Source organism: Bradyrhizobium sp., from assembly GCF_035935975.1.
GTDB lineage: Bacteria > Pseudomonadota > Alphaproteobacteria > Rhizobiales > Xanthobacteraceae > Bradyrhizobium.
In genome coordinates this window covers 1-40,378 of the sequence record NZ_DASYWN010000031.1, presented here as the reverse complement: position 1 = coordinate 40,378, position 40,378 = coordinate 1, and the positions used below count along the sequence as shown (strand labels likewise).

The 40,378-nt window shown below is 65.1% G+C and carries 34 protein-coding genes; 22 read left to right on the top strand and 12 right to left on the bottom strand.

The annotated features are described in order from the left end of the window. Positions 1–136: 136 nt before the first annotated feature. The 5 genes from VGR99_RS17180 to ccmA all read right to left on the bottom strand — a co-directional run bounded on the left by VGR99_RS17180 (position 137) and on the right by ccmA (position 3,312). Positions 137–730, bottom strand: a complete 594-nt coding sequence (locus VGR99_RS17180; RefSeq protein ID WP_326899829.1) for a DsbE family thiol:disulfide interchange protein — start codon at positions 728–730, stop codon at positions 137–139. A 10-nt stretch (positions 731–740) separates the two neighbouring features. Further along, the gene (gene ccmD, locus VGR99_RS17175) at positions 741–926 is read right to left on the bottom strand and encodes a heme exporter protein CcmD (protein WP_414645126.1); all 186 of its coding nucleotides are present in this window, start codon (positions 924–926) and stop codon (positions 741–743) included. Continuing rightward, positions 923–1,714, bottom strand: a complete 792-nt coding sequence (locus tag VGR99_RS17170) for a heme ABC transporter permease (RefSeq protein ID WP_326899825.1) — start codon at positions 1,712–1,714, stop codon at positions 923–925. The genes ccmD and VGR99_RS17170 overlap by 4 nt, the downstream gene beginning before the upstream one ends. A gap of 76 nt (positions 1,715–1,790) precedes the next feature. Beyond that, positions 1,791–2,459 (bottom strand): heme exporter protein CcmB, encoded by a 669-nt coding sequence (gene ccmB, locus VGR99_RS17165; protein WP_106947135.1) that lies wholly within the window; start codon positions 2,457–2,459, stop codon positions 1,791–1,793. A gap of 250 nt (positions 2,460–2,709) precedes the next feature. Next, a complete protein-coding gene (ccmA, locus tag VGR99_RS17160) occupies positions 2,710–3,312 on the bottom strand; it encodes a heme ABC exporter ATP-binding protein CcmA (protein ID WP_326899819.1) in 603 nt (200 codons plus the stop codon). 241 nt (positions 3,313–3,553) lie between these two features. On the opposite strand from ccmA, the gene acnA reads away from it, so the two are divergent. From acnA to VGR99_RS17145, 3 genes are all read left to right on the top strand, one after another. Next, complete coding sequence (gene acnA / locus VGR99_RS17155; RefSeq protein ID WP_326899818.1) at positions 3,554–6,274, top strand: aconitate hydratase AcnA; 2,721 nt, start codon at positions 3,554–3,556, stop codon at positions 6,272–6,274. Positions 6,275–6,493: 219 nt separating this feature from the next. Then, a complete protein-coding gene (locus VGR99_RS17150) occupies positions 6,494–7,270 on the top strand; it encodes a DUF1223 domain-containing protein (protein WP_326899816.1) in 777 nt (258 codons plus the stop codon). A gap of 646 nt (positions 7,271–7,916) precedes the next feature. Then, positions 7,917–8,288 carry a DUF2794 domain-containing protein gene (locus VGR99_RS17145; RefSeq protein ID WP_326899814.1) on the top strand — a complete coding sequence of 124 codons (372 nt, stop codon included), beginning with the start codon at positions 7,917–7,919 and terminating at the stop codon, positions 8,286–8,288. 89 nt (positions 8,289–8,377) lie between these two features. On the opposite strand, the gene VGR99_RS17140 is transcribed toward VGR99_RS17145, so the two are convergent. The 4 genes from VGR99_RS17140 to VGR99_RS17125 all read right to left on the bottom strand — a co-directional run bounded on the left by VGR99_RS17140 (position 8,378) and on the right by VGR99_RS17125 (position 13,567). Then, on the bottom strand, positions 8,378–8,908 hold the full coding sequence (locus VGR99_RS17140) for a GNAT family N-acetyltransferase (RefSeq protein WP_326899813.1): 531 nt from the start codon (positions 8,906–8,908) through the stop codon (positions 8,378–8,380). Positions 8,909–9,215: 307 nt separating this feature from the next. Then, on the bottom strand, positions 9,216–10,007 hold the full coding sequence (locus VGR99_RS17135; RefSeq protein ID WP_026312126.1) for a Bax inhibitor-1/YccA family protein: 792 nt from the start codon (positions 10,005–10,007) through the stop codon (positions 9,216–9,218). 270 nt (positions 10,008–10,277) lie between these two features. Continuing rightward, entirely contained in the window at positions 10,278–12,848 is a 2,571-nt protein-coding gene (locus VGR99_RS17130; RefSeq protein WP_326899812.1) for an ABC transporter permease, read from the bottom strand. Beyond that, entirely contained in the window at positions 12,845–13,567 is a 723-nt protein-coding gene (locus VGR99_RS17125) for an ABC transporter ATP-binding protein (RefSeq protein WP_326899811.1), read from the bottom strand. The genes VGR99_RS17130 and VGR99_RS17125 overlap by 4 nt, the downstream gene beginning before the upstream one ends. A 55-nt stretch (positions 13,568–13,622) precedes the next feature. Between VGR99_RS17125 and VGR99_RS17120 the strand changes: the two genes are divergently transcribed. From VGR99_RS17120 to VGR99_RS17065, 12 genes are all read left to right on the top strand, one after another. Next, a complete protein-coding gene (locus VGR99_RS17120) occupies positions 13,623–14,258 on the top strand; it encodes an arylesterase (RefSeq protein ID WP_326899810.1) in 636 nt (211 codons plus the stop codon). A gap of 174 nt (positions 14,259–14,432) precedes the next feature. Next, positions 14,433–14,969, top strand: coding sequence for an RNA 2',3'-cyclic phosphodiesterase (thpR, locus tag VGR99_RS17115; protein WP_063685026.1), 537 nt, complete (start codon positions 14,433–14,435; stop codon positions 14,967–14,969). Positions 14,970–15,114: 145 nt separating this feature from the next. Further along, entirely contained in the window at positions 15,115–16,299 is a 1,185-nt protein-coding gene (gene zapE / locus VGR99_RS17110) for a cell division protein ZapE (RefSeq protein ID WP_326899809.1), read from the top strand. 231 nt (positions 16,300–16,530) lie between these two features. Beyond that, complete coding sequence (gene mdh, locus VGR99_RS17105) at positions 16,531–17,499, top strand: malate dehydrogenase (RefSeq protein WP_035702908.1); 969 nt, start codon at positions 16,531–16,533, stop codon at positions 17,497–17,499. A 214-nt stretch (positions 17,500–17,713) separates the two neighbouring features. Continuing rightward, complete coding sequence (sucC, locus tag VGR99_RS17100) at positions 17,714–18,910, top strand: ADP-forming succinate--CoA ligase subunit beta (RefSeq protein WP_326899807.1); 1,197 nt, start codon at positions 17,714–17,716, stop codon at positions 18,908–18,910. A gap of 4 nt (positions 18,911–18,914) precedes the next feature. Further along, positions 18,915–19,394, top strand: coding sequence for a DUF1579 family protein (locus tag VGR99_RS17095; RefSeq protein ID WP_326899806.1), 480 nt, complete (start codon positions 18,915–18,917; stop codon positions 19,392–19,394). A 33-nt stretch (positions 19,395–19,427) separates the two neighbouring features. Then, the gene (gene sucD, locus VGR99_RS17090) at positions 19,428–20,312 is read left to right on the top strand and encodes a succinate--CoA ligase subunit alpha (protein ID WP_326899804.1); all 885 of its coding nucleotides are present in this window, start codon (positions 19,428–19,430) and stop codon (positions 20,310–20,312) included. 137 nt (positions 20,313–20,449) lie between these two features. Continuing rightward, positions 20,450–23,407, top strand: coding sequence for a 2-oxoglutarate dehydrogenase E1 component (locus VGR99_RS17085; RefSeq protein WP_326899803.1), 2,958 nt, complete (start codon positions 20,450–20,452; stop codon positions 23,405–23,407). 181 nt (positions 23,408–23,588) lie between these two features. Further along, positions 23,589–24,836 (top strand): 2-oxoglutarate dehydrogenase complex dihydrolipoyllysine-residue succinyltransferase, encoded by a 1,248-nt coding sequence (odhB, locus tag VGR99_RS17080; RefSeq protein WP_326899801.1) that lies wholly within the window; start codon positions 23,589–23,591, stop codon positions 24,834–24,836. A gap of 55 nt (positions 24,837–24,891) precedes the next feature. Further along, complete coding sequence (locus VGR99_RS17075; RefSeq protein WP_326899800.1) at positions 24,892–25,653, top strand: SDR family oxidoreductase; 762 nt, start codon at positions 24,892–24,894, stop codon at positions 25,651–25,653. 57 nt (positions 25,654–25,710) lie between these two features. Further along, positions 25,711–27,111, top strand: a complete 1,401-nt coding sequence (gene lpdA, locus VGR99_RS17070) for a dihydrolipoyl dehydrogenase (RefSeq protein WP_326899799.1) — start codon at positions 25,711–25,713, stop codon at positions 27,109–27,111. Positions 27,112–27,144: 33 nt separating this feature from the next. Further along, positions 27,145–27,675, top strand: coding sequence for a hypothetical protein (locus VGR99_RS17065; RefSeq protein ID WP_326899798.1), 531 nt, complete (start codon positions 27,145–27,147; stop codon positions 27,673–27,675). Between the two features lie 296 nt (positions 27,676–27,971). Here the strand turns inward: VGR99_RS17065 and VGR99_RS17060 are convergent, their stop codons facing one another. Then, a complete protein-coding gene (locus VGR99_RS17060; protein ID WP_326899797.1) occupies positions 27,972–28,559 on the bottom strand; it encodes a DUF4337 domain-containing protein in 588 nt (195 codons plus the stop codon). 119 nt (positions 28,560–28,678) lie between these two features. Then, complete coding sequence (locus VGR99_RS17055; protein WP_326899796.1) at positions 28,679–29,644, bottom strand: tyrosine recombinase XerC; 966 nt, start codon at positions 29,642–29,644, stop codon at positions 28,679–28,681. Between the two features lie 110 nt (positions 29,645–29,754). Here VGR99_RS17055 and VGR99_RS17050 point away from each other — a divergent pair, with 110 nt between their 5' ends. Further along, on the top strand, positions 29,755–31,965 hold the full coding sequence (locus VGR99_RS17050; protein ID WP_326899795.1) for a primosomal protein N': 2,211 nt from the start codon (positions 29,755–29,757) through the stop codon (positions 31,963–31,965). A 118-nt stretch (positions 31,966–32,083) separates the two neighbouring features. On the opposite strand, the gene VGR99_RS17045 is transcribed toward VGR99_RS17050, so the two are convergent. Beyond that, entirely contained in the window at positions 32,084–32,581 is a 498-nt protein-coding gene (locus VGR99_RS17045; protein WP_326899794.1) for a septal ring lytic transglycosylase RlpA family protein, read from the bottom strand. Positions 32,582–33,229: 648 nt separating this feature from the next. Between VGR99_RS17045 and VGR99_RS17040 the strand changes: the two genes are divergently transcribed. From VGR99_RS17040 to VGR99_RS17015, 6 genes are all read left to right on the top strand, one after another. Further along, positions 33,230–33,790, top strand: coding sequence for a F0F1 ATP synthase subunit delta (locus VGR99_RS17040; protein WP_326899793.1), 561 nt, complete (start codon positions 33,230–33,232; stop codon positions 33,788–33,790). Beyond that, on the top strand, positions 33,790–35,319 hold the full coding sequence (gene atpA, locus VGR99_RS17035; RefSeq protein ID WP_326899792.1) for a F0F1 ATP synthase subunit alpha: 1,530 nt from the start codon (positions 33,790–33,792) through the stop codon (positions 35,317–35,319). Before VGR99_RS17040 ends, atpA begins: the two co-directional genes overlap by 1 nt. 142 nt (positions 35,320–35,461) lie before the next feature. Beyond that, on the top strand, positions 35,462–36,334 hold the full coding sequence (locus VGR99_RS17030) for a F0F1 ATP synthase subunit gamma (RefSeq protein ID WP_326899789.1): 873 nt from the start codon (positions 35,462–35,464) through the stop codon (positions 36,332–36,334). Positions 36,335–36,417: 83 nt separating this feature from the next. Then, positions 36,418–37,851: a F0F1 ATP synthase subunit beta gene (gene atpD / locus VGR99_RS17025; RefSeq protein WP_011083272.1), complete on the top strand. Its 1,434-nt coding sequence runs from the start codon at positions 36,418–36,420 to the stop codon at positions 37,849–37,851. 86 nt (positions 37,852–37,937) lie between these two features. Continuing rightward, complete coding sequence (locus tag VGR99_RS17020; RefSeq protein WP_326899785.1) at positions 37,938–38,345, top strand: F0F1 ATP synthase subunit epsilon; 408 nt, start codon at positions 37,938–37,940, stop codon at positions 38,343–38,345. Between the two features lie 151 nt (positions 38,346–38,496). Next, entirely contained in the window at positions 38,497–40,191 is a 1,695-nt protein-coding gene (locus tag VGR99_RS17015; RefSeq protein WP_326899784.1) for an adenylate/guanylate cyclase domain-containing protein, read from the top strand. The last annotated feature ends 187 nt before the right edge of the window (positions 40,192–40,378 follow it).

Below are 40,378 nucleotides of genomic sequence, written 5' to 3'. Positions count from 1 at the left end.
CCCGAATAATGCGAAGGCGAAGGTCCGGCGAGAGTGGTTTAGCCATGGGGGCTGGCCTCCATCACCAGCCCTCAGGGTGAATCACGATTTGCTTCCCAAGGGAATCCCTTCCGATTCCGCCAAGTCGGAAAATGCTCTAGCTCCCCGCCTTCAGCGCCTTCTCCATCTGCGGCAACAGCACCGTGCGCAAATTGTCCGGCGTGATCGGGCCCACCAGCTTGTAGACGATGGTGCCTTCGCGGCCGACGACGAAGGTCTCCGGCACGCCGTAGACGCCCCATTCGATCGAGGCACGGCCGTTGGCGTCGACGCCGACGCGGCCGAACGGGTTGCCGTAGCGGCCGAGGAAGCGGCGGGCGTTGTCGGCGGCATCCTTGTAATTGATGCCGACCAGCTGGAAGCGCTTGTCCTTGGCGAGCTCCGTCAGCAGCGGCGCCTCGTCGTGGCAGGGCACGCACCAGGAGGCCCAGACATTGACGAGGCTGACCTTGCCCTTGAATGCGGCGGGGTCGAGCCCCGGGACCTGCGCGTTGTCGGTCAGCAATCCCTCGAGGGGCGGCAGCGCGGTCTGCGGCGCGGGACGTCCGATCAGCGCGGAGGGAATCCGCGAGGGATCGCCGCTGCCGAGCTTGAACCAGAACAGCACCGCAAGGCCGATGAAGGCGATGAGCGGCAGCACCATCAGGAAGGTGCGGCGCTGTGCCGGTGCGGAGGTTGATTGTCCGCTCATGATTGAGCTCTCATGGCCGATCCGTCGCGCTGCGGCCCGAGCGGCGGGTGACGCCGCTGCGCTCAAGCTCGCGCAGGCGCTCCGTCTGGCTGCGATAGTCGAGCACGATCCAGCCGATCAGGATCACGACGACGAGCGCCGCTGCCGCATAGGACGTCACGATGAAGGACGCGTAGGGACCGAGCGACATGATCACACAGCCCCGACTTCGTTTGACGCGTTGTCTTGACGCGAACCGGCGCCCACATCGTTCGAAAACGCGACGCGGCTCGCCTGCATCATCTGCAGCGAGCGGACGCGCCGGCGCAGAATCTCGTTGCGCATCGCCGCCAGATGCAGCGTCACGAACAGCAGCGTGAAGCCGATCGCCATCACCAGCAGCGGGATCAGGAAGGATTTATCGAGCGTCGAGCCGCCCATGCGCATCACCGAAGCCGGCTGATGCAGCGTGTTCCACCAGTCGACCGAGAACTTGATGATCGGCAGGTTGATCGCGCCGACCAGGGTCAGCACCGCGGCGGCGCGCGCCGCGCGCGAGGGATCGTCGACCGCGCGCCACAGCGCCATCAGGCCGAGATACATCAGGAACAGGATCAGCACCGAGGTCAGCCGCGCATCCCATTCCCAATAGGTGCCCCACATCGGCCGGCCCCACAGCGAGCCCGTGAGCAGCGCCAGGAAGGTGAAGGCCGCGCCGATCGGAGCAGCCGCCTTCGCCGCGACGTCGGCGAGCGGATGCCGCCACACCAGCGTGCCGAGCGAGGCGATGCTCATCACGCCCCAGACGAACATCGACAGCCACGCATTGGGCACGTGGATGAACATGATCTTCACGGTCGCGCCCTGCTGGTAGTCGTCGGGCGCGTAGGCGGATTGATAGAGGCCGATGGTGAGCAGGATGACGGTCGCGGCCGCAAGCCACGGCAGCACCCGCGCCGAGAGCGCGAGGAACCTTGTGGGGTTGGCGAGGTCGATCAGCGACATGGTATCCTGATAATCACCGGGGGCTGCTCACGCAATCAGCATAAAAGCGGGCAGCGAAAGTTGATCGGGGTCAAGGTCAATCAAGTCCATGCCGCAGGCTCGCCGCCGCCGCGAACGGGCCGATCACCAGGCTGACCAGCGACAGCGCGCACAGGATCGAGAACGGCGCGCCGAACGTCATGGGGCCGACAATCACGGCCTGCGAGGCTGCAACGCCGAAAATCAGCACGGGAATCGAGAGCGGCAGCACCAGCACCGCCATCAGCAGCCCGCCCCGATGCAGCGTCACGGCGAGCGCCGCGCCGATCATGCCGGTGAAGGTCAGCGCCGGCGTACCCGCCAAAAGCGTCAGCGCCACGGCGCCGGTTGCGACCATGTCGAGGTTGAGCAGCAGGCCCAGCACGGGGGTTGCGACAATCAGCGGCAGGCCGGCCGCCAGCCAATGCGCCAGCGCCTTGGCCGCGCAGGCAAGTTCCAGCGGCGTCCGGCTCATCGTGATCAGGTCGAGCGAGCCGTCCTCATGGTCGGCCATGAACAGCCGGTCCAGCGTCAGCAGGCTCGCCAGCAGCGCGCCGAGCCAGAGGATGGCAGGCCCCAGCCGCGACAGCAGCGCCAGATCCGGCCCGACGGCGAAGGGCATCAGCACGACGACGGTCAGGAAAAACAGCACGCCGATGAGTGCCCCGCCGCCGACGCGCAGCGCGATCCGGACGTCCCGGCGGATGAGGGCGGCGAGGGCGGTCATTGGGTGGCCCTTTCGTGCCCCGCGGACGGTGCGCTCCCTCCCCCGTTGCGGGGGAGGGCGGGGGAGAGGGGTAGCCCCGGGAGAGATGCCCGTTTGGGGCGAGTCACCAGCAGCAGCGCGCCTGCCTCCCGAACGCTAGAACCGAAGCGCCCTGCCGTGCGGCACCCCTCTCCCTGACCCTCCTCCGCAAGGGGGGAGGGGACGGAGAGGGCGGTACCTGGCCGCTTGGAAAACTGAGGGTCCGCGATCCTCATGCCGTCCCCCCGATCCGCAGCTCCCGCGAATCGATCCCCAGCGGGGCGTGGGTGGCGGCGATGATCAGGCCGCCGCGGGCGAGGTGGTCGCGCATGAGGCCGCCGAACATGTCCTGTCCGGCGACATCCAGCGCGTTGGTGGGCTCGTCCAGCAGCCAGACTGGGCGGCGGACGGTCAGGAGCCGGGCCAGCGAGAGGCGGCGGCGCTGGCCGGCCGACAGGAAGCCGGCGGGCAGATGGGTGGCGTGATCGAGCCCGACGGTGGCGAGGCTTTCGGCGGCGTCAGAGCGCTCGCCGCCCAAGAAATCAGCCCAGAATGCCAGGTTTTCCGCCACGCTCAGCGCCGGCTTCAGGGCGTCGCGATGGCCGAGATAGTGACACTGCTCGGGCAGCGTCATGTCGGCGTCGCCCCCGTCCAGTACAATCGTCCCGCCGGCCGGAACGAGCAGGCCGGCGATCAGCCGCAGCAGCGAGGTCTTGCCCGAGCCGTTGCGGCCGACCACGGCCACGGCTTCGCCCGACACTGCCGCGAAATCGAGCCCGGAGAACACTTCGCGGCCGCCGCGCACGCAGGCGACCCCGCGTCCGGACAGCTGCATCTTGCCTGGTACCAACCCGTTCACAGCCAGGCCTCAGGAAAACTTGGGGTAGCGCATCAGAATTTGTGGCTCGCGACTTGCTGGGGTTCGATTGTGGCTGTGGCGGCGCGGTTAGAAAGCTTCTATAAGCCCGGAACTACTTGATGCAGCAACTCAACCTGCCCCTGCAAGCGACCCAGCCTGCTACGCTGACGGTGTTAAAATACCCTGCCGGGTATAACTAACAATTGGGATTTCCTACATGACCTCGCTCGACAGCTTCAAATGCAAAAAGACCCTCAAGGTCGGCGCCAAGACCTATGTCTATTACAGCCTGCCCACGGCCGAGAAGAATGGTCTGAAGGGAATTTCGAAACTCCCCTATTCGATGAAGGTCCTGCTCGAGAACCTCCTCCGCAACGAGGACGGCCGCTCGGTCAAGAAGGAAGACATCGTCGCGGTGTCGAAGTGGCTGCGCAAGAAGTCGCTGGAGCATGAGATCGCGTTCCGTCCCGCGCGCGTGCTGATGCAGGACTTCACCGGCGTTCCCGCGGTCGTCGACCTCGCCGCGATGCGCAATGCGATGCAGAAGCTCGGCGGCGATGCCGAGAAGATCAACCCGCTGGTGCCGGTCGACCTCGTCATCGACCACTCCGTGATCGTGAACTTCTTCGGCGACAACAAGGCTTTCGCCAAGAACGTCACTGAAGAGTACAAGCAGAACCAGGAGCGCTACGAGTTCCTGAAGTGGGGCCAGAAGGCGTTCTCGAACTTCTCGGTCGTGCCGCCCGGCACCGGCATCTGCCACCAGGTCAATCTCGAATATCTCTCCCAGACGGTGTGGACCAAGAAGGAGAAGATGACGGTCGGCAAGAAGACCGGCACCTTCGAGGTCGCCTATCCCGACTCGCTGGTCGGCACCGACTCGCACACCACCATGGTCAACGGTCTCGCCGTGCTCGGCTGGGGTGTCGGCGGCATCGAGGCGGAAGCCTGCATGCTCGGCCAGCCGCTGTCGATGCTGCTGCCGAACGTCGTCGGCTTCAAGCTGAAGGGCGCGATGAAGGAAGGCGTCACCGCCACCGACCTCGTGCTGACCGTCACGCAGATGCTGCGCAAGCTCGGCGTGGTCGGCAAGTTCGTCGAGTTCTTCGGCCCCGGCCTCGACAACCTCTCGGTCGCCGACAAGGCCACGATCGCCAACATGGCGCCCGAATACGGCGCGACCTGCGGCTTCTTCCCGGTTGACGCCGCCGCGATCGACTATCTCAAGACCTCGGGCCGCGCGCCGGCGCGCGTCGCGCTGGTGCAGGCCTATGCGAAGGCGCAAGGGCTGTTCCGCACCGCCAAGTCGGCCGATCCGGTGTTCACGGAAACGCTGACGCTCGACCTCGCCGACGTCGTGCCGTCGATGGCCGGCCCGAAGCGTCCCGAAGGCCGCATCGCGCTGCCGTCGGTCGCCGAAGGTTTCTCGCTCGCGCTCGGCACCGAGTACAAGAAGGCCGAGGAGCCCAACAAGCGCTTCGCCGTCGAAGGCAAGAAGTACGAGATCGGCCATGGCGACGTCGTCATCGCCGCCATCACCTCCTGCACCAATACCTCGAACCCCAGCGTGCTGATCGGTGCCGGCTTGCTCGCGCGCAATGCTGCCGCCAAGGGCCTCAAGGCCAAGCCGTGGGTGAAGACCTCGCTCGCCCCGGGCAGCCAGGTGGTCGCCGGCTATCTCGCGGACTCCGGCCTGCAGGCCGATCTCGACAAGGTCGGCTTCAACCTGGTCGGCTTCGGCTGCACCACCTGCATCGGCAATTCCGGCCCGCTGCCGGAGGAGATCTCGAAGTCGATCAACGACAACGGCATCGTCGCCGCCGCCGTGCTCTCCGGTAACCGCAACTTCGAAGGCCGCGTCTCGCCGGACGTGCAGGCGAACTATCTCGCCTCGCCGCCGCTGGTCGTCGCGCACGCGCTCGCCGGCAGCGTCACCAAGAACCTCGCCGTCGAGCCGCTCGGCGAAGGCAAGGACGGCAAGCCGGTGTACCTCAAGGACATCTGGCCGACGACCAAGGAGATCAACGCCTTCATGAAGAAGTTCGTGACCGCGTCGATCTTCAAGAAGAAGTACGCCGACGTGTTCAAGGGCGACACCAACTGGCGCAAGATCAAGACGGTCGAGAGCGAGACCTATCGCTGGAACATGTCTTCGACCTACGTGCAGAACCCGCCCTACTTCGAAGGCATGAAGAAGGAGCCGGAGCCGGTCACCGATATCATCGAGGCGCGCATCCTCGCCATGTTCGGCGACAAGATCACCACCGACCACATCTCGCCGGCCGGTTCGATCAAGCTCACCTCGCCCGCTGGCAAATATCTCAGCGAGCACCAGGTGCGCCCCGCCGACTTCAACCAGTACGGCACGCGTCGCGGCAACCACGAAGTCATGATGCGCGGCACCTTCGCCAACATCCGCATCAAGAACTTCATGCTGAAGGGCGCCGACGGCAACATTCCGGAAGGCGGTCTTACCAAGCACTGGCCCGACGGCGAGCAGATGTCGATCTACGACGCCGCGATGAAGTACCAGCAGGAGCAGGTGCCGCTGGTCGTGTTCGCCGGCGCCGAATACGGCAACGGCTCCTCGCGCGACTGGGCTGCGAAGGGCACGCGTCTGCTCGGCGTTCGCGCCGTGATCTGCCAGAGCTTCGAGCGCATCCATCGCTCGAACCTGGTCGGTATGGGCGTGCTGCCGCTGACCTTCGAGGAAGGCACCTCGTGGTCGTCGCTCGGCCTGAAGGGCGACGAGAAGGTCACGTTGCGTGGTCTGGTCGGCGATCTCAAGCCGCGCCAGAAGCTGACCGCGGAAATCGTCTCCGGTGACGGCTCGTTGCAGCGCGTTTCGCTGCTTTGCCGCATCGATACGCTCGACGAGCTCGATTACTATCGGAACGGCGGCATTCTGCACTACGTGCTGCGCAAGCTCGCGGCCTAAGCGCGAATTTGTGAACGGTGGCTCACCGCGACGTGAGTAGAAGGTTAAACGAAGGCGGCCTATCACAAGGCCGCCTTCGCGCGTTTGCGGCATGTTTCGGATGGGCCCGCCAAGTGGAAATCCCGCTCAGGACGGTTGAATCTGCCGCGCCCCGTAAGACTACGGTGACCATCAGGCGATAAGCTTTCCCCTAACGAGTGGCGATGTGTGACGTTCGATATGACAGCAATGACGGCTCCTAATGTGATTTCGCGCTGGTCCGGTGCACTCTGGTCGGGAGCTCTCGGCATCTGCGCCATCGTCGCCATCATCCGTCCCGCGCATGCCGATCCCCGCGCCGTTGTCGAATTGTTTACCTCGCAGGGCTGCTCATCCTGCCCGCCCGCCGACAAGATCATCGGCGATCTCTCGAGCGATCCCTCGATCATCGCGCTGAGCATGCCGATCGACTATTGGGATTATCTCGGCTGGAAGGATACGCTGGCCGATTCGCGCTTCTCGGCGCGGCAGCGCGCCTATTCGCGCATGCGCGGCGACCGCGAGGTCTATACGCCGCAAGTCGTCGTCAACGGTTCTGCGCATGTCATCGGCAGCGATCGCGCCGGCATCGAGAGTGCGATCGGCAAAACCGACAAGGGCGCCGGCGTGATGAGCGTGCCGGTGACGATGTCGCTCTCGGGCAAGCAGATCAACGTGTCGGTGGCCGCGAGCAAGGAGCCGGCGGTCTCGCACGGCGAAGTCTGGATCTGCTCGGTCGCCAAGTCGGTGCCGATCGCGATCGCCAAGGGCGAAAATCGCGGACAGCAGATCACCTATCACAACGTCGTCCGCAACCTGCTCAAGGTGGGCGACTGGACCGGCCGTCCGGAAAGCTGGACGGTGCCGCTGGAAAATCTCACGCGCGACGGCGTCGACGGCGCGGTGGTCTATGTCCAGGACGGCAGCCGCGAGAAGCCGGGCCCGATGCTCGGCGCGGCGTACACGTCGCTGCACTGAAGCGAACGCTTCGAATCGTCCGACTCAAGCACTCTCGCAACCCTCATGGTGAGGAGGCGCGTTAGCGCCGTGGCGGACGATGCTGCGCATCGCCGCGAGAACCATGCAGGCCCGCGCTGACGCAGCGTGGCCTCGATCCTTCGAGGCGCGCGCAAGAGCGCGCTCCTCAGGATGAGGGGAGCGAATTTTCGCGCGGATGGTTGGAGAGAATGTCGGGCGCGCCGGAAACACCCCGACACAAACAAAAAGGACCAACTTGCGTTGGCCCTCTCCTTGTCGCGCGTACAGACCCGATCCTGTTCGACCCCGGGGGGCTGGGGGCTGAGGAATCCGGAACCGAAAGGACCGGGTCAACGCACACAAGTCTTTTCGCAACGCAGGGCGGCAGGCGGTGGGCGGAAAAGCGGCGATCCTGTGATTCTTTCTAACGATCCCGTGACGGTTTGCCGCCGGAGAATTCCACCTTTGCGTGTGTTCGGCATTGCACCCGATTCGATCGGTTGAACCCGGTGCTCACGCACGAGTTCCATGAAGAGGCCTTGCGGGAGGGACCGGTTGGAGCAATCATACCACTGTCATGATCCGCGGTTTCCAGGGACGGTTTTCGCGGGCGAGGGTCATGCTGTGTGATGAGGAGACGCTTCCCATGAGTTTGACGCCGGAGGATGCCGATCCGAGCGGGCAGCGCGCGGCGGCGCACCCCGCCACGGCGAATACCCAGCCGAACCGGGTGTCGTTCAACCGGATCGAGCTGCACCGCATTCTCAATCTGTACGGCCGCATGGTCGCCGACGGCGAGTGGCGCGACTACGCCATCGATTTCCTGAAGGATCGCGCCGTGTTCTCGGTCTATCGCCGTGCCTCGGAAGTGCCGATCTACCGCATCGAGAAGGACCCGCGCCTGGCGCGCAAGCAGGGCATGTACAGCGTGATCTCGGCGACCGGTCTGATCCTGCGCCGCGGCCACGAGCTCGAGCGCGTGCTGCTGGTGATCGACCGCAAGCTGGCGGTGGTGTAGCGGCTTCGTAGCCCGGATGAGCGAAGCGACATCCGGGTCTTGTCTCGCCGCTGTCCCGGGTGTCGCTGCGCTCACCCGGGCTGCGACACCTACTTTGTCGGCACCGTCCTTGCGCCCTCGCCGAGGTCGCGCTGCATCATCACGGTGTCCAGCCAGCGGCCGAACTTCAGCCCGACATTGGGATGCGTACCGATCATCTTGAAGCCGCCCCTGGTGTGCACGCCGATCGAGCCGGCATTGGCGGAATCGCCGATCACGGCGATCATCTGGCGGAAGCCGCGCGCCTCGCATTCGGTGATCAGCCGCTCCAGCAGCATTGAACCGATGCCGCGGCGGTGGAAGCCTGGGTCCAGATAGATCGAGTTCTCGACCGTGAAGCGATAGGCCGGCCGCGGCCGGTAGGCGCCGGCATAGGCGTAGCCGGCCACGCGCCCGTCGATGGTGGCGACGAAATAGGGATAGCCGCCGTCCACCAGGGCGCGGTAGCGGCGCGTCATCTCGGCAAGGTCAGGCGGATCCAGCTCGAACGTCGCGGTGCCCTCGCGGACGGCCTGCTGGTAGATGGCGGTGATGGCGGAGAGGTCGGCCTCAAGGGTGGGCCTGATTTCAGGTGCGGACATGGGGGAAGACTAGAGCCTTCGTCCGGCTGCTGGAAGGGGGCAGGGCCGTCTCTCCGGCGTCGTTGCGGGTGCAGCGAAGCAATCCAGAAATGCATCCACGGAGGAACTCTGGATTGCTTCGTCGTATCAGAGCAAAATTGCCTCGCAATTTTGTCTCGAGCTCCTCGCAATGACGAGGCGCGAGGCTGCCCTTGTAGCCCGGATTGCGCTGCGCTCCATCCGGGCTACGGGCGCGTGGCGCGCACCAGCCCAAACAAAAACCCCGGCCGCTCGGCCGGGGTTCGTGTCGTTCACTCGGGTCTGGCGCTTAGTCGCGCTGGCCGAGGAGCTGCAGCAGCAGCGTGAACAGGTTGATGAAGTTCAGGTACAGCGACAGGGCACCGGTGATGGCCGCACGCTCTGCGATGTCACCGCCGGCCGACGCGTAGCCGTAGATGTAGTCGTTCTTCAGCCGCTGGGTATCCCAGGCGGTGAGGCCCGCGAACACCAGCACACCGACGACCGACACGATGAACTGCAGCATCGAGCTGGCCAGGAACAGGTTCACCAGGCTCGCGATGATGATGCCGATCAGGCCCATGAACAGGAACGAGCCCATCCCGGTCAGGTCACGCTTGGTGGTGTAGCCATAGAGGCTGAGCGCACCGAACGTCGCCGCGGTGATGAAGAACACCCGCACGATCGAGGTGTGGGTGAACACCAGGAAGATCGACGACAGCGAGATGCCCATCAGGGCCGAGAACACCCAGAACAGGATCTGGGCGGTCGAGGGGGCGAGACGGTTGATGCCCGCCGAGATCACGAACACCATGGCGAGCGGCGCGAGCATGAACAGCCACTTCAGGGGGCTGACGAACATCGCGTAGCCGAACGGCGTCAGGAACAGCTTGCCGACGCGGACGGCGTCCGCGGTCGGGACGTCAGTCACGGCAGCCATGTAGACACCGAGCGCGGCCAGGCCGGTGATGGCCAGGCCGATGCTCATGTAATTGTAGATGCGCAGCATGTAAGCGCGCAGGCCGGCGTCGACCGTCGCGGCGTCAACACGCCCGGCGGCCCTGCCGAAAGGAGAAGCGTAGTTACGGTCTAGGTCCGACATGGTCGAAATCCCGCTGGTTTGCCCGGTCCGGCACGAGGGTCTCCATGCCGCCGGTTCGTCAAATTCTATCTCGGATACCGATGCCTGCCGACTAAATTTTGGCTAACAATCGGGGCTCCGAACCCATTCGATATGTGGGAAACTAACACATTCGCTGCAACCGTCCACGCGCGGCTGAATGTCGCCCTTGCCTGCAATCCAGACGGGCGGACGTGGTTAATCGCAGGAATCGTGCGATTTTGCTCCCGCGCCGCCGTCCGCTACCATTTGTCACAAATTCCGCAACACCGTGGCGGGCTTTTTGTTCAACGCCAGCAGCGTTCCGGCGAGCCCGAGCCCGACGGTGACGATGAGGGCGGCCACGACCACGCCGGCCGCGCTGCCGGCCTGCCAGACGAAGCTCAAGGTCATCAGCCGCGTCACGATCATCCAGGCGGCGACGCTACCCGCGATCACGCCGAACACCGCGGTGGCGAGCCCGATCAGGAGGTATTCGAGGGCGTAGGCGCCGAGCAGCCGCAGCCGGGTCGCGCCCAGCGTCTTCAGGATCACCGCATCGTAGACCCGGTGGCGATGGCCGGCGGCGAGCGCCCCGCCCAGCACCAGGATCGCCGAGATCAGGGTCACCGCGCTGGCGCCGCGGATGGCCAGCGCCAGATTGGTCACGACCGAGCCGACCGTCTCCATCACCTCGCGCACGCGCACGCTGGTCACCATGGGATAGGCGTCAGCGACCTGCTTGATGATCTTGCCGTCGCCGGCCGCGTCGCCCCCAGTCTCGGTCAGCGTCGCAATATGGGTGTGCGGCGCGCCCTTGAAGGCGTTGGGCGAGAACACCAGCACGAAATTGATGCCCATGCCCTGCCAGTCGATGGTGCGCAGATTGCCGATCCTGGCCGGGATGTCGCGGCCGAGCACGTTGACCACGATTTCGTCGCCGAGCTTGAGGCTGAGCCCGTCGGCGATCTTCTTCTCCATCGAGACCAGCGGCGGGCCGGAATAGTCGGCCTTCCACCATTCGCCCTCGACCACCTTGGAGCCCTTCGGCAGCTCGGCGGTATAGGTCAGGCCGCGGTCGCTCTGCAGCACCCATTCCGAATCGGTGGTCGGTTTGAGATCCTCGGCGCGGACGCCGCGCGCGCCGACGATGCGCCCGCGCAGCATCGGCACGTCCTCGACCGTCGCGCCCGGCGCGATCTGGCGGAGATAGCCGTCGAACTGCTCGGCCTGCGTGCTCGGGATGTCGATGAAGAAGAACGACGGCGCGCGGTCGGGGAGCGCTGCCAGGAACTGCCGGCGCAGATTGCCGTCGATCTGGGTGATGGTGACGAGCACGGCGAGCCCGAGGCCGAGCGACAGCACGACCGAGGGCGTCAGCGCTCCGGGCCGGTGGATGTTGGCGACCGCCAGCCGCAGCATCGGTAGCCGCGAGCGCGGCAGCCGCCGCGCGATCGTCATCAGCAGCGCCGCGATGCCGCGCAGCAGGGCGAACACCACGACGGAGGAGGCGACGAACACCGCGGCGATCCGCTTGTCGAAGGAGAGCCCGATCACCACCGCGATGAGCAGGACGATCACGACGCCCATGAAGGCGAGATAGCCGAGGCGCGGCCGGTGCCATTCGGAGCTGATGGTGTCGCGAAACAGCGCGGCGACCGGCACGTCGTGCACGCGACCGAGCGGCCAGAGGCCGAAGGCGAGCGCGGTGAGCAGGCCGTAGACGAAGGACAGCGCGAGCTCGTCGGCGTGCACCGCCGGCACCACCGGCAGCGGCAGGAGCTTGCCGAACAGACCGACGATGGCGAACGGCATGGCGGCGCCGAGCGCGAGGCCGATCACCGAGCCGATCGCGGCGAGCAGGAGGACCTGTGCGAGATAGATGCCGAACACGTCGCGCCCGGTGGCGCCGACGGCCTTGAACGCCGCGATCACCTCGAGCCGGCGGTCGATATGGCTCTTCACGGCATTGGCGACGCCGACGCCGCCGACCAAGAGCGCAGCGAGGCCGACCAGAGTCAGGAACTGCGTGAAGCGGCTGATGTTGCGCTCGAGCTGCGGCGAGGCATTGGAGCGGCTGCGGATCTCCCAGCCGGCCTGCGGCGCTGCGTTGCGCGCATCCGCGATGAAGGCCTCGGTGGCGCGCTCGGTGTTGGCGGTGTCAGGGAGCTTCACCCGGTAGACCCAGCGCACCAGGCTTCCGGGCTGGATCAGGCCGGTGGCGCGCAGGCCTGCTTCGCTGATCAAAAAGCGCGGCCCGAAGCCGATGCCGCCGGCGAGCTTGTCGGGCTCGGCCTCGACGGTGCTGCGGATCTGGAAGGTCGCGGAGCCGATGGTGACGCGGTCGCCGGTCTTCAGCGAGAGCCGCGCCAGCAGCGTCGGATCGGCCGCGGCGCCGAATGCGCCGTCGCGCTCGGCGACCAGATCGGACATCGGCAGCGATGGCGCCAGCGTCAGCTGTCCGAGCATCGGATAGGTGTCGTCGACCGCCTTCATCTCGACCAGCGCGAGCTTGCCGTCGGCCGCGCGCGCCATGCCGCGCAGGGTCGCGGCGGTGGAGACGGTGCCGCGCGAGCGCAGGAAGGCAACCTCGTCAGGCTTGGCCTCGCGCTGGAACAGCACGAAGGAGACGTCGCCGCCGAGCAGCGTGCGGCCCTCGCGGGCGAGACCGTCAGAGAGGCTCGCCGACACCGAGCCGACGCCGGCGATCGCCATCACGCCGAGCGCGATGCAGGCGATGAAGACGTAGAAGCCGCGCAGGCCGCCGCGCAATTCGCGCAGCGCGTAGCGGAGCGACAGCGCGACGCCGTTGGGCTTCGCGAACGGTTCGGCGGCGGCGCTCATGCGGGCGCGGACTGCGTGTCGATGCGGCCCGAGCGCAGACGGATGACGCGATCGCAGCGATGGGCGAGCGAGGAATCGTGCGTGACCAGCACCAGCGTCATGCCGCGCTCGGCATGCTTGGTGAAGAGCAGATCGACGATCTGCTTGCCGGTGGTCTCGTCGAGATTGCCGGTCGGCTCGTCCGCGACGAGGATGGCGGGATCGGGCGCCAGCGCGCGGGCCAGCGCGACGCGCTGCTGCTCGCCGCCGGAGAGCTGCGTCGGATAATGATGCAGGCGGTCGCCGAGCCCGACCGATTGCAGCTCCTGCGCGGCGCGCTTCGCCGCATCCGGATTGCCGGCAAGCTCGAGCGGCACCGCGACGTTCTCCAGCGCCGTCATGGTCGGGATCAGATGGAAGGACTGGAAGACGATGCCGACCTGGCGGCCGCGGAAGCGGGCCAGTGCGTCCTCGTCGAGGGCATTGAAAGGCGTGCCATTGACCACCACCTCTCCGCTATCAGGACGCTCCAACCCCGCCATCACCATCAGCAGCGTGGATTTGCCCGAACCTGACGGGCCGATCAGGCCGATCGTCTCGCCCGAGCCGACCCGCAAGCTGATATCCTTGAGGATATGAACGCGTGCCGCGCCTGTGCCCAATGAGAGATTGACGTTGGAGATGGCGATGGTGTCCGGCGTGGTGCCGGCGAGCGAAGAGGATTCGATGCGACTGTCCATGGTCCGGTCATATGGCAACTCCGCACGCGCGGTCGAGAGGCGTTACGGATTCTTCATGCACATAGCCGTGTTGATGCTCGCTTTGATGACGGTTGCCAATCCGGCTTGGGCAGAGGCGACCAAACCGGCCAGGCTTGTCGTTCTGGGCGATTCCTTGAGCGCCGGCCTCGGCCTCCCGGCCCAGGAGGCGTTTCCCACCAAGCTCCAAAAGGCCTTGCAGGCCAAGGGCATAGCGGTCGACATGACCAATGCCGGGGTGTCCGGCGATACCTCTTCCGGCGGCCGCGACCGGCTCGACTGGTCGGTCCCTGACGGAACCGACGGCGTCATCATCGAGCTCGGCGCCAACGACGCGCTGCGCGGCATCGATCCCGATCTGACGCGCGCCGCGCTCACCGAGATCGTCCAGCGTCTCAAGGCGCGCAAGATCGCGGTGATGCTGTGCGGCATGCTGGCGCCGCCGAATTACGGCGCCGAATACGCCGCGCGCTTCAATTCGATTTATCCGGATCTGGCGAAAAAATTCGACGTGCCGCTCTATCCGTTCTTCCTTGACGGCGTCGCCGCCGACGCCAAGCTCAACCAGGCCGACGGCATTCATCCGACGGCGGCCGGCGTCGACGTCATCGTCGGCAACATCATGCCCACAGTGGAGGCATTTTTGCGCAACATAAGCGAGCAAGGGCGATGAAAAGCAGGCAGCGCTAACCCTAATTCCCAGGGTTTTACCGGGGTGAGGCGCGGCATGCTTCGCAGAGTCACACAACTGCGATAGGAATCAGGGTACCGGTGATTCGTCGCCGGCTCTAAAATTTGGATATGATCCTTCCCAGGGATCATGCCCAAGCATCGGGAGTACGAAACGATGCCGCGTTTATTCACTGGTCTGGAAATTCCGGCCGAGATCGGCCAGTCGCTTTCCAATCTGAGAGGCGGCCTTCCCGGCGCCCGGTGGATCGATCCCGAAAATTATCACGTCACGTTGCGCTTCATCGGCGATATCGACGGCGTCTCCGCCAACGAGATCGCCTCGATGCTGTTTCGCGTCGACCGCAAACCGTTCGAGGTGAAGGTGCAGGGGCTGACCAGCTTCGGCGGCCGCAAGCCGCGCGCGGTGGTCGCCACCATCGCGCCGAGCAAGCCGCTGATGGAGTTGCAGGCCGAGCTCGAACGCATGATGCAGCGGATCGGTCTCGATCCGGAGGGACGCAAGTTCATTCCGCATGTCACGCTGGCCCGCCTGCACGACGCCTCCGACCGCGACGTCGCCGACTATCTCTCGATCCGCGGCTATTTTCCAAGCAAGGCGTTCATGGCGGAGCGGTTCGTGCTGTTCTCGTCGCGCGCATCGACCGGCGGCGGCCCGTACGTGGTCGAGGATGCCTACGAGCTGTGTGAGTAGGTCGCTCGTCGCGATGTACGAAACGGTGGGTCCTGGATCCGTGCGGCGGTGTTGCATGCTGCCGCGTGTCCGGGACACGAATCCGCATACCCCGTCCACCAATTGACGGCTTGCAATTTCCGCCGGTCTCTGGCGGAAAAGGGCCATGCTCTCCACCCCCAGTTCCTCCTTCAGCGAAGCCTATCAGGCCCAGGTCGCGTCCGGCGCGATCGAGCCCGATGCCGCGCAGGCCGAAGTTGCCGAAGCCTATGCCGCGCTCGACTTGCGGCTCGCGAACTACAAGCCGCAGCGCAAGCAGGGCCTGCTCAGTCGCCTGTTCGGCGGCGACAAGGACGAGGCGCCGCACGGGCTCTACATCCATGGCGAGGTCGGCCGCGGCAAGACCATGCTGATGGACCTGTTCTTCCAGCACTCGACCGTCGAGCACAAGCGCCGCGCGCATTTCCACGAATTCATGGCGGAAGCGCATGAGCGCATCTACGACTATCGCCAGGGCATCGCGCGCGGCGAGATCGCCGATGGCGACGTCATCGCGCTGACGGCGACTGCGATCTTCGAGGAGAGCTGGCTGCTCTGCTTCGACGAATTCCACGTCACCGACATCGCGGATGCGATGATCCTGGGCCGCCTGTTCGCCAAGCTGTTCGAGCTCGGCACCGTCGTGGTCGCGACCTCGAATGTCGCGCCCGACGACCTCTACAAGGGCGGCCTCAACCGCGCGCTGTTCCTGCCCTTCATCAAGCAGATCACCGATCACATGGACGTCTCGCGGCTCGATGCGCGCACCGACTTCCGTCTGGAAAAGCTTCAGGGCGTGCCGATGTGGCTGACGCCCGCCGACGGCGATGCGGACGCCGCGCTCGATCGCGCCTGGGCGAAGATGACCGGCAATGCCAAATGCAAGTCGCGCGACATCACGATCAAGGGCCGCACCCTGCACGTGCCGTGCTCGGCCCATGGCGTTGCGCGCTTCAAATTCGCCGATCTCTGCGAGAAGCCGTTGGGCGCATCCGACTACCTCAGGCTCGCGCACGACTACCACACCGTCCTGGTCGACCATATTCCAGTGATGGACTTCTCCCAGCGCAACGCCGCCAAGCGCTTCATCACGCTGATCGATACGTTCTATGACAATGCCGTGAAGCTGATGGCGTCGGCCGATGCCAATCCGATCTCGCTCTACATCGCCGATGAGGGCACCGAGGCGATGGAGTTCAAGCGGACCGCCTCGCGCCTGATCGAAATGAGCTCGGAATCCTATCTGGCGCTGCCTCACGGCCGCAAGGATTCCACCGCCAGCGGCTCCACCAAGGGCCTGGTCGAGACTTAAGTCCTATTTGCCAGCGCTGTCATTCGGAGCCGTCCGCTTTCGCGGGCGAGCTCGGACTCTGGTGCGTGACTTTCGGGTTAACGCCCGCGCGCGCCAGGGAATGACAGGGCTGCGTGCTCTAGGCATCAGCAAGCCCGACAAATGGGCATCCACCGACTTGAACGGGGGAAGCGAAAGGGATAACCACCCATTCAGTTTTTCCCTCCTCACGTGTCTAAAGGACAGGTTCACATGGCGCGCGACAAGATTGCTTTGATTGGCTCCGGTCAGATCGGCGGAACGCTGGCTCACCTCATCGGCCTGAAAGAACTGGGCGACGTCGTGATGTTCGACATCGCCGAGGGCGTGCCGCAGGGCAAGGCGCTCGACATCGCGCAGTCCTCGCCGGTCGACGGTTTCGACGCGCACTACAGCGGCGCCAATTCCTACGAAGCCCTCGACAACGCCAAGGTCTGCATCGTCACCGCCGGCGTGCCGCGCAAGCCCGGCATGAGCCGCGACGACCTCCTCTCCATCAACCTCAAGGTCATGGAGCAGGTCGGTGCGGGCATCAAGAAGTACGCCCCCGACGCGTTCGTCATCTGCATCACCAACCCGCTCGACGCGATGGTCTGGGCGCTGCAGAAGGCCTCCGGCCTGCCGCACAAGAAGGTCGTCGGCATGGCCGGCGTGCTGGATTCGGCGCGCTTCCGCTACTTCCTGGCCGACGAGTTCAACGTCTCCGTTGAAGACGTCACCGCCTTCGTGCTCGGTGGCCACGGCGACACCATGGTGCCGCTGGTGAAGTACTCCACCGTCGCCGGCATCCCGCTGCCCGACCTCGTCAAGATGGGCTGGACCTCGCAGGCGCGCCTCGACGAGATCGTCGACCGCACCCGCAACGGCGGCGCCGAGATCGTCAACCTGCTCAAGACCGGCTCGGCCTTCTACGCCCCGGCCGCCTCCGCGATCGCGATGGCCGAGAGCTATCTGCGCGACAAGAAGCGCGTGCTGCCGTCGGCCGCCTACCTCAACGGCGAATACGGCGTGAAGGACATGTATGTCGGCGTGCCCGTCGTGATCGGCTCCAAGGGTGTCGAGCGCGTCGTCGAGATCGAGCTCGCCGGCAAGGACCGCGAGGCCTTCGACAAGTCGGTCGGCGCGGTGCAGGGCCTGGTAGACGCCTGCAAGAAGATCGCACCCGATCTTCTCGGCCGCTAAGGCGCAAAAATCCCCGCCGAAGATCGAAAGCCGGTCTTCGGCGGTTTCACTTCCGGGCCCCGCTTGACCGGGGCGGGTTCCGGGCAAGTCCACAAATCTCGCCGATTTCGATGTCAAAGAATCCGGGTTGCAGTTCCTGTGGTATATGGTATGCCAGCCACAAGACTGAGGTGGGCCCATGGGGTCACCGCCCGCGGGTTCAGGGAGCGACCATATGAATATCCATGAATATCAGGCCAAAGCGCTGCTGGGTGAGTTCGGCGTGCCGATCTCCAAGGGCGTTCCGGTTCTCAAGGCCGCCGACGCGGAAGCTGCCGCCAAGGCGCTGCCGGGTCCGGTCTATGTGGTGAAGAGCCAGATCCATGCCGGCGGCCGCGGCAAGGGCAAGTTCAAGGAAGCCTCCGCCGGCGACAAGGGCGGCGTGCGCATCGCCAAGTCGGCCGCCGAGGTCACCGAGTTCGCCAAGCAGATGCTCGGCGCGACCCTCGTGACGATCCAGACCGGCCCCGCCGGCAAGCAGGTCAACCGCCTCTACATCGAGGACGGCTCGGACATCGACAAGGAGTTCTATCTCTCGCTCCTGGTCGACCGCGAAACCTCTCGCGTCTCCTTCGTCGTCTCGACCGAGGGCGGCGTCAACATCGAGGACGTCGCGCACAACACGCCCGAGAAGATCGTGACCTTCTCGGTCGATCCCGCGACCGGCATCATGGGCCATCACGGCCGCACCGTCGCCAACGCGCTGAAGCTCTCCGGTGATCTCGCCAAGCAGGCCGAGAAGCTCACCGCGCAGCTCTACGCGGCCTTCGTCGCCAAGGACATGTCGATGCTGGAGATCAACCCGCTGGTCGTGACCAAGCAGGGCCAGCTCCGCGTGCTCGATGCCAAGGTGTCGTTCGACGACAACGCGCTGTTCCGTCACCCCGAGGTACTCGCGCTGCGCGACGAGACCGAGGAAGACGCCAAGGAAATCGAGGCGTCCAAGTACGACCTCAACTACGTCACCCTCGACGGCAACATCGGCTGCATGGTCAACGGCGCCGGCCTTGCCATGGCGACGATGGACATCATCAAGCTCTACGGCATGGCGCCGGCGAACTTCCTCGACGTCGGCGGCAGCGCCAGCGTCGAGAAGGTTGCGGCCGCGTTCAAGATCATCACCGCCGATCCCAACGTGAAGGGCATCCTGGTCAACATCTTCGGCGGCATCATGAAGTGCGACGTGATCGCCGAGGGCGTCACGGCCGCCGTGCGCCAGGTCGGCCTCACCGTGCCGTTGGTGGTTCGCCTCGAAGGCACCAATGTCGAGCTCGGCAAGAAGATCATCCGCGAATCCGGCCTGAACGTGGTGCCGGCCGACAATCTCGACGATGCCGCTCAGAAGATCGTGAAGGCCGTCAAGGGAGGCTAAGGCCATGACCCAAGACCATCTCGCCGCATCATCCCCGCTCACCGAACACATGCGCCTGTCGGCGTTTGCCGGCGAATGGAATGGTGAGGAGGTGGTCTTTCCGTCGCGCTGGGTGGAGGGTGGCTCCGCCACCTCTCGCGTTGTGGCGCGCATGGATCTCAACGGCTTCTACCTGATCCAGGACTCGGTGCAGATCCGTGACGGCAAGCAGAGCTTCGCCAGCCACGGCCTCTTCACCTACGATCGTGACGACCGGACCTACAAATTGTTCTGGTACGACTCGCTCGGTTACACGCCGCCCTCGCCCGCTTCCGGCGGGTGGGTCGGCAAGACCCTGACGCTGGTGCGCGGCTCGCTCCGCGGCAATGCGCGCCACGTCTACGAGATCATCGACGACAATTCATACTCGTTGAAGATCCAGTTCTCGCCGGACGCGGAAGGCTGGGCTGACGTGCTCACCGGCGTCTACCGCCGCATCCACTGACCTCTCACTCGTTAGTTCGCGAAAGCAGACCTCATGTCCATCCTCATCGACAAGAACACCAAGGTCATCTGCCAGGGCTTTACCGGCAAGAACGGCACCTTCCACTCGGAGGCGGCGATTGCCTACGGCACCAAGATGGTCGGCGGCACCTCGCCGGGCAAAGGCGGCTCGACGCATCTGGGCCTGCCGGTGTTCGACACCGTGCGCGATGCACGTGAGAAGACCGGCGCCGACGCCTCGGTGATCTACGTGCCGCCGCCGGGCGCAGCGGATGCGATCTGCGAAGCCATCGACGCCGAGATCCCGCTGATCGTCTGCATCACCGAAGGCATTCCTGTCATCGACATGGTGCGCGTGAAGCGCTCGCTGGCCGGCTCCAAGTCGCGCCTGATCGGGCCGAACTGCCCGGGCGTCATGACCGCGGGCGAGTGCAAGATCGGCATCATGCCCGCCAACATCTTCAAGACCGGCTCGGTCGGCATCGTCTCCCGCTCGGGCACGCTGACCTATGAAGCCGTGTTCCAGACCTCCCAGGAAGGCCTCGGCCAGACCACCGCGGTCGGCATCGGCGGCGACCCGGTCAAGGGCACCGAGTTCATCGACGTCCTCGAAATGCTGCTCGCCGACCCCAAGACCGAATCGATCATCATGATCGGCGAGATCGGCGGTTCCGCCGAGGAAGACGCCGCCCAGTTCCTCAAGGACGAGGCCAAGCGCGGCCGCACGAAGCCGATGGTCGGCTTCATCGCCGGCGTCACCGCCCCTCCCGGCCGCCGCATGGGTCATGCCGGCGCGATCATCTCGGGCGGCAAGGGCGATGCCGGTTCCAAGACCGAGGCGATGAAATCGGCAGGGATTACAGTGTCCCCGTCGCCCGCCCGCCTCGGCCACACGCTTGCCGAAAAGTTGAAGGGCTAATTCACTTCTTCGTGCTTTTCCGGGCGAAGTTTCGCAGCAAATAGGGTAAATGGTGCCAGCCGCGTCGGGCCTCTGCCGGGGAGCCCGACGCCAGCGCCGTTTGTTATGCGCGAACCGAAATCGCCAGGAACTCAAGTATGTCTCGCCAGGACGCGAACGCAGCCTTTGCCCTCTCATCATTTTTGCAGGGCACCAACGCCACCTACATCGACGAAATCTACGCCCGCTACGAGAAGGACCCATCCTCGGTCGACGCCGAGTGGCAGGAATTCTTCAAGAGCCTCAACGACCAGCCCGTTGACGTCCGGAAGAACGCCGAGGGCCCGTCCTGGGAGCGCGCCAACTGGCCGCTGACCCCGCAGGACGATCTCACCTCCGCCCTCGACGGCAACTGGGCCGAGGTCGAGAAGGCGGTCGGCGCCAAGATCGCCGCCAAGGCGCAGGCCAAGGGGGCGGACATCTCCTCCGCCGACGTGCTCCAGGCGACGCGCGACTCCGTCCGCGCCCTGATGCTGATCCGCTCCTACCGCATGCGCGGCCACTTCCACGCCAAGCTCGATCCGCTCGGCATCGAAGCCCCGCGCAACCGCGAAGAGCTCGATCCCCGCACCTACGGCTTCAGCGAAGCCGATTTCGACCGCAAGATCTTCCTCGATCACGTGCTCGGTCTCGAATACGCCAACCTGCGCGAAATCACCGCGATCTGCGAGCGCACCTACTGCCAGACGCTCGGCGTCGAGTTCATGCATATCAGCAATGCTGCGCAGAAGGCCTGGATCCAGGAGCGCATCGAGGGGCCGGACAAGGAGATCTCCTTCACCCGCGAAGGCCGCCGCGCCATCCTGATGAAGCTGGTCGAGGCCGAGGGCTTCGAGAAGTTCTGCGACACCAAGTTCACCGGCACCAAGCGCTTCGGCCTCGACGGCGGTGAATCGCTGATCCCCGCGCTCGAGCAGATCATCAAGCGTGGCGGCAATCTCGGCGTGAAGGAAGTCGTGCTGGGCATGCCGCATCGCGGCCGCCTCAACGTGCTGACCCAGGTGATGGGCAAGGCCCATCGCGCGTTGTTCCACGAGTTCAAGGGCGGTTCGGCCAACCCTGATGCGGTCGAAGGCTCGGGCGACGTCAAGTACCATCTCGGCGCGTCCTCGGACCGCGAGTTCGACGGCAACCGCATCCATCTGTCGCTGACCGCCAATCCCTCGCATCTCGAGATCGTCGATCCCGTCGTGCTCGGCAAGGTGCGCGCCAAGCAGGACCAGCACGGCGATCCGCCGGACCAGCGCATTTCGGTCATGCCGCTCCTGATGCATGGCGACGCCGCGTTCGCCGGCCAGGGCGTGGTCGCGGAATGCTTCGGCCTGTCGGACCTCAAGGGCTACCGCACCGGCGGCTCCGTCCACTTCATCGTCAACAACCAGATCGGCTTCACCACCTATCCGCGCTACTCGCGCTCCTCGCCCTATCCGTCGGATGTGGCGAAGATGATCGACGCGCCGATCTTCCACGTGAATGGCGACGATCCGGAAGCCGTGGTGTTCGCGGCCAAGGTCGCGACCGAGTTCCGGCAGAAGTTCCACAAGCCGGTCGTGATCGACATGTGGTGCTATCGCCGCTACGGCCACAACGAGGGCGATGAGCCCGCGTTCACCCAGCCCGTGATGTACAAGCGGATCGCGGCCCATCCCTCGACCCTCACTCTCTACTCCAAGCGCCTGATCGCCGAAGGCGTGGTCACCGAGGGTGAGGTCGACAAGCTGAAGGCCGACTGGCGCTCGCGGCTCGATGCCGAGTTTGAGGCCGGCACCAGCTATAAGCCCAACAAGGCCGACTGGCTCGACGGCAAGTGGTCCGGTTTCAAGATCGCCGACCAGGAAGAGGATGCACGCCGCGGCGTCACCGGCGTCGACCTCCCGATCCTCAAGGACATCGGCCGCAAGATCACCAAGGTGCCGGACGGCTTCCGCGTCCACCGCACCATCCAGCGTTTCCTCGAAAACCGCTCCAAGGCGATCGAGGGTGGCGCGGGCATCGACTGGGCGACCGGCGAGGCGCTGGCGTTCTGCACGCTGCTCAATGAAAACCACCACGTCCGCCTGTCCGGACAGGATTCGGAGCGCGGCACCTTCTCGCAGCGTCATTCGGTCCTGATCGACCAGGAAGACGAGAGCCGCTACACGCCGTTCAACCATCTCGGCCACGAGCAGGGCCATTACGAGGTCATCAACTCGCTGCTGTCGGAAGAAGCCGTGCTCGGTTTCGAATACGGCTATTCGCTCGCCGAGCCGAACACGCTGACCCTGTGGGAAGCCCAGTTCGGCGACTTCGCCAACGGCGCGCAGGTCGTGTTCGACCAGTTCATCTCCTCGGGCGAGCGCAAATGGCTGCGCATGTCCGGCCTCGTCTGCCTGCTGCCGCACGGCTATGAAGGCCAGGGACCGGAGCACTCCTCGGCGCGTCTGGAGCGTTACCTGCAGATGTGCGCGGAAGACAACATGCAGGTGGTCTATCCGACCACGCCGGCGAACTACTTCCACGTGCTGCGTCGCCAGCTGCATCGCGAGATCCGCAAGCCGCTGATCGTGATGACGCCGAAGTCGCTGCTCCGCAACAAGCGGGCGGTCTCGCGTCTGGAAGAGCTCGCGAAGGGAACGACGTTCCACCGCATCCTGTATGATGACGCCCAGATGTTGCCGAACGAGGCGATCAAGCTCGTCCCCGACGAGAAGGTTCGCCGCATCGTGCTCTGCTCCGGCAAGGTCTATTACGACCTCTACGAAGAGCGCGAGAAGCGCGGCATCGACGACATCTACCTGATGCGCGTCGAGCAGCTCTATCCGGTGCCGCTGAAGGCGCTGGTGGCCGAGCTGTCGCGCTTCAAGAAGGCCGAAGTGGTGTGGTGCCAGGAAGAGCCCCGCAACATGGGTGCCTGGCACTTCATCGAGCCCTATCTGGAATGGGTGCTCAACCAGGTGAACGGCGTGAGCCGGCGTCCGCGTTATGTCGGCCGCGCCGCTTCCGCTGCGACCGCCACTGGTCTGATGTCCAAGCATCAGGCGCAGCTGAAGGCGTTCCTGGACGAAGCACTGAGCTGAACTTTTTCGAACTGCGTCATGCCCCGCCCCCAGTGCGCACTCGCGCACAAGGCGGGGCATCCAGTAAGACGTGACGTCCTCGTTCATGCGATGCGTCCCGGCTTGCTGGGTGGCCTGCTTTTCGCCGGCCGTGACATCCGGAATTCATGACCGCATTGGCGATCTCCTTAAGGAAAAGACCATGACTGAAATTCGTGTGCCGACGCTCGGCGAATCCGTCACCGAGGCCACCATCGGCCGCTGGTTCAAGAAGGCCGGCGACCCGGTCGCCGTCGACGAACCCTTGGTCGAGCTCGAGACCGACAAGGTCACCATCGAGGTCCCGGCGCCGTCCGCCGGCACGCTGAGCGAGATCATCGCCGCCGATGGTACGACCGTTGCGGTCGGTGCGCTGCTCGGGCAGATCACCGACGGTGCCGGCGCTGCGAAGCCCGCTGCCGCGCCCGCCAAGCCCGCTGCTGTCGCTCCTGCGCCTGCCGCTGCGGCTCCGGTGGCTGCTGCCGCCGCGCCGAAGGCGCCGCCGGCCGACGCCCCGCTTGCGCCTTCCGTGCGAAAACTGTCGGCCGAGACCGGCGTCGATGCCTCCACCGTTCCGGGCTCCGGCAAGGACGGCCGCGTCACCAAGGGCGACATGCTCGCCGCGATCGAGCGTGCAGCCTCCGCGCCGACCCCGGTCAACCAGCCCGCCGCCGCCGTGCAGGTCCGCGCACCGTCGCCGGCCGATGACGCTGCCCGCGAAGAGCGCGTCAAGATGACCCGCCTGCGCCAGACCATCGCGCGGCGCCTCAAGGACGTGCAGAACACCGCGGCCATGCTGACGACCTTCAACGAGGTCGACATGACCAACGTCATGGCGCTGCGCGCCCATTATAAGGATGCGTTCGAGAAGAAGCACGGCGGCAAGCTCGGCTTCATGGGCTTCTTCACCAAGGCCGTCGTGCAGGCGCTGAAGGACATCCCGGCCGTCAACGCCGAGATCGACGGCACCGACCTGATCTACAAGAACTACTATCACATCGGCGTCGCCGTCGGCACCGACAAGGGTCTCGTCGTTCCGGTCGTGCGCGACTGCGACCACAAGTCGATCGCCGACATCGAGAAGGGCATCGCCGATTTCGGCCGCCGCGCCCGTGACGGCCAGCTCAAGATCGACGAGATGCAGGGCGGCACCTTCACCATCACCAACGGCGGCATCTACGGTTCGCTGATGTCGACCCCGATCCTGAACGCGCCGCAGTCCGGCATCCTCGGCATGCACAAGATCCAGGATCGCCCGATGGTCGTCGGCGGCAAGATCGAGGTCCGGCCGATGATGTATCTGGCGCTGTCCTACGATCACCGCGTCATCGACGGCAAGGAAGCCGTCACCTTCCTGGTTCGCGTCAAGGAGAGCCTGGAAGATCCGGCGCGCCTGGTGCTCGATCTCTGATTCCTGATGCTTTGCGAGCGCCGTCGCCTCCCTGCGCGACGGCGCATGTCGAACCATGGAGGCGCGCGTGACGGATAAGGTCGTTGTCATCACCGGCGGCAGCCGCGGCATCGGGCGGGCGACCGCGATTGCGGCGGCCGCGCGCGGCTACCGCGTCGTGGTCGGCTATGCCAGCAACAAGAAAGCCGCCGACGAGGTCGTCGCCGCGATCGAAGCCGGCAATGGCAAGGCGATCGCGGTGAAATGCGACGTCGCCGAGGAAAGCGACATCCTCGATCTGTTCAAGGAAGCCGACAAGTTCGGCACGCTTGCCGCACTCGTCAACAATGGCGGCATCGTCGGCAGGAGCGGCGTGCGCGTCGACGAAATGTCGGCCGAGCGCATCCAGCGCGTGCTGGCGGTCAACGTCACCGGCTCCATCCTTTGCGCGCGCGAAGCGGTGAAGCGGATGTCGACCAAGCATGGCGGCAAGGGCGGCGTCATCGTCAATCTGTCGTCGGTCGCCGCCAGGCTCGGTGCGCCCAACACCTATGTCGACTACGCGGCGTCCAAGGGCGCGATCGATTCCTTCACCACCGGCCTCGGCTATGAGGTCGCGGGCGAAGGCATTCGCGTCGCGGGCATCCGCCCCGGCCTGATCGACACCGACATTCACGCTTCCGGCGGCGAGCCTGACCGGCATCATCGCCTGGCCCATATGGTGCCGATGAAGCGCGTCGGCACCGCCGACGAAATCGCCAACGCCATCGTCTGGCTGATGTCGGACGATGCTTCTTACATCACCGCAGCCACTCTCGATGTGTCCGGCGGACGCTGACGCGCCGCGCGGACGCTGACACATCCTCATCACGCTAAACCTACGGGACTTTCTCTCATGGCTACCTACGATCTCGTCGTCATCGGCACCGGACCTGGCGGTTATGTCTGCGCGGTGCGCGCCAGCCAGCTCGGCATGAAGGTCGCAGTCGTCGAAAAGAACGCAACCCTCGGCGGCACCTGCCTCAATGTCGGCTGCATGCCCTCGAAGGCGTTGCTGCACGCTTCCGAAATGTTCGAGGAAGCCGCGCACTCCTTCGCCAAGATGGGCGTGTCCGTCTCCACGCCGAAGCTCGAGCTTCCCGCGATGATGAACTTCAAGCAGCAGGGCATCGACGGCAACGTCAAGGGCGTCGAGTTCCTGATGAAGAAGAACAAGGTCGACGTGCTCAAGGGCACCGGCAAGATCCTCGGCACCGGCAAGGTGGAAGTGTCCGCCGACGGCAAGTCGCAGGTGATCGAGACCAAGAACATCGTGATCGCGACAGGCTCGGACATCGCGCGCCTGAAGGGCATCGAGATCGACGAGAAGCGCATCGTGTCCTCGACCGGTGCGCTGTCGCTCGACAGGGTCCCCGGCAAGCTGCTGATCGTCGGCGCCGGCGTGATCGGCCTCGAGCTCGGCTCGGTGTGGAAGCGGCTCGGCGCCGAAGTCGTCGTCGTCGAATTCCTTGACCGCATCCTGCCCGGCATGGACGGCGAGATCGCCAAGCAATTCCAGCGCATCCTCGAGAAGCAGGGTTTTGCGTTCAAGCTCGGCGCCAAGGTCACCGGCGTCGATACCTCGGGCAAGACGCTGAAGGCGACGGTCGAGCCGGCCGCCGGCGGCGCCGCCGAGACGATCGAAGCCGACGTCGTGCTCGTCTGCATCGGCCGCGTGCCCTACACCGACGGTCTCGGCCTGAAGGAAGCTGGCGTTGCGCTCGATCCCCGCGGCCGCGTGCAGATCGATCCGCATTTCGCCACCAGCCTGAAGGGCGTCTATGCCATCGGCGACGTCGTCGCAGGCCCGATGCTCGCGCACAAGGCCGAGGATGAAGGCGTTGCGGTTGCCGAGATCATCGCTGGGCAAGCCGGTCACGTGAATTACGACGTTATCCCAGGCGTCGTGTATACCACGCCGGAAGTGTCTTCCGTCGGCAAGACCGAGGAAGAGCTGAAGCAGGCGGGTGTCGCTTATACCATCGGTAAGTTTCCCTTTACCGCCAACGGCCGCTCCAAGGTCAACCAGACCACCGACGGCTTTGTGAAGATTCTCGCAGATGCGAAGACCGATCGCGTGCTCGGCGTGCACATTATCGGCCGCGAAGCCGGCGAAATGATCCACGAAGCCTGCGTTCTCATGGAGTTCGGCGGCAGTGCGGAAGACCTCGCCCGCACCTGCCACGCGCATCCGACCCGCTCGGAGGCCGTCAAGGAAGCCGCGCTTGCAGTCGGCAAGCGGGCCATCCATATGTAGGTCACGCCCCGAACGAATCGGGCGGGACAACACATGCTGCGCCGCCTACTTCAACCGGTCTGGGTCCTGCTGGCGATCATCTTCCTGATCGAAGCCTGGCTGTGGGACCATCTCGAGCCGATCGTCGCGCGGGTTGTCGCAGCCATCCCGCTCGCACGCTTCAAGCAATGGCTGACGGAGCGCGTCGATGCGCTGCCGCCGGCCTTGACGCTGATCGTGTTCGCGGTGCCGATCATCCCGTTGTTTCCGCTCAAGCTGGTTGGCCTGTATCTGCTCACGCATGATTACTGGCTGACCGGTGTATCCACGTTCCTGTTCGCAAAGCTGCTCGGCGTCGGCGTCACCGCCTTCGTGTTCGACGTCACGCGCGACAAGCTCATGGAGATGCACTGGTTCGAGCGCATCTACGATCTGGTGCTGAAGGTCCGCGCCAAGGCCACCGAGCTGGTCGACCCGATCAAGCGCCGCATCCGCGAGCTGATCGCCGGCAACGGCGAAGGCTGGTCGTCAAGAACGCTGCGTCTGATCCAGCGCTTCAGGAAGAGCGTGCACGAGGCGCGGTAGCGCCGCTCCCGTAGCCCGGATGAGCGAAGCGACATCCGGGATTCTTCGTTGCGGCGCCCCGCATATCGCTGCGCTCATGCGGGTTACGAATTCAAGCCACGGCGATCAATTCATCATCGCCACCCCCGCGCAACCGCGAAGCGGTTGTCGCTTGAGGTGGCCGCTTCTTCAGCGGCCCTCGAAGGGCGACGGCCCGGCTGCATCTCCGCCGTTCATCCTTCGAGGCTCCGAGCGCAGTGCTGATGCACTGCGCTCCTCGCACCTCAGGATGACGGAATTAGCAACGTCTCAGCCTCTCAATGCAAATGCAGCAGATGCGGCCACCACAGGCCGAGGCTGGTCATGATGAGCCCGGCGAGCGTCAGAATGCCGCCGATATAGGCCAGCGCGATCATGCCGGTGATGATGGTGGCCGAGGCCAGCACGATGCCGATCTGGAACGCGGCGGAGGCCAGCTCGAAGTGATGATATTTCGCGGTCGCCTCGTCGCGCTCGTGCTCGGCGTGCTTGGCCTTCTCGGCGAGCTGCTCGGTGCCTTCGCCGGTCTCCGGCTCGGAGCGGTAGCGCTGCGCGGTCTTGGTCCAGTCGTCGACCTGCTTCTGCACCGCCGGCCTCTGGGCCTCGTCGGCGGCGGCGAGCGTGAGCTTGCCCTGCTCGGATGCGGTCAGCACCACGGTGCGGCGGATGGTCTTGGCCTGGAAGAACGCCCAGAGATTGGCGGCCTCGACATTCTTGCTGATCGACTCGGTCTGGGCGCCCTTGCCGAGTGTCTCCGAGATCGCCAGGAACAGCGCCAGTATCGCAATCAGGAGCGCGATCTTCTTGTTCGAGCCGGACGCGTGTTCGGCGTGCTCGGCATGCTCCATGCTTTCGTGTGCGCTCATAAATCCCTCCTGTTCGGTTCCCAACGATTGACCGAACCGCGCGGCCGGCGCAAGAGGCACGCGCGCCATGACAGCTTCATGTCAGGCAGCAGCGGCCATTCAGCGCTGGTTCAGTCGCGTCACCGCCGCGGATGCGCGCTCGCATAGACTTCCAGCAGGCGCTCGGAATCGATGCCGGTATAGATCTGCGTGGTCGAGAGCGAGGAATGGCCGAGCAATTCCTGGATCGCGCGTAAGTCGCCGCCGCGCGAGAGCAGATGTGTGGCGAAGGAATGACGGAGCGCGTGCGGCGTGGCGCTGTCGGGCAGGCCGAGCGCGCCGCGCAGCCGCTCCATCGCGAGCTGGATGATGCGCGGACTGAGCGGGCCGCCGCGCGCGCCGACGAAGATCGGGCCTTCCGCCGGCAGCGGATACGGGCACATCGCGACGTATTCCTGCACGAGCTCCAGCACGTTCTGCAGCACCGGCACCATGCGGGTCTTGTTGCCTTTGCCTGTCACGACGAGCACGTCGCCTTCGCCGGGCCGCGGCACCTCGCGGCGCTTCAGGCCAAGCGCCTCGGAGATACGCAGGCCTGAGCCATAGAGCAGCGCCATCACCGCGGCATCGCGCGCGAGAATCCAGGTCTCGCGCTCCTCGCCGGCGCGCTCGTCGGCATCGGCAAGCCGCTTGGCCGATGCCATCGGCAGCGGCTTCGGCAGGCTCTTGGCGACCTTCGGCGCGCGGATCGCGGAGAGTGCGCCGACCTTGCCCTTGCCTTCGCGTTCGAGGAAACGCCCGAACGAGCGCAGGCCCGCGAGCGCGCGCATCAGTGAACGGCCGGCAATGTCGTCGGCGCGGCGCATCGCCATGAAGGCGCGCACATCCGTGGCTTCGAGCGAGGCGAACCGCTCCAGCGTCACGCGCTCGCCCCAATGGCTGCACAGGAAATCCAGGCACTGCCGCAGATCGCGGCCATAGGCCTCCAGCGTCTTCGGCGACAGCCGCCGCTCGGCGCCGAGATGAGACAGCCAGCGCGTCATCTCCAGCGCGATCGAGGGATCGGCGCTGGCGAGCTCGATTTGTGGGGCGGCCGCTTTGCTCATGCGCTCTGGACGTAATGATTCCGCACAGTATATCGCATCACACTCGTTTATCGTTCGCTAAGGCCGCCTTGCGCGGCTAGCCTTCAGGCCCCCGGGTTCCGATTCTCTCCATGGATCAGTCGTCGCGCAGCAATACCGCCCCCACCAACGCGACCCGCATGGTCGACGTGCTGGTGCCGGTCGCGCTCGACCAGACCTATTCCTACAAGGTGCCGCGCGGGATGGAGCTGAAGGCGGGCGATCTCGTCGGCGTGCCGCTCGGGCCCCGCGAGGTGTTGGCCGTGGTCTGGGCGGAAAATGCCAATCCCGATCCGCGCCTGCACAACCGCCTCAAGGAGGTCAGCGAGAAGCTCGAGGTTGCCCCGCTGAAGCCCGAGTTGCGTTCCGTGGTCGACTGGGTCGCCAATTACACGCTGAGCCCGCGCGGCATGGTGCTGCGCATGTGCCTGCGGATGGGTGAGAATCTCGGCCCCGAGCGGGTGCGCCCCGGCGTACGCCTGGTCGGCGATCCCCCCAAACGGCTGACGCCGGCGCGCCAGCGCGTGATCGAGGTGCTGTCGGACCGGCTGCTGCACGGCAAGTCGGAAGCGGCCAAGGAAGCCGGCGTCTCCGCCGGCGTGATCGACGGCCTCGTCGACGAGGGCACCCTGACGGTCGAGCCGATGCCGCCGCCTCCGCCGCCGCCCGCGCCAGATCCGGATTTCGGCCAGCCGGATTTCTCGCCGCTGCAGCGCACCGCGGCCGATACGCTGCGCGCGCTCGCCGCCAACGGCACCTTCCACGTCGCGCTGCTCGACGGCGTCACCGGCTCGGGCAAGACCGAGGTCTATTTCGAGGCCGTCGCGGAAGCGATCCGCCGCGGAAAACAGTCGCTGATCCTGATGCCGGAGATCGCGCTCACTGGCCAGTTCCTCGACCGCTTCGCGCAGCGGTTTGGCGTGCGGCCGATCGAATGGCACTCCGAACTGACGCCGCGCACCCGCGCGCGCAACTGGGCGGCGATCTCCGAGGGCACCGCGCCGGTCGTCGTCGGCGCGCGCTCGGCGCTGTTTTTGCCTTACGCCAATCTCGGCCTCATCGTCGTCGATGAAGAGCACGACCAGGCCTACAAGCAGGACGAGGGCGTGCATTATCACGCCCGCGACATGGCGGTGGTGCGCGCGCATATCGCAAAGATTCCGATCGTGCTGGCGTCGGCGACACCGTCGGTCGAATCCGAGGTCAACGCGCGCAAGAACCGCTATCAGCGCATCGCGCTGCCCTCGCGCTTCGGAGGCCAGCACATGCCGCATATCGAGGCGATCGACATGCGCCGCGAGCCGCCCGCGCGCGGCCGCTATATCTCGCCGCGCCTGGCCGGCGAGATCAGAAAGGCGATCGAAAAGCGCGAGCAGGCGCTGCTGTTCCTCAATCGCCGCGGCTATGCGCCGCTGACGCTGTGCCGCGGCTGCGGGCATCGCTTCGCCTGCACCATCTGCGATGCCTGGCTGGTCGATCACCGTTTCCGCCAGCGCCTCGTCTGTCACCATTGCGGCTTCTCGATGCCGCGGCCGCATCTCTGCCCGAACTGTTCGGCGGAGGAATCGCTGGTCGCGGTCGGCCCCGGCGTCGAGCGCCTGCAGGAGGAAGCGGCGGCGCTGTTCCCGAACGCGCGCACCATGGTGCTGTCGAGCGATCTCATCACCTCGATCGAGACGATGCGCAGCGAGCTTGCGGAGATCGCCGAGGGCCGTGTCGACATCATCATCGGCACGCAGCTCGTCGCCAAGGGCCACAATTTCCCGCGGCTCAATCTGGTCGGCGTGGTCGATGCGGATCTGGGCCTATCCAATGGCGATCCGCGCGCCGCGGAGCGCACCTGGCAATTGCTCAACCAGGTGATCGGCCGCGCCGGCCGCGAGCAGGGCCGTGGCGTCGGCTATCTGCAGACGCACCAGCCCGACCATCCCGTGATGAAGGCGCTGATCGCCTGCGACCGCGAGGCCTTCTACGACAGCGAGATCGACCTGCGCGAGCGCACGCTCTATCCGCCGTTCGGGCGGCTCGCGAGCCTGATCATTTCCGCCGGCGACCGCCCGAGCGCCGAAGGCTTTGGCCGCCGTCTCGTCGCGCTCGCGCCGCGCGACGAGCGCGTGGTGGTGCTGGGCCCGGCGGAAGCCCCGCTCGCCGTCATCAAGGGCCGCTACCGCTTCCGCATCCTGGTGAAATCGGCACGCGGCTTTGACCTCTCGGATTACTTGCGCAACTGGCTCGCGGTGTGCCCGAAGCCGAAGGGCAATCAGAAGCTGGAAGTGGACGTCGATCCGCAGAGCTTTTTGTAGGGGCCCACCGCTCTCTCCCCGTCATTGCTTCGTCGCTGCGCTCCTCGCAATGACGGAGTCAGCAAAAAGCCCGCCGTCCCCCAAGACGGCGGGCCTATTTCACGCGCTCAGCGCGCCGTTAGGAGACGACTTCCGCGGTGACGCGGCCGACGCCGGCACCGGTGAGGCCGATGGCGCGGGCTGCACCCGTGGAGAGGTCGAGCACACGGCCGCGAATGAACGGGCCACGATCGTTGATGGTGACGATCACGCTCTGGCCGCGATGGCTGACGCGCAGCTTGGTGCCGAACGGCAGCGAACGGTGCGCCGCGGTCATGGCGTTCTGGTTGAAGCGCTGGCCCGACGCGGTGCGGCTGCCGGACTCGTTGCCGTAATAGGAGGCCATGCCCGAGAAGCTGCGGCCTGTGCCCGAGGACGGCGTCATGGACGCATTGGCGTTGCGCCAGTCGGAGGTCGCGTTGGTGTCAGCCTTGGCGTGGTGGCCATGATGATGCCGGTGATGCCGGGATTTGGCGGAAGCCTCGGTGGCAGTTCCACCGACGATGAGAGTGGCAGCGACGAACGCGATCGCTGTGCGCGGCCGGGTCACAGTGCCCAGCGTCTTCAAAGACAGCATTTAGTGGTCCCTAAGCTAGTATTGCCACATATGTGGCTAGTGAGCCCCCGTAAGTTTGTGAGCGGTTTCGCGTTTGATTTCGCAATGAGGCGTGAATTGGGCAGTAAATCTGTTCTATGTCATAGTGAAATATCTTGTGACTGGCACCGATATTGCAGCCGATGTTCCGTAATCTTTCACTTTAACAGTTCTTTAACCTCAGTATTACTTACGAATACTGTAAACTAAAGTCGTTGTTCCCGATGTTTAGAATTGAGTAAGTATTCGGAGGCCGCGGCGAGCGGTTGCGAATTCACGGCTCAGCGATCCGTGTTCATGGCCGCTATGCGCTGAGGGCAGGAACGAATTGGCGGGTTGGCGACGTCAGGCTCACGGCAATTCCGTGGCGTGGCAGGTCGTCATCAAGATCGTCGTCGAAGTGTCGTGGACTGCGACGAACTGGCGACAGAACCTCATGCCTTTAATTTGGCGTCATGTTGCACGTGCGCGCCTGCTATGTTAGCAAAGCCGCGATTTTAACGGACCCGGCACCTCCCGTGTCGGCCGAAAATCGAAGTCCCGCTTGAATTCCAAGGGCTTGGATCGCTAGGCGCCGCTTTGTGGCGACGGTTTTTCCCTTGCGAATTTGACAGCTAAAAGAGCGCGTCTGTGGCTGCAGAAGATACGTCCGTTTCAGGTGTGTCCGGCCGTTATGCAACGGCCTTGTTTGAACTGGCCCGCGACCAGAAAGTGGTCGACGAGGTCAAAGCCGATCTCGACAAGTTCGAGGGTCTGCTGAACGAGAGCGCCGATCTCAAGCGCCTCGTCCGCAGTCCGGTTTTCGCGGCTGACGCCCAGTCCAAGGCCCTCACGGCCGTGCTGGACAAGGCCGGCATTGCCGGGATCTCCGCCAATTTCCTCAAAGTGCTGACCGCCAACCGCCGCCTGTTCGCGGTGGCTGACGTCATCCGCGCCTATCGCGTCCTCGTCTCCAAGTTCAAGGGCGAGACGACGGCCGATGTCACGGTGGCGGAAGCGCTTTCGGACAAGAATCTCGATGCCCTCAAGGTTGCCCTGAAATCGGTGACCGGCAAGGACGTCGCGCTCAACGTGAAGATCGATCCCTCGATCATCGGTGGCCTCGTCGTGAAGCTTGGCAGCCGCATGATCGATAGTTCGCTTCGCACCAAACTCAATTCGATCAAGCACGCGATGAAAGAGGCAGGCTGATGGACATCCGCGCCGCGGAAATTTCCGCGATCCTCAAGGACCAGATCAAGAATTTCGGCCAGGAAGCTGAAGTCTCCGAAGTCGGACAGGTGCTGTCCGTCGGCGACGGCATCGCCCGCGTCTACGGTCTGGACAACGTCCAGGCCGGTGAAATGGTCGAGTTCGAGAACGGCACCCGCGGCATGGCGCTGAACCTCGAAACCGACAACGTCGGTGTCGTTATTTTCGGTGCCGACCGCGAGATCAAGGAAGGCCAGACCGTCAAGCGCACCCGCGCCATCGTGGACGCGCCGGTCGGCAAGGGCCTGCTCGGCCGCGTTGTCGACGGACTCGGCAACCCGATCGACGGCAAGGGCCCGATCCAGGCCGACAAGCGCATGCGCGTCGACGTCAAGGCGCCCGGCATCATTCCGCGCAAGTCGGTGAACGAGCCGATGGCGACCGGCCTCAAGGCGATCGACGCCCTGATCCCGATCGGCCGCGGCCAGCGCGAGCTGATCATCGGTGACCGTCAGACCGGCAAGACCGCGATCGCGCTCGACACCATCCTGAACCAGAAGCCGCTCAACGCGCAGCCCGACGAGAACATCAAGCTGTACTGCGTCTACGTCGCAGTCGGTCAGAAGCGTTCGACCGTCGCCCAGTTCGTGAAGGTGCTGGAAGAGCAGGGCGCGCTCGAATACTCGATCGTCGTCGCCGCCACCGCGTCGGATCCGGCGCCGATGCAGTACATCGCGCCCTTCACCGGCTGCACCATGGGCGAGTACTTCCGCGACAACGGCATGCACGCGGTCATCATCTATGACGATCTGTCCAAGCAGGCCGTCGCCTACCGCCAGATGTCGCTGCTGCTGCGCCGCCCGCCGGGCCGCGAAGCCTATCCCGGCGACGTGTTCTATCTGCACTCCCGCCTGCTCGAGCGCGCGGCGAAGCTGAACAAGGATCAGGGTTCGGGCTCGCTGACGGCGCTGCCGGTCATCGAAACCCAGGCCAACGACGTGTCGGCCTACATCCCGACCAACGTCATCTCGATCACCGACGGCCAGATCTTCCTGGAAACCGACCTGTTCTTCCAGGGCATCCGTCCCGCGGTGAACGTCGGTCTGTCGGTGTCGCGCGTGGGTTCTTCGGCGCAGACCAAGGCCACCAAGAAGGTCGCCGGCAAGATCAAGGGTGAGCTCGCGCAGTACCGCGAAATGGCGGCGTTCGCGCAGTTCGGCTCCGACCTCGACGCCTCGACCCAGCGCCTGCTCAACCGCGGTTCGCGTCTCACCGAGCTCCTGAAGCAGCCGCAGTTCTCGCCGCTGAAGATGGAAGAGCAGGTCTGCGTGATCTGGGCCGGCACCAACGGCTATCTCGATCCGCTTCCGGTCAACAAGGTGCGCGCGTTCGAGGACGGTCTGCTCTCGCTGCTGCGCGGCAAGAACGCCGACATTCTCAACGCGATCCGCGACTCCCGCGACCTCTCCGACGACGTGGCTGCCAAGCTGAAGTCGGTGGTCGAAGGTTTTGCGAAGAGCTTCGCGTAACTGCGACACGGCCGGATTTTCCGGCTGTGACCGCTTCGCGAGAGGCAAACCAAAAACAAGCATGCCCGGCGCCCGGCCGGGCATTGCGATAGGGACAGGCTAGCGGCCCGACATTGCGTCGAGCCGCCGGGGTGAACGAAGAATGGCGTCACTTAAAGACATGCGCGTCCGCATCGCCTCCACCAAGGCGACGCAAAAGATCACCAAGGCCATGCAGATGGTCGCGGCCTCGAAGCTGCGCCGCGCGCAGACCGCCGCGGAAGCTGCACGTCCCTATGCCGACAAGATGAGCGCGGTGATCTCCAACATCGCCGGCGCCGCGGCGGCCTCGCCCGGCGCGCCGGCGCTGCTGGCCGGCACCGGTCGCGACCAGGTCCACCTGCTGCTGGTCTGCACCGGCGAGCGCGGCCTGTCCGGCGCTTTCAACTCGTCGATCGTGCGTCTCGCCCGCGAGCGCGCCCAGGCGCTGATGGCGCAGGGCAAGGAAGTGAAATTCTTCTGCGTTGGCCGCAAGGGCTACGAGCAGCTCCGCCGCCTGTTCGACAAGCAGATCGTCGAGCATCTCGACCTGCGCAGCGTTCGCCAGCTCGGCTTCGTCAACGCCGAGGACATCGCCAAGAAGGTTCTGGCGCGTTTCGACAACGGCGAGTTCGACGTCTGCACGCTGTTCTACTCGCGCTTCCGTTCGGTGATCGCGCAGATCCCGACCGCCCAGCAGATCATTCCGCTGGTGGTCGAGGAGGGCGGTGCCGCCAACACCACGTCTTACGAATACGAGCCGGAAGAGGACGAGATTCTCACCCGCCTTCTGCCGCGCAACCTCGCGGTCCAGGTCTTCCGCGCGCTGCTCGAGAACAACGCCTCGTTCTACGGCGCTCAGATGAGCGCGATGGACAACGCGACGCGCAACGCCGGTGAAATGATCCGCAAGCAGACGCTGGTCTACAACCGCACGCGTCAGGCGCAGATCACCAAGGAACTGATCGAAATCATCTCGGGCGCCGAGGCAGTCTGAACAAGACGCATCAGTGCCCGTCACACGCAACATCCCGGTCACGCTGACCGCGGTTTAGTAGTTCGGATCGAAGGAGACATTCAATGGCAGCCCAGTCCGGTCGCGTCACCCAGGTCATCGGCGCCGTCGTCGACGTGCAGTTCGAAGGCCACCTCCCGGCCATTCTCAATTCGCTCGAGACCAAGAACGGTGGCAACCGCCTGGTGCTCGAAGTCGCCCAGCATCTCGGTGAGTCCACCGTCCGCACCATCGCGATGGACACCACCGAAGGTCTGGTCCGCGGCCAGGAAGTGACCGACACCGGTTCGCCGATCCGCGTTCCCGTCGGTGAAGGCACGCTCGGCCGCATCATCAACGTCATCGGCGAGCCGATCGACGAAGCCGGTCCCGTCAAGTCGGAAGGCCTGCGCGCGATCCACCAGGAAGCGCCGACCTACACCGACCAGTCCACCGAAGCTGAAATTCTCGTCACCGGCATCAAGGTCGTCGACCTGCTCGCGCCCTACGCCAAGGGCGGCAAGATCGGCCTGTTCGGCGGCGCCGGCGTCGGCAAGACCGTGCTGATTCAGGAGCTGATCAACAACGTCGCGAAGGCGCACGGCGGTTACTCCGTGTTCGCCGGCGTCGGCGAGCGTACCCGCGAGGGCAACGATCTCTATCACGAGTTCATCGAGTCCAAGGTCAACGCCGATCCGCACAATCCGGATCCGAGCGTGAAGTCGAAGTGCGCGCTGGTGTTCGGCCAGATGAACGAGCCCCCGGGCGCCCGCGCCCGCGTCGCGCTCACCGGTCTGACCATCGCGGAAGACTTCCGCGACAAGGGCCAGGACGTGCTGTTCTTCGTCGACAACATCTTCCGCTTCACCCAGGCCGGCTCGGAAGTGTCAGCGCTGCTCGGCCGTATTCCTTCGGCGGTGGGTTATCAGCCGACGCTCGCGACCGACATGGGCGCGCTGCAGGAGCGCATCACCACCACGCAGAAGGGCTCGATCACCTCGGTGCAGGCCATCTACGTTCCGGCCGACGACTTGACCGACCCGGCGCCGGCGACCTCGTTCGCCCACTTGGACGCGACCACCACGCTGTCGCGCTCGATCGCCGAAAAGGGCATCTATCCGGCGGTGGATCCGCTCGACTCGACCTCGCGCATGCTTTCTCCGCTGGTCGTCGGCGAGGAGCACTACGCGGTCGCCCGTCAGGTCCAGCAGGTGCTGCAGCGCTACAAGGCGCTCCAGGACATCATCGCCATTCTCGGCATGGACGAGCTTTCGGAAGAGGACAAGCTGACCGTGGCCCGCGCCCGCAAGGTCGAGCGCTTCATGTCGCAGCCGTTCCACGTCGCCGAAATCTTCACCGGTTCGCCGGGCAAGTTCGTCGACCTCGCCGACACCATCAAGGGCTTCAAGGGCCTGGTGGAAGGCAAGTATGACCATCTGCCGGAAGCTGCCTTCTACATGGTCGGCACCATCGAAGAGGCGGTCGAGAAGGGCAAGAAGCTGGCTGCCGAGGCGGCCTAAGCTGCGAACGGCGAATAGGGAGCGGCAAATGGCTGCTCCCTGTTTCAGCCACTCGCCATTCGCTACTCACCATTCGCAGGTTCTCAATGGCCACCTTCCACTTCGATCTCGTCTCTCCGGAAAAGCTCGCCTTCTCGGGTGAAGTCGACCAGGTCGACGTGCCCGGCTGGGAAGGTGATTTCGGCGTGCTCGCCGGACATGCGCCTCTCGTGGCTGCGGTGCGCCCGGGCATTCTGACCATCATCGCCGGTGGGCAGAAGCAGAAGGTCATCGTGCTTGGCGGTCTCGCCGAAGTGTCCGAGGACCGTCTCACCGTGCTCGCCGACGTGGCCACCTCGATCGACGAGATTGATCGGGCGCAGTTCGCCGACAAGATCACGGAAATGCAGGACAAGCTGTCCGAGACGGAGGGCTCCGAGCTCGATCTCGCGATCGCGCGGCTCGATCACTACAAGAGCATCCAGCAAGAGCTCAACACGACGGCTATGCACTAAGCCCCGGCGCAACCGCTCCGGGGCTCAAGCTTCCAAATTCCTGAACAGGTTCAGCGCTCGTCACGGAAGTGGCGGGCGCTGAAACTTTGTTGCACCGCGCCGGAGATAGCGGCATTCTGCCGCTGCGGAAGAGGTTCCAGGGCTGGTGCAGATGAAGCGCAAGATCGCGGCGATTTTCGCGGCCGATATTGCCGGCTATTCGAGGCTCGTTGCGGAAGACGAGGAGGAGACGCTGCGGCGTCTGGCCTCCTACCGCGAAGTCATCGACGATTTCATCGCAAAGGCAGGCGGCCGCATCTTCAACACGGCGGGCGACGCCGTGCTCGCGGAATTCCCGAGCGCGGTCGATGCGGTGCGTTGCGCGATCGATATCCAGGAGAGCTTGCGAACCCGCAACATGGCCTATCCGCCGAGCCGGCAGATGTCGTTCCGGATCGGCATCACCATCGGCGACGTGGTCGAGCGCAATGGCGATCTCCTCGGCGACGGCGTCAACATCGCCGCGCGGCTGGAAGGCCTCGCCGAGGTCGGCGGCATCTGCGTCTCCCGCGCCGTGCACGAACAGGTCGCCAACAAGCTGTCGGTCCAGTTCGCCGATATCGGCGCGCAGGAGGTGAAGAACATCCCGACGCCAGTGCACGCCTACATGGTGGCGATGCGGCGCGAGGACGGCACCTATACCAAGCCGCAGGTCAAGAAGGTGGCCTCCAAGGTGGCGGCTGCGCCGGTGTGGATGTGGCCGCTGGTGGTTGCGGTCGTCTCGGTCGTCGCCATCATCGTCAGCGGCTTCCTCTACAACACCAAGCTCAAGCAGACGGTCACCGCCGCGGTCGCCCCGGTCGCAGCACCAGGTCCTGTGACACCAAGCGATGCGCCGAGCCCAACGCCAATCGCCGCTGCGCCGAGTTCTATGCCAAGTCCCGCGCCGACCCAGATGGCGAAGGCGCCGATGGCTCCGATGCCTGCCGCGAATGCCGCGATGGCGCCGATGCCCGCGCCGTCACCATCCGTCGTGCCTCTATCGGGCAAGCTCGCGGTCGACAGCGTGCCCTTCATCAACGAGCGTATCCGCAATTACCTCGCCAGCGACTACGCGAGCTCCGGCGACTACAAGGCCTTCGCGATCAATGTCGGCGGCTTCACCGGCTCGGCGTTGAACCAGCCCAGTGAGGAGGCTGCGAAGAACGCGGCGCTCGATCAGTGCCAGAAGCGCGCCGACGCCGCGCAATCGCCGCGGCGCTGCGAGCTCTATGCGGTCGGCGACAACGTCGTCTACACGCACGGCAAGCCGCCGATGCCGCCGTCTCCCTATTTCCGGCACGACGCGATGACCGAGCGGGCGTTCGTGTCCAAGGAATTTCCGATGTTGCGCGATTCCGCAAAGGTCCGGCTCGAGAATATCTTCGTGCCGGCGGCGAAATCGCGCTCGGTCGCGCTCGGCCCGGGCGGACAATATTACATGGTGCTGGGCGCACCGACCGCCGAGGATTCGGCGCGGCGCTCGCTGGAATCGTGCGGCGCGATCGCCGGCGTTGCCTGCATGATCGTCGCGGTCGACGACAATTTCGTCGTGCCGATCCCGACGCTGCTGCGGATCACCGGCTTCTTCCACGCTGCGAGCAATTCCTCGATCATCGCCGATGCCCGCGACGAAGTCGTGCGCAAGCTCGGCGATGCCATGGGCTGGAACGCCGTCGCCGTCGGCACCGCAGGCCGTCCCGGCCTCGGCCTGAAGGCCGCCGACGAGCAGACCGCCGTCACCTCCGCACTCACCGACTGCGCCAAGCGCGACAGCGACTGCCACGTCATCGCCATCGGCCCGTTCACGGTGGGCCCGATCAACTAGGGTCCCTGTTGGTTGAAACTCCACTCGCGCGCCGACAAAGGTGCGTTCCCTCCCCCCTTGCGGGTGTTCAGACCGGGGAGATAGTGGACGGGTGTTCGGAGACATCGTGGACACTTTCGACAGCTCAGTAAGGAGGTTGTCGGATGCCGTTCCACGAGGTGTCCCGGATGGACGCGAGATTGGAGTT

Bases quoted from the DNA above. Each gene is read 5' to 3' on its own strand.
- VGR99_RS17180 (WP_326899829.1), bottom strand. From the start codon at position 730: ATGAGCGGACAATCAACCTCCGCACCGGCACAGCGCCGCACCTTCCTG.
- VGR99_RS17170 (WP_326899825.1), bottom strand. From the start codon at position 1,714: ATGTCGCTGATCGACCTCGCCAACCCCACAAGGTTCCTCGCGCTCTCG.
- ccmB (WP_106947135.1), bottom strand. From the start codon at position 2,459: ATGACCGCCCTCGCCGCCCTCATCCGCCGGGACGTCCGGATCGCGCTG.
- ccmA (WP_326899819.1), bottom strand. From the start codon at position 3,312: ATGCAGCTGTCCGGACGCGGGGTCGCCTGCGTGCGCGGCGGCCGCGAA.
- acnA (WP_326899818.1), top strand. From the start codon at position 3,554: ATGACCTCGCTCGACAGCTTCAAATGCAAAAAGACCCTCAAGGTCGGC.
- VGR99_RS17150 (WP_326899816.1), top strand. From the start codon at position 6,494: ATGACAGCAATGACGGCTCCTAATGTGATTTCGCGCTGGTCCGGTGCA.
- VGR99_RS17145 (WP_326899814.1), top strand. From the start codon at position 7,917: ATGAGTTTGACGCCGGAGGATGCCGATCCGAGCGGGCAGCGCGCGGCG.
- VGR99_RS17140 (WP_326899813.1), bottom strand. From the start codon at position 8,908: ATGTCCGCACCTGAAATCAGGCCCACCCTTGAGGCCGACCTCTCCGCC.
- VGR99_RS17135 (WP_026312126.1), bottom strand. From the start codon at position 10,007: ATGTCGGACCTAGACCGTAACTACGCTTCTCCTTTCGGCAGGGCCGCC.
- VGR99_RS17130 (WP_326899812.1), bottom strand. From the start codon at position 12,848: ATGAGCGCCGCCGCCGAACCGTTCGCGAAGCCCAACGGCGTCGCGCTG.
- VGR99_RS17125 (WP_326899811.1), bottom strand. From the start codon at position 13,567: ATGGACAGTCGCATCGAATCCTCTTCGCTCGCCGGCACCACGCCGGAC.
- VGR99_RS17120 (WP_326899810.1), top strand. From the start codon at position 13,623: ATGCACATAGCCGTGTTGATGCTCGCTTTGATGACGGTTGCCAATCCG.
- thpR (WP_063685026.1), top strand. From the start codon at position 14,433: ATGCCGCGTTTATTCACTGGTCTGGAAATTCCGGCCGAGATCGGCCAG.
- zapE (WP_326899809.1), top strand. From the start codon at position 15,115: ATGCTCTCCACCCCCAGTTCCTCCTTCAGCGAAGCCTATCAGGCCCAG.
- mdh (WP_035702908.1), top strand. From the start codon at position 16,531: ATGGCGCGCGACAAGATTGCTTTGATTGGCTCCGGTCAGATCGGCGGA.
- sucC (WP_326899807.1), top strand. From the start codon at position 17,714: ATGAATATCCATGAATATCAGGCCAAAGCGCTGCTGGGTGAGTTCGGC.
- VGR99_RS17095 (WP_326899806.1), top strand. From the start codon at position 18,915: ATGACCCAAGACCATCTCGCCGCATCATCCCCGCTCACCGAACACATG.
- sucD (WP_326899804.1), top strand. From the start codon at position 19,428: ATGTCCATCCTCATCGACAAGAACACCAAGGTCATCTGCCAGGGCTTT.
- VGR99_RS17085 (WP_326899803.1), top strand. From the start codon at position 20,450: ATGTCTCGCCAGGACGCGAACGCAGCCTTTGCCCTCTCATCATTTTTG.
- odhB (WP_326899801.1), top strand. From the start codon at position 23,589: ATGACTGAAATTCGTGTGCCGACGCTCGGCGAATCCGTCACCGAGGCC.
- VGR99_RS17075 (WP_326899800.1), top strand. From the start codon at position 24,892: ATGGAGGCGCGCGTGACGGATAAGGTCGTTGTCATCACCGGCGGCAGC.
- lpdA (WP_326899799.1), top strand. From the start codon at position 25,711: ATGGCTACCTACGATCTCGTCGTCATCGGCACCGGACCTGGCGGTTAT.
- VGR99_RS17065 (WP_326899798.1), top strand. From the start codon at position 27,145: ATGCTGCGCCGCCTACTTCAACCGGTCTGGGTCCTGCTGGCGATCATC.
- VGR99_RS17060 (WP_326899797.1), bottom strand. From the start codon at position 28,559: ATGAGCGCACACGAAAGCATGGAGCATGCCGAGCACGCCGAACACGCG.
- VGR99_RS17055 (WP_326899796.1), bottom strand. From the start codon at position 29,644: ATGAGCAAAGCGGCCGCCCCACAAATCGAGCTCGCCAGCGCCGATCCC.
- VGR99_RS17050 (WP_326899795.1), top strand. From the start codon at position 29,755: ATGGATCAGTCGTCGCGCAGCAATACCGCCCCCACCAACGCGACCCGC.
- VGR99_RS17045 (WP_326899794.1), bottom strand. From the start codon at position 32,581: ATGCTGTCTTTGAAGACGCTGGGCACTGTGACCCGGCCGCGCACAGCG.
- atpA (WP_326899792.1), top strand. From the start codon at position 33,790: ATGGACATCCGCGCCGCGGAAATTTCCGCGATCCTCAAGGACCAGATC.
- VGR99_RS17030 (WP_326899789.1), top strand. From the start codon at position 35,462: ATGGCGTCACTTAAAGACATGCGCGTCCGCATCGCCTCCACCAAGGCG.
- atpD (WP_011083272.1), top strand. From the start codon at position 36,418: ATGGCAGCCCAGTCCGGTCGCGTCACCCAGGTCATCGGCGCCGTCGTC.
- VGR99_RS17020 (WP_326899785.1), top strand. From the start codon at position 37,938: ATGGCCACCTTCCACTTCGATCTCGTCTCTCCGGAAAAGCTCGCCTTC.
- VGR99_RS17015 (WP_326899784.1), top strand. From the start codon at position 38,497: ATGAAGCGCAAGATCGCGGCGATTTTCGCGGCCGATATTGCCGGCTAT.